The organism is Massilia timonae (assembly GCF_001866515.1).
Taxonomy (GTDB): Bacteria; Pseudomonadota; Gammaproteobacteria; order Burkholderiales; family Burkholderiaceae_D; genus Telluria; species Telluria timonae.
Genome location: NZ_JRYB01000001.1, coordinates 5,911,096 through 5,968,501 on the forward strand (window position 1 = coordinate 5,911,096; position 57,406 = coordinate 5,968,501).

General features: G+C 66.1%; 52 protein-coding genes and 1 tRNA gene (2 of these 53 running past the window's edge). 11 read left to right on the top strand and 42 right to left on the bottom strand.

Annotated features, from left to right (window positions below):
- The 27 genes from LO55_RS25350 to LO55_RS25475 all read right to left on the bottom strand — a co-directional run.
- Window positions 1-285, bottom strand: the 5' portion of a protein-coding gene (locus LO55_RS25350; RefSeq protein WP_071363600.1) for an oligosaccharide flippase family protein. Its footprint begins 1,239 nt before the window's first position; only the first 285 of its 1,524 coding nucleotides appear in the window; the start codon lies at window positions 283-285; its stop codon lies off the left edge, out of view.
- Window positions 285-1,841 carry an O-antigen ligase family protein gene (locus tag LO55_RS25355; protein ID WP_071363601.1) on the bottom strand — a complete coding sequence of 519 codons (1,557 nt, stop codon included), beginning with the start codon at window positions 1,839-1,841 and terminating at the stop codon, window positions 285-287. The genes LO55_RS25350 and LO55_RS25355 overlap by 1 nt, the downstream gene beginning before the upstream one ends.
- 18 nt (window positions 1,842-1,859) lie before the next feature.
- Window positions 1,860-2,600 carry an exosortase-associated protein EpsI, B-type gene (epsI, locus tag LO55_RS25360; RefSeq protein WP_071363602.1) on the bottom strand — a complete coding sequence of 247 codons (741 nt, stop codon included), beginning with the start codon at window positions 2,598-2,600 and terminating at the stop codon, window positions 1,860-1,862.
- Window positions 2,597-3,601, bottom strand: a complete 1,005-nt coding sequence (gene xrtB / locus LO55_RS25365) for an exosortase B (RefSeq protein ID WP_071363603.1) — start codon at window positions 3,599-3,601, stop codon at window positions 2,597-2,599. The genes epsI and xrtB overlap by 4 nt, the downstream gene beginning before the upstream one ends.
- A 1-nt stretch (window position 3,602) precedes the next feature.
- Entirely contained in the window at window positions 3,603-4,472 is an 870-nt protein-coding gene (gene epsG, locus LO55_RS25370; RefSeq protein WP_071363604.1) for a chain length determinant protein tyrosine kinase EpsG, read from the bottom strand.
- A gap of 24 nt (window positions 4,473-4,496) precedes the next feature.
- On the bottom strand, window positions 4,497-5,915 hold the full coding sequence (gene epsF, locus LO55_RS25375) for a chain length determinant protein EpsF (protein WP_071363605.1): 1,419 nt from the start codon (window positions 5,913-5,915) through the stop codon (window positions 4,497-4,499).
- 66 nt (window positions 5,916-5,981) lie between these two features.
- Window positions 5,982-6,770: a polysaccharide export protein EpsE gene (gene epsE / locus LO55_RS25380; RefSeq protein WP_005669154.1), complete on the bottom strand. Its 789-nt coding sequence runs from the start codon at window positions 6,768-6,770 to the stop codon at window positions 5,982-5,984.
- 42 nt (window positions 6,771-6,812) lie between these two features.
- On the bottom strand, window positions 6,813-7,829 hold the full coding sequence (locus LO55_RS25385) for an EpsD family peptidyl-prolyl cis-trans isomerase (protein ID WP_229410236.1): 1,017 nt from the start codon (window positions 7,827-7,829) through the stop codon (window positions 6,813-6,815).
- A 102-nt stretch (window positions 7,830-7,931) separates the two neighbouring features.
- The gene (gene fcl, locus LO55_RS25390) at window positions 7,932-8,984 is read right to left on the bottom strand and encodes a GDP-L-fucose synthase (RefSeq protein WP_071363606.1); all 1,053 of its coding nucleotides are present in this window, start codon (window positions 8,982-8,984) and stop codon (window positions 7,932-7,934) included.
- Window positions 8,985-9,277: 293 nt separating this feature from the next.
- Entirely contained in the window at window positions 9,278-10,660 is a 1,383-nt protein-coding gene (locus tag LO55_RS25395) for an undecaprenyl-phosphate glucose phosphotransferase (RefSeq protein ID WP_071363607.1), read from the bottom strand.
- A gap of 18 nt (window positions 10,661-10,678) precedes the next feature.
- Window positions 10,679-11,827 (bottom strand): XrtB/PEP-CTERM-associated polysaccharide biosynthesis outer membrane protein EpsL, encoded by a 1,149-nt coding sequence (epsL, locus tag LO55_RS25400; protein ID WP_229410237.1) that lies wholly within the window; start codon window positions 11,825-11,827, stop codon window positions 10,679-10,681.
- Window positions 11,828-11,938: 111 nt separating this feature from the next.
- Complete coding sequence (locus tag LO55_RS25405) at window positions 11,939-12,664, bottom strand: CAAX prenyl protease-related protein (protein ID WP_083415563.1); 726 nt, start codon at window positions 12,662-12,664, stop codon at window positions 11,939-11,941.
- 37 nt (window positions 12,665-12,701) lie between these two features.
- Complete coding sequence (locus LO55_RS25410) at window positions 12,702-14,618, bottom strand: ATP-binding cassette domain-containing protein (protein WP_071363609.1); 1,917 nt, start codon at window positions 14,616-14,618, stop codon at window positions 12,702-12,704.
- Window positions 14,619-14,750: 132 nt separating this feature from the next.
- Window positions 14,751-14,825 (bottom strand) — tRNA-Arg (locus LO55_RS25415).
- Between the two features lie 66 nt (window positions 14,826-14,891).
- A complete protein-coding gene (locus tag LO55_RS25420) occupies window positions 14,892-15,419 on the bottom strand; it encodes a MarR family winged helix-turn-helix transcriptional regulator (protein ID WP_071363610.1) in 528 nt (175 codons plus the stop codon).
- An 8-nt stretch (window positions 15,420-15,427) separates the two neighbouring features.
- Window positions 15,428-17,056: an AMP-binding protein gene (locus LO55_RS25425; protein ID WP_071363611.1), complete on the bottom strand. Its 1,629-nt coding sequence runs from the start codon at window positions 17,054-17,056 to the stop codon at window positions 15,428-15,430.
- Between the two features lie 111 nt (window positions 17,057-17,167).
- Window positions 17,168-17,872 carry a response regulator gene (locus LO55_RS25430; protein WP_071363612.1) on the bottom strand — a complete coding sequence of 235 codons (705 nt, stop codon included), beginning with the start codon at window positions 17,870-17,872 and terminating at the stop codon, window positions 17,168-17,170.
- Between the two features lie 62 nt (window positions 17,873-17,934).
- On the bottom strand, window positions 17,935-22,218 hold the full coding sequence (locus tag LO55_RS25435; protein ID WP_071363613.1) for a hybrid sensor histidine kinase/response regulator: 4,284 nt from the start codon (window positions 22,216-22,218) through the stop codon (window positions 17,935-17,937).
- A gap of 176 nt (window positions 22,219-22,394) precedes the next feature.
- The gene (gene ggt / locus LO55_RS25440) at window positions 22,395-24,251 is read right to left on the bottom strand and encodes a gamma-glutamyltransferase (protein WP_083415564.1); all 1,857 of its coding nucleotides are present in this window, start codon (window positions 24,249-24,251) and stop codon (window positions 22,395-22,397) included.
- A 52-nt stretch (window positions 24,252-24,303) separates the two neighbouring features.
- Window positions 24,304-25,062, bottom strand: a complete 759-nt coding sequence (locus LO55_RS25445) for a 3-hydroxyacyl-CoA dehydrogenase (RefSeq protein ID WP_071363614.1) — start codon at window positions 25,060-25,062, stop codon at window positions 24,304-24,306.
- A 110-nt stretch (window positions 25,063-25,172) separates the two neighbouring features.
- Window positions 25,173-25,688, bottom strand: coding sequence for a hypothetical protein (locus LO55_RS25450; RefSeq protein WP_005669117.1), 516 nt, complete (start codon window positions 25,686-25,688; stop codon window positions 25,173-25,175).
- A gap of 247 nt (window positions 25,689-25,935) precedes the next feature.
- Window positions 25,936-26,592, bottom strand: a complete 657-nt coding sequence (adk, locus tag LO55_RS25455) for an adenylate kinase (RefSeq protein WP_005669115.1) — start codon at window positions 26,590-26,592, stop codon at window positions 25,936-25,938.
- A 184-nt stretch (window positions 26,593-26,776) separates the two neighbouring features.
- Entirely contained in the window at window positions 26,777-27,529 is a 753-nt protein-coding gene (gene kdsB, locus LO55_RS25460) for a 3-deoxy-manno-octulosonate cytidylyltransferase (protein WP_071363615.1), read from the bottom strand.
- On the bottom strand, window positions 27,526-27,696 hold the full coding sequence (locus tag LO55_RS26140) for a Trm112 family protein (RefSeq protein ID WP_005669111.1): 171 nt from the start codon (window positions 27,694-27,696) through the stop codon (window positions 27,526-27,528). The genes kdsB and LO55_RS26140 overlap by 4 nt, the downstream gene beginning before the upstream one ends.
- On the bottom strand, window positions 27,677-28,702 hold the full coding sequence (lpxK, locus tag LO55_RS25465; protein ID WP_071363616.1) for a tetraacyldisaccharide 4'-kinase: 1,026 nt from the start codon (window positions 28,700-28,702) through the stop codon (window positions 27,677-27,679). Before lpxK ends, LO55_RS26140 begins: the two co-directional genes overlap by 20 nt.
- Window positions 28,703-28,742: 40 nt before the next feature.
- Complete coding sequence (locus tag LO55_RS25470) at window positions 28,743-29,180, bottom strand: ExbD/TolR family protein (RefSeq protein WP_040777085.1); 438 nt, start codon at window positions 29,178-29,180, stop codon at window positions 28,743-28,745.
- Complete coding sequence (locus LO55_RS25475; RefSeq protein WP_005669106.1) at window positions 29,180-29,788, bottom strand: MotA/TolQ/ExbB proton channel family protein; 609 nt, start codon at window positions 29,786-29,788, stop codon at window positions 29,180-29,182. Before LO55_RS25475 ends, LO55_RS25470 begins: the two co-directional genes overlap by 1 nt.
- A 1,053-nt stretch (window positions 29,789-30,841) precedes the next feature.
- On the opposite strand from LO55_RS25475, the gene xseA reads away from it, so the two are divergent.
- Window positions 30,842-32,203 (top strand): exodeoxyribonuclease VII large subunit, encoded by a 1,362-nt coding sequence (gene xseA / locus LO55_RS25480; protein WP_071363617.1) that lies wholly within the window; start codon window positions 30,842-30,844, stop codon window positions 32,201-32,203.
- Window positions 32,204-32,320: 117 nt separating this feature from the next.
- Window positions 32,321-32,899 carry a superoxide dismutase gene (locus tag LO55_RS25485; RefSeq protein ID WP_071363618.1) on the top strand — a complete coding sequence of 193 codons (579 nt, stop codon included), beginning with the start codon at window positions 32,321-32,323 and terminating at the stop codon, window positions 32,897-32,899.
- A 499-nt stretch (window positions 32,900-33,398) separates the two neighbouring features.
- Here LO55_RS25485 and LO55_RS26580 read toward each other — a convergent pair whose 3' ends face one another.
- From LO55_RS26580 to LO55_RS25505, 4 genes are all read right to left on the bottom strand, one after another.
- Entirely contained in the window at window positions 33,399-33,866 is a 468-nt protein-coding gene (locus tag LO55_RS26580; protein ID WP_143054624.1) for a hypothetical protein, read from the bottom strand.
- Window positions 33,867-34,007: 141 nt separating this feature from the next.
- A complete protein-coding gene (locus tag LO55_RS25495; RefSeq protein ID WP_143054625.1) occupies window positions 34,008-34,877 on the bottom strand; it encodes a DUF6387 family protein in 870 nt (289 codons plus the stop codon).
- Between the two features lie 501 nt (window positions 34,878-35,378).
- Complete coding sequence (locus LO55_RS26850) at window positions 35,379-36,119, bottom strand: UCP032817 domain-containing protein (RefSeq protein WP_071363621.1); 741 nt, start codon at window positions 36,117-36,119, stop codon at window positions 35,379-35,381.
- Window positions 36,120-36,169: 50 nt separating this feature from the next.
- Entirely contained in the window at window positions 36,170-37,240 is a 1,071-nt protein-coding gene (locus tag LO55_RS25505; RefSeq protein ID WP_071363622.1) for a substrate-binding domain-containing protein, read from the bottom strand.
- A gap of 117 nt (window positions 37,241-37,357) precedes the next feature.
- Here LO55_RS25505 and LO55_RS25510 point away from each other — a divergent pair, with 117 nt between their 5' ends.
- From LO55_RS25510 to LO55_RS25530, 5 genes are read left to right on the top strand one after another with little or no spacing between them, the layout of a single operon-like run.
- A complete protein-coding gene (locus tag LO55_RS25510) occupies window positions 37,358-37,864 on the top strand; it encodes a formate dehydrogenase subunit gamma (RefSeq protein ID WP_083415565.1) in 507 nt (168 codons plus the stop codon).
- On the top strand, window positions 37,861-39,420 hold the full coding sequence (locus LO55_RS25515) for a formate dehydrogenase beta subunit (RefSeq protein ID WP_071363623.1): 1,560 nt from the start codon (window positions 37,861-37,863) through the stop codon (window positions 39,418-39,420). The genes LO55_RS25510 and LO55_RS25515 overlap by 4 nt, the downstream gene beginning before the upstream one ends.
- Before the next feature lie 23 nt (window positions 39,421-39,443).
- On the top strand, window positions 39,444-42,293 hold the full coding sequence (fdhF, locus tag LO55_RS25520; RefSeq protein ID WP_071363624.1) for a formate dehydrogenase subunit alpha: 2,850 nt from the start codon (window positions 39,444-39,446) through the stop codon (window positions 42,291-42,293).
- On the top strand, window positions 42,290-43,147 hold the full coding sequence (fdhD, locus tag LO55_RS25525) for a formate dehydrogenase accessory sulfurtransferase FdhD (RefSeq protein WP_071363625.1): 858 nt from the start codon (window positions 42,290-42,292) through the stop codon (window positions 43,145-43,147). Before fdhF ends, fdhD begins: the two co-directional genes overlap by 4 nt.
- Window positions 43,144-43,395, top strand: a complete 252-nt coding sequence (locus tag LO55_RS25530) for a formate dehydrogenase subunit delta (protein ID WP_071363626.1) — start codon at window positions 43,144-43,146, stop codon at window positions 43,393-43,395. Before fdhD ends, LO55_RS25530 begins: the two co-directional genes overlap by 4 nt.
- 175 nt (window positions 43,396-43,570) lie before the next feature.
- Here the strand turns inward: LO55_RS25530 and LO55_RS25535 are convergent, their stop codons facing one another.
- The 3 genes from LO55_RS25535 to oxc form a co-directional block, all read right to left on the bottom strand.
- A complete protein-coding gene (locus LO55_RS25535; protein WP_005669070.1) occupies window positions 43,571-43,999 on the bottom strand; it encodes a PAS domain-containing protein in 429 nt (142 codons plus the stop codon).
- A gap of 84 nt (window positions 44,000-44,083) precedes the next feature.
- Complete coding sequence (gene frc / locus LO55_RS25540; protein WP_005669069.1) at window positions 44,084-45,334, bottom strand: formyl-CoA transferase; 1,251 nt, start codon at window positions 45,332-45,334, stop codon at window positions 44,084-44,086.
- Between the two features lie 87 nt (window positions 45,335-45,421).
- Window positions 45,422-47,128: an oxalyl-CoA decarboxylase gene (gene oxc, locus LO55_RS25545; RefSeq protein WP_071363627.1), complete on the bottom strand. Its 1,707-nt coding sequence runs from the start codon at window positions 47,126-47,128 to the stop codon at window positions 45,422-45,424.
- Window positions 47,129-47,270: 142 nt separating this feature from the next.
- Here oxc and LO55_RS25550 point away from each other — a divergent pair, with 142 nt between their 5' ends.
- On the top strand, window positions 47,271-47,879 hold the full coding sequence (locus tag LO55_RS25550) for a Crp/Fnr family transcriptional regulator (RefSeq protein WP_005669066.1): 609 nt from the start codon (window positions 47,271-47,273) through the stop codon (window positions 47,877-47,879).
- 63 nt (window positions 47,880-47,942) lie between these two features.
- Here the strand turns inward: LO55_RS25550 and LO55_RS25555 are convergent, their stop codons facing one another.
- The 3 genes from LO55_RS25555 to LO55_RS25565 form a co-directional block, all read right to left on the bottom strand.
- Entirely contained in the window at window positions 47,943-48,959 is a 1,017-nt protein-coding gene (locus tag LO55_RS25555; RefSeq protein WP_071363628.1) for a 2-dehydropantoate 2-reductase, read from the bottom strand.
- A gap of 17 nt (window positions 48,960-48,976) precedes the next feature.
- Window positions 48,977-49,744 carry a fumarylacetoacetate hydrolase family protein gene (locus LO55_RS25560; RefSeq protein WP_005669064.1) on the bottom strand — a complete coding sequence of 256 codons (768 nt, stop codon included), beginning with the start codon at window positions 49,742-49,744 and terminating at the stop codon, window positions 48,977-48,979.
- 110 nt (window positions 49,745-49,854) lie between these two features.
- Window positions 49,855-50,214 (bottom strand): HAD family hydrolase, encoded by a 360-nt coding sequence (locus tag LO55_RS25565; RefSeq protein ID WP_083415057.1) that lies wholly within the window; start codon window positions 50,212-50,214, stop codon window positions 49,855-49,857.
- Window positions 50,215-50,297: 83 nt separating this feature from the next.
- On the opposite strand from LO55_RS25565, the gene LO55_RS25570 reads away from it, so the two are divergent.
- Window positions 50,298-51,224 (top strand): LysR family transcriptional regulator, encoded by a 927-nt coding sequence (locus LO55_RS25570; RefSeq protein WP_071363629.1) that lies wholly within the window; start codon window positions 50,298-50,300, stop codon window positions 51,222-51,224.
- Window positions 51,225-51,414: 190 nt separating this feature from the next.
- Window positions 51,415-51,570, top strand: a complete 156-nt coding sequence (locus tag LO55_RS26855; protein WP_005669059.1) for a hypothetical protein — start codon at window positions 51,415-51,417, stop codon at window positions 51,568-51,570.
- A gap of 30 nt (window positions 51,571-51,600) precedes the next feature.
- Here LO55_RS26855 and LO55_RS25575 read toward each other — a convergent pair whose 3' ends face one another.
- From LO55_RS25575 to gcl, 4 genes are read right to left on the bottom strand one after another with little or no spacing between them, the layout of a single operon-like run.
- Window positions 51,601-52,533, bottom strand: a complete 933-nt coding sequence (locus LO55_RS25575; RefSeq protein ID WP_071359959.1) for a histone deacetylase family protein — start codon at window positions 52,531-52,533, stop codon at window positions 51,601-51,603.
- Between the two features lie 31 nt (window positions 52,534-52,564).
- Complete coding sequence (locus tag LO55_RS25580) at window positions 52,565-53,452, bottom strand: 2-hydroxy-3-oxopropionate reductase (RefSeq protein WP_005669056.1); 888 nt, start codon at window positions 53,450-53,452, stop codon at window positions 52,565-52,567.
- 31 nt (window positions 53,453-53,483) lie between these two features.
- Window positions 53,484-54,269, bottom strand: a complete 786-nt coding sequence (hyi, locus tag LO55_RS25585) for a hydroxypyruvate isomerase (protein WP_071359960.1) — start codon at window positions 54,267-54,269, stop codon at window positions 53,484-53,486.
- A 33-nt stretch (window positions 54,270-54,302) separates the two neighbouring features.
- Window positions 54,303-56,045: a glyoxylate carboligase gene (gcl, locus tag LO55_RS25590; RefSeq protein WP_071359961.1), complete on the bottom strand. Its 1,743-nt coding sequence runs from the start codon at window positions 56,043-56,045 to the stop codon at window positions 54,303-54,305.
- Window positions 56,046-56,166: 121 nt separating this feature from the next.
- Between gcl and LO55_RS25595 the strand changes: the two genes are divergently transcribed.
- A complete protein-coding gene (locus LO55_RS25595) occupies window positions 56,167-57,120 on the top strand; it encodes a LysR family transcriptional regulator (protein ID WP_071359962.1) in 954 nt (317 codons plus the stop codon).
- Here LO55_RS25595 and frc (LO55_RS25600) read toward each other — a convergent pair.
- Window positions 57,117-57,406: part of a formyl-CoA transferase coding region (gene frc / locus LO55_RS25600; RefSeq protein ID WP_071363976.1), annotated on the bottom strand (this coding region is incomplete at its 5' end). Its footprint extends 760 nt past the window's final position; the window shows 290 of its 1,050 annotated nt. The genes LO55_RS25595 and frc (LO55_RS25600) overlap by 4 nt on opposite strands.

A 57,406-nucleotide genomic window follows, 5' to 3' on the forward strand; every position in this document is an offset into this window, starting at 1 on the left:
CAGGCCGATGGCGACATAGGTGGCGAGGCCGAAGGACAGGGTCTCGGCGACCTGCCGCGCGTCGCCGTTGGCCCGGTGCTGGGCGATGTACTTGACCGAACCGGCCGTGAGGTTGATGTCGATCACCGCGAAATAGCCGACGATGGCCGTCACCAGCGAGTACACGCCATAGCCGGCCTCGCCCAGGCCTCGCACCACCAGCGGCACCGTGCCCAGCATCACCAGCGCGGGGACCGCCGCCCCGAGCAGGTTGGACCAGGCGTTGCGGGCCAGGCGCAGCTTCATCACGCCGGCGCCACTGGACGCCGCGGCGCGCGCTGCCAGGCCGGCCGCTGCGCGGACGGCCGCTGCGCCGCTTCTTGCGCGGCCGCCAGCGCCAGGTAAGGCAGGCTCAGGCATAAAGCCAGCATCTGGGTGGTGCGCACCTGCGGGAACGGCGTGCCGATCAGCAGGTCGGGAATCATGAACGCCAGCCCCGCCGCCCCGGCCGCGCCCAGGCCCAGCAGCTCGGGCGGCAGGCTGCGCAGCGCCCGCCGCGCGCCCACGACGAAGGCGACGATGGTGCCGGCCAGCAGCACCGTGCCGAGCAGGCCGCTCTTGAGCGCGATGTGCAGCACCCCGCTGTGCAGGAACAGCCCGCCGTCCGGGTTGCCTTGCCATGAAATCGCCTGGTAGCCATGGTAGCGGCCCCAGGCGCCGATGCCGGCCAGCGGGTGCGCCAGGAAGTCGGCGAAGGCCAGCTTGAGTTCCAGCACCCGTTCGCTTTCCGGACCAAAGCGGCGCGATTGCATGTCGTACAACAGACCACCGACCCCGCCGCCGCCGCCGCCCGCCTCGCCCGCCTCGCCTGCCGCGCGCGTCTGCGCCAGGCGCCGCGCCGCCACGAAGGCCATGGCCGCGCCGGCCAGCGGCATGGCGGCCAGGCCCAGCTGCAGGCGGCGCGCGGGCGGAAAGCGCCACAGCACGACTGCGAACGCCAGCAGGAAGCCGATCCAGGCGGTGCGGCGATAGGACAGCACGACGCACAGCGTGGTGGCAAGCAGGGTGGCCCAGGCCAGCGCGCGCCACGGCCGGCCTTGCGCCGGCGTCGCCGCGCCGGATGGCGCCTGGAACAGCGCGACGGCGGCGATCGCGAACGCCAGCGTGCACAGCAGGCTGTCGTTGATGTCGAAGAAGGTCAGGCGGATCTGGATCGCGTTCATATTGGCATACACATTGTTCGGGTCGCCGCCCGATACCGCCCAGCGGCCGAGGCCGAACAGCGCGCGCGCCAGACCCGCCAGCATGATGAAGCGCGCCAGCTCGAGCGCCTGCTCACGGGTGCGGAAGGCCAGCAGCATCAGCGAGACGAGCGGCGCCATCCAGACGATGTTCGAGAAGCCCGACGGCGCCAGCGACTCGGCCAGCGGCACCCCGGTGGCCAGCCCGACGCCGACGTGGGCGGCCAGCAGGACGGCCCAGGCCAGGAACCAGGGCCGCAGATTGCAGGCCGGCGCGGCCTGGCGCGGCCGGCCGGGCGCGAAGTTGTTTGCGCTGCCGTTCATGCAGTTATTCATGAAACTGGCGGACAGGCGGGCGCACAGCCAGGCGCCGAGCACGTACCACAGCACCACGCCGAAGAACAGCATGCCCGAGCCCCGGCTGTAGATGCTGCGTGACGCGAACACGGCCAGGTTGCCATAGCTGGTGGAATTGACCCAGAAAAAGACCAGCAGATAGGGATAGACCAGGAAACGCGGCCAGACCATCCCGACACCGATCCCCAGCACGGCCGCGAGCGACAGTCCGATGACGAACAGCCACGGCAGCGAATAATAGATATAGGGCAGGATGTCGTTCATCGCCGCGCCGTTGCCGGGTCAGTGGCGCGCGCTGCCGGTCGCGCGGGACGCGTCGGCCGTGGCGCGCACGGTGTCGGCGCCGATCAGGTGGGCGCGGTCTCCCGGCGCCAGCACCGCGAGCAGGTCGAGCACGAAACGGTCTTGCACGCGCCAGGCGGCATGCTCGTCGGAACCGATGGTCGATACCCGCACCAGCATGCCGTCCGGGATCTCGCCCGACAGGCCGTAGGCGAGGCGGCGCAGTTTTTGCTGGATGCCGGCCTTGGTCGCCTTGTCGCCGATGGTGATCCAGTAGGTGATCGGCTCGTTACGCTCGCTCAGGCGCGCCACCAGGCGCTTGACCGGCAAGCGGCCATGGCGGGTGGGCAGCAGGTCTTCGCTGTCCTCGACCAGCTCGAAGCCCTGGGCCACGTAGCAGACCTCGGGCAGGTGCAGCTGCAATGCCCTGCTCTGGTCGCCGCCATAGGCGATCGACAGCATCACCCGCTGGCCGTGGGCGTCGATATAGGTGCGCGACAGGGTCTGGTCATAGATCTTCGCGAGCACGCCCTGCTGCTCCGGGTCGGGCTGCAGGGGCACGACGCCCGGGTCGACCGTCCAGGCGCCGAAGCGTTGCGGAATCATCTGCTCGAGGCTGAAGCGCTCGTGCGGCAGCGGCGCGCGCGGCGCCGGCGTCAAGGCCCCGGTCAGCGCCGAGGTGGCGGCCATGGCCAGGCCCAGCACGATGCTGACGGCCAGGTGGCGGCGCGCCGGTTTCATCGGACGCCCCCGCGCAGTGGACTCGGCGAGTTCGGCGAGTTCGGCGAGTTTGGCGGGTTTGGCCGGCCGTGGCCGGGATGGCGCGGCTGCTCGCGGCGCTTGATGAACCACTGCAGGGCCGCGTCGAGCGCCAGGATCATCAGGAGCGCCGTCACGAACAGCACCATGCCGGCAAAGCCGTGCAGGAAGCCCTGCCCGGCCGCATCGCCGAAATAATAGGTGATCAGGGTCAGCGCGATCACGCGGATCACGTTCGCGGTGAACGAGACCGGGACGATCAGGATCGCCAGCGCCAGATTGCGAAAGGCCGACGGATGGCGCATCAGGTTCAGGTAGAACAGGCCCAGCGCTTCGAGGGTCAGGAGGGTCTGCAGGCCGGCGCAGGCATCGGCCACCAGCAACTGGTACTGGCCGATCTGCAGCACCACGCCGGAGCGCGAAATCGGATAGCCGGCCGCGAACAGCAGGTGTTCGGTGGCCCAGGACACGGCCATCTTCATCGGCATCGTCACCGCCGCCACCAGCTCGCTCGGCAGGGGCACCATGAACAGCATGAAGAAGAACGGGAACCACAGCAGGCGCAGGGCGCGCGCGCCCAGCTTGAGCAGGACGGTTGCCGCCAGCACCGCGAGGATCGAGGCGACCTCGAACATCAGGATCTTTTGCGAACGGCCCAGCAGGTGGATGCCCAGGCCGAACACCAGCACCGCCCAGCCGATCCAGTGCGGCCGCGGCGGCGCGCTGGCCGCCCGCACCTCGGGCCACTTGCGCCAGATCAGCCACAGGGACAAGGCGAAAATGATCGGTCCATGGCCCTGCTCTTCGCCGATCCAGGCGCCGCTGAACAGGTCGCGGAACGTCGGCCCGAACAGCAGGGCCAGGCCCAGCATGACCGGCCACCATTCGGGCAAGGCCTGGCGCAAGCCGGCGCTCAGGCCAGGGTCGGGGCCAAGACCGGGGCCAGGACGGGGGCCGGGATGCAGGCCGTGCCGCGGGTCCATGCTAGAACTCCATCACCACCGAACCGACCACTTCGGCGCCGGCATCGACCATCTGCCCGGCCATGCGCGCCACGTCGGCGATGCGGGTGCGGTGCTTGCAGGCCACCAGCAGCACGCCGCCGGCACGGCCTGCCACCGCCAGGGCATCGGCGCCGGCCGTAAACGGCGGCAAGTCGAGCAGCACGACGTCGTGGCGGCTCTCCAGCTGCGCCGCCAAGGTGCGAAAGCCGGGCCGCGCCAGCAGTTCTTGCGGATTCGGCGGCAAGGTCCCGGCCGGCAACACCGACAGGTCGGCAAAGGATGGCACGCGCAGGATGGCGTCCAGGTCGGCCCGCCCCGCCAGCATATCGGACAGGCCCTGGCGCGGCCGGAGTCCGAACAGTTCGTGCTGGCGCGGCGCGCGCAGGTTGGCGTCCACCAGCAGGGTCTGCTCGCCGAGCTGGGAAAACACCAGCGCCAGATTGGCGGCGAACAGGCTGGCGCCATCGTCCGGATCGGCGCCGGCGATCGCCAGCGCGCGCCGCCCGCGCGCGAACCAGCGCAGCGTCAGCTGGCTGCGGATCGCGCGCAGGGCCTCGACCTGGGGCGCAAACGGTTCGTAGGCGGCGACCAGCCTGGGCGACAGCCTGGCCTGCCCTTTCTGCAGATAGGGATAGGCGAACTGCCGGGCCAGCGCCTGCTGGATGTCGTCCTCGCTCACCAGGCCGAGGCGCAGCGCCGCCTCACCGAAACGGATGCCCAGGTCTTCGTGGGTGCGCAGCACGCGCTCGGCGTCATCGGCGCTGAGCTTGCCCGCATCGACCAGCAGCGCGCCCATGCTGGCGTCGCGGCCGGGGCCGCTGTGCAGGGCGGATAGCACGGATGAGTTCATGGCGCGTCCTCGGCTCAGCGCTGTTCAGTTCAGGCGCGGTTGCCGGCCGGGCGCCATCAGCCGGCGAAGACGGCCCGTCCGCGCGGGCGGCGCCTGCCAGGCGATGGCGCCCAGTACCGGAATGCCCAGCATGTCTTGCAGGTCGCTGCTGGAGCGCACCGGCCGCGCCAGCAATTCCAGCAGCAGCGCCAGGCCGACGCCGAGCACGGTGCCGAGCACGATCGCCGCCAATGTATTGAGCAGGATGCGCGGGCCACTCGGCGTCGTGGGGGCCACGGCCGGATTGAGCACCGAGACGTCGGACTGCTCGGACTGGGCCTCGATCCGCGTCTGCGAATAGCGCTGGCTGGCCGAATCGAAGGCGCGCTGCGCGCCTTCGAGGTCTTTCAGCAAGGGACCGAGCTCGTCGCGGGTGCGGTTGAGCTCGAGCACGCGCTCCTTCTGCGCCGCCAGCTCGCTGCGCAGCTCGGCTTCGCGCTGGCGGTAGACGTCGGCGTTGGCGCCGACGCTGCGGCTGACGCTGCCCAGCGCACTGCCGAGCTCGGCGCGCAGCTTGCCGGCTTCGGCGGCGGCGGCCTGGTATTGCGGGTGGTTGCGCCCGAAGCGCGCGCCGGCCTCGGCCAGCTTGGCCTCGGCGCTGGCCAGGTTCATGCGCAGGTTCTGGATCAGGGTATTGTTGGCGACGTCGGGCGAATCGACGGCCGCGCCGGCGGTCCCGGCCGCCCTTTCACGCGAGCCCGCTTCCATGGCCGCGGCCTGGGCCACCACCAGCTGGGCCGCCAGGTCGTTCAGGCGCGACAGCTCGACATCGACCCGGTTGTTGTCGAGGCTGACGATGCCTTTTTCTTGCTGGTACTTCGACAGGCGGGCCTGGGCCGCCTCGAGGTTGTCGCGCAACTGCCTGGTCTGTTCGTTGAAGTACAGCGAGGCGTTCTTGGCCGGCTCGGTCTTGAGCTGCACGCCGGCCCGCCGATATTCCTCGGCGAAGGCGTTCGCAACCGCGGCCGCGAACACCGGATCGGCGCCGCTGAAGCTTATTTCGACCACGCTCGATTCGCGCGACGGCATGATCTCGAGCTTCTGGAGCAGCAGGTCGGCCAGCCAGTCGCGCACCGTCCCCTTGCCCTCGTTGGCTTCCTGGAATTGCTGGACGACGGCCGGGCTGGACGCCAGCCGCAGCGTGTCGACGACACGCAGCGCCACGTTCTTGCTGCCGATGATGTCCATTTGCGTTGCCATATACCCCGGCATCAATTGCCCTGGCATGGTCAGACCGGTGAGCGGATCGACGCCCTTGTAGTTGAGCAGCACCGATGCCGTGGCCTCGTAGGTCTTTTGCTGCACCACGCTCCAGCCGAGGGCGAGCAGCACCGTGACCAGGAGCGTGCCCAGGACGATTTTCTTACGCGCCAGCAAAATCAGCAGAAATTGATGCACGCTCATGACTCACCTTTGCATGCGGGGACCGCGCCAAAGCCCGGCGAGAAGCCAACGCCGGACACGCTGCCGTCAGAACCAGCTTTCGCGCACCACGATCACGTCGTCGACCTGGACCGTATCACTGGCCTGGACGTCCAGCGTGACCGGTTTGCCGCTGGGGTCGCGGCGCGTGACCTTGATGCCGTTGTCGCTGCCGCGCGGGCTCAGGCCGCCACCGGCCGAGATCGCCTGCTGGACCGTCATGCCGCGCTCCAGGCGGAACGGCCCGGGACGGCTGACCTCGCCGGTGACGTAGGCGCGCGGCGCCCGCTCCACGAAGATGATGTCGCCGCCGGCGACCTCGTAGTCCTTGTCGAGCTCGCCCTTGCGCACCATGTCGACCACATCGATGGTCTCGCGCGTCGTCTTGCCGTCGCGCGTGCGCACCAGGCTGATCATGTCGCCGCCATCGCCATGGATGCCGCCGGCCAGCGCCAGCATGTCGAGCACCTTGCGCCTGCCTTCGACCGGATAGCGGCCCGGCCGGTTCACCTGGCCCAGCACCGACACCTGCTGGCTGGCCAGCGTGGTCACCAGCATGTTCACCTGGGCCCGCTTGATGTAGCCCCCCTTCTCGAGCTGGCCGGCGATCTTCTTTTCGGCGGCGGCCACCGACAGGCCGCCGACAGCCACCTGGCCCAGCAGCGGGAACGTGATGTGGCCACTCTCGCTGACGCGGGTCTCGATCGACAGGTCGGGGCTGCCATACACGGACAGCTTGACCACGTCGCCGGCGCCCAGCAGCACCTCGGTCGCACCGGCCACGCTCATGCCCAGCATGAAGGCGGCCCCCGTCATCCACTTGATCCAGCGTTTCATCGTCAGTCTCCAGGCACGTCGTTGGGAAGTCCTTCGCAAGCCCTACTTGAGGCCGGCCACGCCGCGATCGAGCGCCGCCTTGTCGGCGCGCGCATCCTCGTGCACGGTGTCGGCCACCGGGCCGATGTCGCCGTCGCCCGCGCCCGCGCCAGCACCCGTACCCGGTCCGTGCGCCGGCGTGGCGCGCATGCCCGCCAGCGCGGCCGGCGCCGCGGCCGGGAGCGCGCCGGGCGTGGCGGCGTCGGGCGCCAGGTCCTTGTTCAGGTAGTCGATCTTCGCGGTGGCGCGCAGGCGCTGGATCTCGGCCTGGGCCAGTTCCTTGTTCTTGCGGTTGGCCAGGTATTGCGCGATCTGCGGCGCGGCGATCGCCAGCGACACCGGCGCGTCGCGCACCTCGTCGATCGAGGTCAGGAGCGCGCGCTGCCCTTCCTGCACCAGGAACAGCTGGCCCTTCGGCATCGACAGCAGCTTCGCGGCCAGCTCGGGCTTGACATCGGCGGTGCTGCGCGTGACCTGGGCGCGGCCGTAGGCGACCTGCCTGGTGTCGAGATAGGCCGCCACGTCCTCGAGCGAACGGGCCTTGTCGGCGGCGGCGCGCAGCTCGGGCGTCACGCTGGACGCCGGCAGCACGAGCTGGTTCATCGCGAACTGGCGTCGGTTGGCGAAGAACTGGGGATGCTTGTTGAAATAATCCTCGATCTCGGCCTCGGTCGGCCGGGCGACGTCGCCCACCCGCTTCTGCATATAGGCCTGGGCGATGATCAGGGAGCGCGCGCGCTCGATCGCCTGCATCACCTTGGGATCGCGGTCGATCTTTTCCTTGGCCGCCGCGCTTTCGAGCAGTTCGCGGTCGATCAGGGCTTGCAGCAACTGCTTGCTGGCGGTTTGCTGCTGGGCAGCCGGGACGCCGGCACGCTGCATTTCTTCATTCAGCTGCAAAACCGTGATCTCTTCGCCGTTGACGCTCGCCAGGGCCTGGCCGGGCTTGGTTTCGGGCACCGGCTTGTCCCGGTTGCAGCCGGCCAGCGCGACGCTGGCCAGGACCAGGACCGCGCACACGGCCCGCCTCGGGCTGAACCTCGGTGCGAATGGATGCGGCAAGTCTGTGACATTGTGGTACGAGCTCTGCATGGTGTTCTCCGGCGTGGACGGCATTGGCCCTCAGGCGTGCGCAGTCCGGTGTGAAATCCGCCATTCTGGACCGCTTGCGCCATCTGTTCTGTTGTGCATCTCACATCGTGCGTCGGGATCGCCACCTGCGCAGAGGTGCGCCAGATACGCGCGATAAGCACGCCCCAGCCCCTCGGCCAGCGGCGTGCTGGCGCGCCAGCCCAGCGCCGCCAGCTTGGAGACGTCGAGCAGCTTGCGCGGCGTGCCGTCGGGCTTGCTGGCGTCGAAGACGATCTCGCCCCGGTAGCCCACGGTTTCGCCCACCAGGCGCGCCAGCTCGGCGATGGTGACGTCCTGGCCGGTGCCGACATTGATGTGCGAATGCATCGGGTCGGTAGCCGCCGCATAGGCCTCGGGCGCCAGCGCCATCACGTGGACGCTGGCCGCCGCCATGTCGTCGACGTAGAGGAATTCGCGCATCGGCTTGCCGCTGCCCCAGATCACGACCTCGGGCGCGGCGCTCGCCTTGGCCTCATGGAAGCGGCGCAGCAAGGCGGGAATGACGTGGCTGTTTTCGGGATGGTAGTTGTCGCCGGGACCGTACAGATTGGTGGGCATCACGCTGCGATAGTCGGTGCCGTACTGGCGGTTATAGCTTTCGCACAGCTTGATGCCGGCAATCTTGGCCATGGCATAGGGCTCGTTGGTCGGCTCGAGCATGCCGTTCATCAGGTATTCCTCGCGGATCGGCTGCGCCGCCAGGCGCGGATAGATGCAGGACGAACCGAGGAACAGCAGCTTGCGCACGCCCGCGCGCCAGGCCTCGTGCACGACATTCGCCTGCACCATCAGGTTGTCGTAGATGAACTCGGCCGGATAGGTAAGGTTGGCGTGGATGCCGCCGACCCTGGCCGCCGCCAGGTAGACCTGGTCGATGCCTTCGCTGCGGAAGAACTCGCGCACCTGCGCCTGGTCGGTCAGCTCGAGTTCGTCGTGGCTGCGGGTGACGATCTCGGCCTTGTCTGCGGCGCCCAGCGCACGCACGATGGCCGAGCCGACGAGGCCGCGGTGGCCGGCGACGTAGATGCGTGGCTTGTTGTGCACATTGCCTCCCGTGATCAATGTCGATGTGTCGCCGCCCCTATTGCAGCAGCGAAATCGGCCATTGTTCTTGCATTGTGGTTAACGATTCTACCCAGCCCGGATGGCCGCGCAAGCTTGTCGGGAATCGTCCAGATCAAAGAGCGCGTCGATTAGCACTCATCTGTTTCTAGGACAAAATTGATTGGCTCGAAAGCTCGGCTGGAATCCCCGCCACCCTGCCATTCGATGCGCGCGAAGCCCGACGGTTCATTTTTCTCGCGCCGCGCTTCGCCGGCGGCGCGCCGGGATAGGCATCAGTGCGCGTTCTCGCGCGTGAGGACGACCTTGACCGTCTTGAGGATGATCCACAGATCGAGCCACAGCGACCAGTTGCGCAGGTAATCGAGGTCGTACTGGATGCGCGCTTCCATCTTGTCGAGGGTGGCCGTCTCGCCGCGCAGGCCATGCACCTGGGCCCAGCCGGTAATGCCCGGCTTGACCTTGTGGCGCAGCATGTAACCCTTGATGAGCTTTCGGTATTCCTCGTTGTGCGCGACCGCATGCGGACGCGGTCCGACCACGCTCATGCGTCCTTGCAGCGCATTGATAAACTGCGGCAATTCGTCGAGCGAAGTGCGGCGCAGGAAGTGGCCGAGGCGTGTGATGCGGCGATCGTCGGCCCTGGCCTGGACGATGGTCGGCCCGTCGTCCAGCACCGTCATGGAGCGGAATTTATAGATATAGATCTCTTCGCCATACAGCCCGTAGCGGCGCTGCTTGAACAGCACTGGGCCAGGCGAACCGAGCTTCACGGCAAGGGCGATCACCAGCATCAGCGGCCCCAGCAGCACCAGGGCCAGCGCGCTGACCACGACGTCGGTGCCGCGCTTGAGCACGCTGTTAAAGCCCATGAACGGCGACTCGCTGATCGCGATCACCGGCATCCCGCCCACGGTATCGAACCGCGCCTGCATCAGGTCGAACACGTACACGTCGGGCAAGAAATAGACCGAGGCGGTGGTGTCCTTCAATTCGTCGACCAGCTGGCGGATGCGCGGCTGGGCCGAGACCGGCTGGCTGATGAAGATCATCTTGATGTTCTTGCGCCGCACATAAGCGGCGACGTCGGCCATCTTGCCCAGCATCGGATAGCGCAGGCCGGGCGGCTTGCGCCCGTCGGTACGGTCGTCGAAAAATCCCTGCACCTGCATGAACAGGTTCGGATAGCGCTCGCACACGCCGGCGAACTTGATGCCGGCATCGTTGGCGCCGACCACCACGATCGAGCGCAGTTCACCGGCGTGCTTGCGGCTGCCGGTGGCGAAGCGCACCGCGATATGGCTGGCCAGGATCGTCAGCGGCGTCGCCAGCGCCCAGGCCAGCAGCACCCGCTCGTCGTAGTAGTACCGCATGCCGCTGGCCGAGCCGAGGAAGTACAGCACGGCGAGCGTCAGGCACCAGCCGAACACGGTATCGCGCGCATACGCCAGCATGCGGCCGCTGCGCCAGGTGCGGTAGGGATCGATCTGCTGGTAGACGGCCGACGAGATGAAGAAGGCCAGGATCATCAGCACCAGGCAATAGCCGGAGAACGGTTCGCCAAAGGCCAATGTCGCCAGGTACAGGCTGCCCATCACGATCAGCGGATCGAGCACGCGCTGGAAGAACGAAATAATGGGAATGTCATTGACCGTCATGCGCCGCCACATCCATCATCAGAACAGCACATTGGCGCTCAGCTGCACCATATTGGCGTCGAACTTGCCGGTGCCGAGCGCCTGCGAACCGGTGCGCGACTCGTAGGCGTAGCCGGCGATCACTTGTACCTTGGGCCGGACCTGCCATGACGCCCGTACGGTGGCGCTGCGGATCGCGTCGGTCAGGTCGTCCGACCCGGCAAACACGTCGCGCGCCGTATAGTCGCGCTTCTCGTAGGCGGCGCGGGCGTCCAGCCGGATGCGGTCGGTGGCGAGCCAGGTGGCTTGCAGGCTCGCTCCCTTGTTCAGGGTCGTGCTGACCCGCGCGCTTTCGATCGGTGCGAACTCGCGCCACAGCGACGCGCCATAGCTGACCTTGCCCTGCGGCTTGTACAGCCAGGTGACACGGCCGTTGACGCCGCTGGTGCGCCCGTCGTCGTACGAGGGCTGGTCGCGCCGCGCATAGCCGACCAGCGCCTGCACCGTCGTCGAGCCGCTCGCCAGCCAGTCGACCCGCGCCTTGAGCTCGTCCTGGGTGAAATCGTCGGTGAGCACGCTGCTGTTGTAAGGTCGCCGGTACGGATAGTTGCCCTTCAGGCGGCGCGCGACAAGGCCCACCGTGCTGCCGCTTTTCGGCCGGTACTGGAGCTCGACCTCATAGGCCTTTTCGGTGCGGTCGTTGTAGCGCTGGGCCAGCAACTCGTAGGTGTACTTGTCGCGCGCGGCGCCGACGCGCAGCTTCCAGCTTGGATGCAGCTTCCAGCCGGCATCGAGCAACTGGCGCCGCTGCCGGCGCAGGTTGCGTTCGTCGCTGTCGAAGTCGGTGTATGGCGCCAGCGTCTTGATGTACAACGCTTCGACACGGCCCTCGAACTGCTTGCCGGCTTGCCACAACCAGCTCGCCTGCAGGTCACGTCCGTCGTAGTCGAGCTGGTCGAAGTGGTCGAACTTGACCTTCGACACTTTGGCGGTCGCCGCGATGCGCTGGCGGCTGATGGTCTTGTCGAGCACGACCCCGGCGTCGAGTGTGCGATAGGAATCGCTGCGCTGGCCTTCGAACGGTTGCTCGTCATCAGCGACACGAAAAATATTGTCGTCGTAGGCCCAGCCGATGCCGCCAAGCAGCCGTATGCCGTCTTCTTGTCGCGCGTCGTTCGGCGCAGACACTGCTGGGAAAGAACATAACACCGTCGCCAGGGCCGCCACGGTGCGAAGCCGATGCGCTGCAGGGTTAAAAGGCATGTTCTACATTTCCCGGTGGATACTGCGCCGAAGGAATTACCAGAACTGCCAGCCTCCGGTATGCACCACCCAGACTCCCAGCAATCCATTGGTGATAGCGTGAGCCAGTATCGGCGACCACAGCTTGCGGTGCCGCATATACAACAAACCATAGGCGACGCCGGCCATGACGCCGGCCAGCCAAAGATAGTGTTCGAATCCGAACAACAGGCATGGAATCACGAAAGCCTTGAAGCCGATACGCGCCGGATCAAGCGACATGAAGTCGGATCGCTCGACCCACCGCATCAAGAAAGAGCGCCAGAACAGCTCTTCCATCACCGGCACGATCAGGGCGGCGCCGGCGATGCGGATCGTCACCAACAACCAGTCGATCTCGCCTTGCGTGCGCGGGTCGTAGCCGGGCGCGCTGCCGAGCGTCATCCAGGGGGCGTCGAGATGCACCCACAGGACCAGCACCACGATGCCGGCGGCGCTGGCGGCCAGCGCCTGTTTCAGCGACAGCGCGAAACGGTGCAGCTCGTCATAGCCGCGCCAGAACGCGGCCAGCAGCGCCAGCACGGCGCCGACCTGGACTGGATACAGCCAGCGCAGCTCGGCGCGGCCGACACCGATCCGCTCGAGCATGTCGCCAAGGACAATGAAGAAAATATAGGTGCCGAAAGGCAGGATCCGCGTCCAGGCGGCGCGGTTGAGGAGAGGTTCGTCGGCCGCGCGCGCGGCCGCTGGCGGGACAGCATGTGGTTCATCGCGTTCGGTCATCGATGCCGCCCCTCCATTGCCTCATTCAACGTCGTGCTTACTCGCCCCTGGCGCGCGCCTCGATGCGCTCCCAGCGCTCGAGCGCGTCGAGCAGCAGGTCGTCGATCTCGGCATACCGCGCGTTGATGCGCTTGGCGTCGGCCGGATTCGTCTTGTAGAAATCAGGCGCGTTCAATTGCTGCGTGATCGCGGACTGCTCGTCTTCGAGCGACGCGATCAACCGCGGCAGCTCTTCGAGCTCGCGCTGTTCCTTGTAGCTCAGCTTGACCTTCTTGCCCGCGCCCTGGGCCGGCGCCTCGTCCACCTTGGCGGCGCTGGCCTTGGCCGGGGCCGGCGCAGGCGCAGACGCCGCCGGGGCCGCCGCCCTGACGCGCTCCCAGTCAGTATAGCCGCCGACATATTCGCGCCACTTGCCGCCGCCCTCGGCCACGATGACCTGGGTCACGACATTGTCCAGGAAGGTACGGTCGTGGCTGACGAGGAAGACGGTGCCGGTGTATTCCTCCAGCAATTCTTCCAGCAGTTCGAGGGTGTCGATGTCGAGGTCGTTGGTCGGTTCGTCCAGCACCAGGCAGTTGGCCGGCTTGGCGAACAGGCGCGCCAGCAGCAGGCGGTTGCGCTCGCCGCCCGAGAGCGACTTGACCGGCGAACGCGCCCGTTCCGGCGAGAACAGGAAGTCGTTCAGGTAGGTCATCACGTGCTTGCGCTGGCCATTGATCTCGACCCAGTCGCTGCCGGGAGCGATGGTGTCGGCCAGGCTCGCCTCTTCGTTGAGCTGGGTGCGCATCTGGTCGAAATACGCCACGTTCAATTTCGTGCCCAGGCGCACGGCGCCGCTGTCGGCCGTTTCCTCACCCAGGATGATCTTGAGCAGGGTCGTCTTGCCGGCGCCGTTCGGCCCGATCAGGCCGACCTTGTCGCCGCGCATGATGGTGCCGGTGAAACCGTCGACGATCACCTTGTCGCCGTAGCGCTTCGACACGCCTTCCAGGTCGGCGACGATCTTGCCCGAGCGTTCGCCGGTGGCGACGTCGAGCTTGATCTGGCCCTGCTGGTCGCGGCGCGCGGCGCGCTGCAGGCGCAGCGCTTCCAGGCGGCGCACGCGGCCTTCGTCGCGGGTGCGGCGCGCTTGCACGCCCTTGCGGATCCATACCTCTTCTTGCGCCAGGAATTTATCGAACTTGGCGTTCTCGACTTCCTCGTTGGCCAGCAGTTCGCGCTTGCGCTCCTGGTACGTCGAGAAATTGCCGGGGAACGAGAGCAGCTTGCCGCGGTCGAGCTCGATGATGCGGGTGGCGACATTGTCCAGGAAGCTGCGGTCGTGGGTGATGAACAGGATCGAGCCGCGGAACTCACGCAACAGGCTCTCCAGCCACTTGATCGAGGTAAAGTCCAAGTGGTTGGTCGGTTCGTCGAGCAGCAGCACGTCCGGCGCCGACACCAGGGCCACGGCCAGCGCCACCCGTTTTTGCATACCGCCGGACAAGGTGCCCATCTTCGCGTCGCCCGCCAGGTTCAGGCGGCCCAGCGTGGTCTCGACCTTGTTCGCCAGGTTCCAGCCGTCGGTGGCGTCCAGCCTGGTCTGCAACACGTGCATGCGTTCCATCAGCGCATCGTCGTCGCCCTGGCCGAACTTGCCGGTGAGTTCTTCATATTCGGTCAGCATCGCCTGCTGGTCGCCCATGCCGAGCGCGACCACGTCGAACACGGTCATCTCGGGATCGAATACCGGCTCCTGTTCCACATAGGCGATGCTCACGCCCTGCTGCATGACCAGCAGGCCATCGTCGAGTTTCGAGCGGCCCGAGATGATCTTCAGGAGCGAGGATTTGCCGGTGCCGTTACGGCCGATGAGACCGACGCGCTCGCCGGTTTCCAGCGAAAAGTCGGCGTGGTCGAGCAGCGGGACGTGGCCGAAGGCCAGTTGCGCGGAAGTGAGGGAGATGACTGCCATGTTCGGTGTGCGGCCCGGTGCCGGGCAAAAGCATGAGTTGATTGAGTAAGGCGCACATTGTACCGACTGGACGCGGTAGCGACGCCAATTCTCACATATTCTGGGGAAACTGCTGGAGGGAAGAATGGTGAATGGTATCGCCAGCAGGAATCGAACCTGCATTTGAGTCTTAGGAGGACCCCGTACTATCCATTGTACGATGGCGACACGCGACGCGAATTGTACCAGCGGTTGCCATGGTCTGTCAGTTCGGCAACGCAACAGCCGGACACGCTATTCGCCGTCCTCCACCCGCAGGCGCCGCTTCATGGTCGACAACAAGGCAATCATGCCCGCCTTGTCCTCTCCTGATATATCCGCCAGCATCTCCTCGATCCAGCGCTCATGCACCGCCGCCATCTCGGCGAAGGCCTTTCTTCCCGCTTCGGTCAGCTTGACCGCCGACGCGCGCCGGTCCTTCGCATCCTGCACCCGCACCACGAGTTCCTCGCGCTCGAGCTGGTCGGTGATCCCGGTGATATTGCCCCCGGTCACCATCATTCGCCGGGACAGCTCGCCCATGCGCAGCCCGTCCGGATGGCGCTCGAGCTGCGCCATCAGGTCGAAGCGCGGCAAGGTGATGCCGAAGGTGGTGCGCAGGCGGCTGCGGATCTCGTTCTCGATCCGCGTCGTGCACGACAGCATGCGCAGCCACAGCCGCAGCGACTGGTGGTGTTCGTCCGTCAGGCGGCTTTCCAGGTCCAGGTCGGCCGCCTCTCCCCCCTCGGCGTCGGCATCCCGTATGCGCCTGTCGTCATCCATGCAAGTCCTCAAACCGCTTCAGTGCGTAATTTAAACCGTTGCAGTTTACCGGTTTCGGTCCGAGGTAGTTGTTCCTTGAACAGAATCGCGCGCGGGTATTTATACGGCGCGATCTGGCCCTTCACGAATTCTTGCAGCTCGTGGGCCAGTCGCTCGGTTCCCACGTGACTGCCGCGCAACACGACATGGGCTTCGACCACCTGCCCGCGTTCGGGGTCGCTCCGTCCCACCACCGCGCATTCGGCCACCGCCGGATGGTGCAGCAGCGCTTCTTCGACCTCGGCGCCGGCGATGTTGTAGCCGGCCGAGATGATCATGTCATCAAGGCGCGAGCGGTAATAAAAATAGCCGTCGTCATCCATTTCGTAAGCGTCGCCGGTCAGGTTCCAGCCATCCTGGACGTAGTCGCGCTGGCGCTCGTCGGCCAGGTAGCGGCAGCCGGTCGGCCCCTTCACCGCCAGCCGGCCGATCACGCCCGGCCCCACGCGCCGGCCCTGGGCGTCGAGGATGCAGGCCTGGTAGCCCGGCACCGGCTTGCCGGTGGCCCCTGGCCGGACGTCGCCGCCCGCGCTCGCGATGAAGATGTGCAGCAGCTCGGTCGCGCCGATGCCGTCGATCATGGCCAGCCCGGTCGCCGCCTGCCAGGCCTCGCGCGTGGCCACCGGCAGCGCTTCGCCGGCCGACACGCTGGCGCGCAGGCTCGACAAGTCGAAGCGGCCAGCCTGCGCCGCCATCTGGCGGTAGAAGGTCGGCGCCGTGAAGCACACGGTGGCGCGGTGCTCGGCGATCGCGCCCAGCAGGGCTTCGGGCGTGAGCTTCTCGACCAGCACCCCGGCCGCCCCCACCCGCAGCGGGAACAGCAGCAGCCCGCCCAGCCCGAAGGTGAAGGCCAGCGGCGGCGTACCGACGAAGACGTCGTCCGCCTGCGCACGCAGGGCGTGGCGCGGGAAGCAATCGCAGATCGCCAGCACGTCGCGGTGGAAATGCATGGTGCCTTTCGGCACGCCGGTGGTGCCGGACGTGAAGCTGATCAGGCAGACGTCGTCCTGCGCCGTGTCGGCGGCGACGAACGGCTCGCCATGGCGCGCCATGCGTTGTTCGAGGCAGTCGAGAACCGGGGCGTCGAACACCAGCACCGGCACGGACAGGCCGAGCGCGTCGACCTCGTCCACCAGGGCGCCGGCGCACAGCACCGCGTTCACGCGCGCCTTGCCGGCGATGGCGCCGAGTTCGCGCGCGCGCAGCAGCGGCATGGTCGGCACCGCGATGCAGCCGGCCTTGATCACGCCCAGGATGCAGGCCGCCATCGTCGGACAGTTGGCGCCGCGCACCAGCACCCGGTTGCCGGTGGCCAGGCCCAGGTCGTGGCGCAGCACGTGGGCGATGCGGTCGACCCGCTCCAACAATGCGGCGTAGGTCAGCCGCTCGCGCGCGCCGATCAGCGCCGTGCGCCCGCCCCAGCCGCGCTTGACGGCGCCGTCGAGCAGGTCGGCGACGCAATTCAGGCGTGGCGGGTAATGCAGTTCGGGCAGGTCGAAAAGGAACTCGGGCCAGGTGTGCGCCGGCGGCAGGTTGGCGCGGGCGAAACCGTCGGTGTGGCCGGACGGGAACAGCGTTGCGATGGTGGCGTCGTTCATGGATGGTCCCGGCTGGGTAAAACGAGGCGACAAAAACTCAAGCAACAAGCCAGGAATACTTTAAATCTAAAGCACCTGCCCGGCAAGCGGATTCGCCACCCCTTCTTGCGCTCAGCCATGCGCGGCGCGCCCGGCCTGGCGCGCGACCGCCGCGCCGGCCGTCGCCAGCGCCGCCGCCACATCGTGCGGCGCCGGGGAGCGCGCCTCGGCCACCGTGGCCAGCGCCGCGGCGGCGCCGTACAGGCCGAGCGTCTTGCAGCCTTCGCGCAGGCGGTTCAGGCGCGCCTGCGTTCCCTCGTCGCCGGCCGGCGGCTCGTGCATGGCCACCTGCAGCTGGCGCGCCAGGCCGTCCAGGTACAGGCGCAGGCGCGCATGATCGATGCCGAGCCGGCGCGCCACCTCGTCCGGCGCTTCGTCCGGCGCTTCTGCCAGGCCTTCCGCGCCGGCCAGCGCCGGAAACAGGCGCGTAAATTGCGCGCGCACGTCTTCCTGGCGGAACGGCTTGACGATGTAGCCGCTGGCGCCCAGGGCCGCCGCTTCGTCCAGCGTCGCGCCGTCGGACGCGGCCGAAACCAGCACGAAGGGCAGCGCCGCCGTGTCGGCGCCAGCGCGCACCCGCTGCAGCAGTTGCAGGCCGGACAGGTGCGGCATGCGCAGGTCGCAGAACACGATGTCGGGCCGCAGGCCCGATTCCAGCTGGCGCCAGGCGTCGGCGCCGTCTTCCGCTTCGAGGATCGCATGGTTGCCGCAGCTGTCGACCAGATGCATCAGCATCATGCGCGCCACGATGTCGTCGTCCACTACCAGCACCTTCATTCGCTCTCCGCCAGTTCGGTCAAGACCTGCATTATAGGCAAGCATTCGCGACAGGCTGGAGATTAGCGCGCATCGAAGGCGTCGAGCAGCGCATGCAGCCGAGGCAGCCCGGCGCGCAGGCGCTCGTGCTCGCCGGCGTCGGCCGCCGCTTCCAGCTCGCCGCACAGCGTCGCCAGGCCTGGCTCCGCCAGGTGGACGGCGCTGCCGCGCAGGCCGTGCAGGATGCGGCCGGCGGCGTCCAGGTCATCGGACGCGACCGCCGCCGCCAGCTCCCGACGCCGGCGCGGCAGGTCGGCGACGAAGGCGGCGCGCAGCCGCACCGCCAGGGCGTCGCCAGGCGCGGCGGCGGTTGCGGCGGCCGCTGGCCCCGGGTCCGCGCCGCGCCCCGCCGCCGGCGCGTCGAAGGTGACCTCGAACATCGCGTCCAGCGCCGCCATCGCCTGCGCACGGCTGTCGGGCGCGCCTTGCGCCGGCATCGGCTCGAGCGGCACGCCGCGCTGCAGCTGGCGCTCGATCGCGCGCGCCAGCTGGGTGTGCAGCGCCGCCTCGTCGATCGGCTTGGTCAGGAAGGCGTCCATCCCGCAGGCCAGGTAGCGCGTGCGGTCCTCGTCGCTGGCGTTGGCGGTGAGCGCCACGATCATCAGGTGCGGATCGATCACCGGCGCATCCTGCGGGCCGCCGGCGCGGATCAGGCGGGTGGCGCTGGCGCCGTCCATCTCGGGCATGCGGCCGTCCATCAGGACCAGGTCGTAGCGCTTGCGCGCGCAGGCGGCCACCGCTTCCAGGCCGTTGTCGACGATGTCGATCGCGTGGCCCATCTCCTCGACCATCAGGCGCGCGATGATCTGGTTGGTGGGGAAGTCCTCGGCGCACAGGATACCGAGGCGATGGCTGTGCGGCGCGCGCGGCGCATGCTCCACGCGCACCGGCGGGGCGCCGTCCGGCAGCGGCAGCAGCACGCTGAACACGCTGCCCTTGCCTTCCTGGCTGTTGACGCCGATGGTGCCGCCCATCAGCTCCACCAGCTGGCGGCAGATCGCCAGGCCGAGGCCGGTGCCGCCGTAGCGGCGCGTGGTGGTGCTGTCGGCCTGCTCGAACTTCTGGAACAGGCGCGGCAGCGCATCGGACGGGATGCCGATGCCGGTGTCGCGCACCGTGAAGCGGATCATGTGCATGCCCGGCGGGCGGTCCTGGTCGTCCGGCCGACACTCGACCTGCACCGTCACGCTGCCCGACCTGGTGAACTTGAAGGCATTCCCGATCAGGTTCACCAGCACCTGGCGCACGCGGGTCGGGTCGCCCACCAGGAAGCGCGGCACGTTGTCGTCGACCTGGACCGAGAAGTCCAGGCTGTGGCCGGCGGCCTGCTCCTGGAACAGGCTGGCCACGTTGCGCATCTTCTCGTGCAGGTCGAAATCGATGCGCTCGACGGTCAGCTTGCCGGCCTCGATCTTCGAGAAGTCGAGCAGGTCGTTGATGATCGCCAGCAGCGCTTCGGCATTGGCCTGGCCGCGCAGGATCTGCTCGCGCGTGTTGTCCCTGAGCGCCGCGTCGCGCAGCGCGAAGCCCAGCATCCCGATCACGCCGGCCAGCGGGGTGCGCATCTCGTGGCTCATATTGGCCAGGAATTCGGACTTCTGGCGCGTCGCATCCTCGGCGCGCTCCTTGGCCTGGCGCAGGACTTCCTCGTTCTCCTGCAGCGCGCGGTAGGCGCGCGCCAGCTCGTTGCTCTGGTGGCGTCCGCGCCGCTCCTGCTCGCGCAGTTCCTGCGTCTGCTGCTCGAGCATGCGGTTCTGCTGCTCCACCTGCTCGGTGCGCGCGCTCACCTGGTGCTCCAGCCGCTCCTTGTGGCGGCGCAGGCTGGACAGGCGCATGCGCAGGCCCCCGTAGACGGCGCTGCACACCAGCAGGATCATGGCGATCCGGGCCCACGGCGTGCCCCACGGCGGCGGCTCGATGGTCAGCGCCAGCGCCGCCACGTCCTCGCTCCAGACGTCGTCCTTGTTGGCCGCGCGCACCCGGAACACATAGGTCCCGGGATCGAGGTTGGTATAGGTGGCGAAGCGCTGGTCGGCGCCGCCGTTCACCCAGCCCTTGTCGAAGCCGTCCAGCCGGTAGGCAAACTTGTTGCGTTCGGGCGCGGCGAAGTGCAGCGCCGCGAATTCGAGGGTGAGCACGGCGGCGTCGGCCGGCAGGGTCACGGCGCTGGCGTTCTCGATCGGCCCCGGCAGCAGGCCGGGGAAGGCTTGCTCGAGCGGCCGGTTGAAGACCTGCAGGCCGGTGATCACGGGACGCGGCGCGATGCGGTTGTCGCGGATCGCGCGCGGATCGAAGGCGGTGATGCCGTTGAAGCCGCCGAAGTACAGGGTCCCGTCGCTCGCGCGCAACACCGAGGCGTCGAAGAAGGCGCCTTCGGTGATGCCGTCGGCCGCCGTGTAGCTGCGCCAGCGCCCGCTGGCCGGGTCGAAGCTCGAGATGCCGCTCGAGGTGCTGGCCCAGATGCGGCCGTCCTGGTCTTCCACGATCGCCGCCACCGAATCGTCGACCAGGCCGTCGCGCGTGGTGTAGCGGGTGAAGCTGAGCGCGCCGTCGCGCCCCGTCACCATGCGGTTCAGGCCCACCGCGGTGCCGATCCAGATGTCGCCGCGGCTGTCTTCCATCAGGTGGTGCACCTCGTCGTGGCTGATGCTGTTCGGGTCGTAGGGATCGTGGCGGAAGTGGCGGAACCTGCCGCTGGCGCGGTCCAGCAGGTCGAGGCCGGCGAAGGTGCCGACCCAGAAGCGGCCGCGCCGGTCTTCGAGCATCGGGCGCGCGATGTCGTCCGACAGGCTGGTGAACTTCGACGGATCGTGGCGGTAGCTGGTCACCTCGCGCGTGACCGGATCGAGCCGGTGCATGCCGCCGCGGGTCGTGATCCAGACCATGCCGGCGCGGTCGAGCAGCATCGAGCGCACGTTGTTGGCGTCGGCGTCGCCCGGCAGCACCTGGCGCCGGAACCGGCGCGTCGCCGGATCGAACGAGGTGATGCCGGAGCGGCTGCCGATCCACAGCAGGCCGGCGCCGTCGCGCACGATGGCCGCCGCCGGCACGTCGATCAGGCTGTTCGGGTCGTCCTTGCGGTGGCGGAACACCTCGGCCTTGCCGGTGCGCGGATCGAGGTGGTGCAAGGCGGTGGCCGAGCCGACCCACAGCCGTTGCCCGTCTTCGAGCAATGCGCGCACCTTGTTGTCCGCCAGCGAGTCGGGCATGCCGGGGCGCGCATTGAGGCGCGCGAAGCCTCCGCTGCCCAGGTCGACGCGCGAGACGCCGCCATACCAGGTGCCGGCCCAGAAGGTGCCGACCCGGTCGCGGTACAGGGCCGAGACGTAGTTGTCGACCAGGCTGTGGCGGTCGGTCACGACGTTGCGGAAGGCGTCGAAGCGCTCGCTTCCGGCGCGCCAGCGCAGCAGGCCGTCTTCGTGGGTGCCGGCCCACACCGTGCCGTCGGGATCCTGGTACAGCGTGGTGATCCAGGATTCCTTGACGCCGTCGGCCGGCCCGAAGCGGCGCAGCCTGCCCGCATCCGGGCCACGCAGTTCGCGCCGTTCCAGCCCGCCGAAGCGCCCGACCCAGAGCCGCTGCCCGGCGTCGACCAGCAGCGCGTGCACCGGCCGTGAACGAACGTCCAGTTGCGAAGGATGGTGCTCGACCGTCCGGCGGTTGGGGGCCAGGCTGTCCAGGCCCGCCGCGGTGCCGATCCACAGGCGCCCGTCGGCGTCGAGCGCCAGCGCCTGGATGCCGTCGTCGCGCAGGGTGCGCTCGTCGTTCGGCACGTGGTGCCAGACCGTGAACTTGCCGGTCTCGGTATCGAAGTGCTGCAGGCCGTCGGCGGTGCCGATCCACAGCCCGTCCTTGCCGTCGCCAATCATGGCCTTGATCTGGCGGTTGCCGGTGCCGCGCCGGGTCGGCTCGTGCGGCGCGTACAGGGTAAAGCTGCGGGTGGCCGGATCGTATCGGTTCAGGCCGCCGTCGGTGCCCAGCCACATGCGGCCGTGGCGATCCAGGTGCAGCACCCGCACCCAGTTGCTGGACAGGCTGCGCGGATTGCCGATCTCGCTGCGGTAGTGCACGAACCGGTAGCCGTCATAGCGCGACAGGCCGGACTGGGTGCCGAACCACATGAAGCCGTCGCGGTCCTGGACGATGGACAGGACCGATTCCTGGGCCAGGCCCTGCTGCACCGACAGGTGCTCGAAGCGCAGGGTCGGCTCGGGCGCCGCCGCGCGCGACGGCGCCGATGCCGCCAGCACGAGCGGCAGCAGGAAGATCGACAGGAAGATGGAGAAGCACCGGCGCAGCATGGTCATGGGGCGCAAAAGCGGGCGCGCGCATCGGCGACGCGCGCGCCCGCTCCCATCGGGATCGATCCGGTTTTCTGTTTGCTATCCACGGGCGACAGGTTAGCAAACTCTGATTGTCTTGAGGCAAATATGGGATGGGGAACGCAACAAATTGTCTGCATTTGTCGCTTCCCCGCCCACTTTCAATCGCCCTTGGCAATTCCCTCGCGGCGCGGATCGGCGCCGCCGAACCACATCGGCACCCCGTGCACCTGGATCCGCTCGATGCCGTGCAGGCCCGAGGTCTGTTCGCTGACGCGGATCGCATGGCCGCGCGCGCGCAGCAGGTCTTGCGTGGCCTGCGGGAAGCGCCCGCGTTCCAGCTCGGTCGGGCCGTTGCGGCTGCCGAAATTGGGCAGCGCGATCGCCTGCTGCACGTTCAGGCCCCAGTCCAGGGTTCCGACCAGCACCTTGGCCACGTAGTTGATGATGGCCGGGCCGCCCGGCGAGCCGACGGTGAGCACCAGCTTGCCGCTGTCCTTCTCGAACACGATGGTGGGCGACATGGCGCTGCGCGGCCGTTTATTGGCCTCGACCCGGTTCGCCACCGGGCCGTCGGCGTCACGCGCGCTGAACGAAAAATCGGTCAGCTGGTTGTTGAGCATGAAACCGTCGACCATCTGGCGCGAACCGAAGGCATCCTCGATGGTGGTCGTCATCGCCAGGCCGCGGCCGTCGGCGTCGACCACCGACAGGTGCGAGGTCGACGGCGTCTCGATGGCATTGTCCGTTCCCCACGCGACTTCCATGCCCGGCGGCGTGCCGGCCTTGGCCTCGCCCATCGAGCGGGCGCCGACCAGGGCGGCGCGCCCTTTCAGGTAGCCCTTGTCGATGAGGCTCGGGATGCCGCGGCCCGGCAGCGGCACGAAGTCGGCGTCGGCCGCATAGCGGTTGCGGTCGGCGTAGGCCAGGCGCCCCACTTCCGAGAACACGTGCACGGCTTGCGCGCCCGGCACGCCGTCCTTCGGGGCCAGCGCTTTCATGTCGAAGGTCTCGAACATGCCCAGCATCTGGGCCACGGCGATCCCGCCCGACGACGGCGGCGGCATGCCGCACACGGTGTATTGCCGATAATCGCTGCAGACCGGCGTGCGCACCTTGGGGCGGTAGTCGGCGATGTCCTTCGCCGTGAGCAGGCCGGGATTGGTCGGATGGCTGGCGACCTTGGCCGCGATGTCGCGCGCGATGCGGCCGGTATAGAACACGTCGGCGCCGCCCTCGGCAATCTCGCGCAGCGTCCTGGCCAGCGCCGGGTTCCTCAGCACATGGCCGACCGGCCACGCCTGGCCATGCTGGTCGTAGAAATAAGCCGCGGCCACCGGATCCTTGCGCAGGTGGGTCTCGCCGGCCAGCATCTTGTGCATGCGCGGGCTGACCGCGAAGCCTTGCTCCGACAGCCGGATCGCCGGCTCGAACAGCGTCTTCCAGGGCAGCTTGCCGTGCTGGCGGTGGGCCAGTTCGAGCATGCGCAGCACGCCCGGGGCGCCGACCGAGCGGCCGCCGACCACGCCCTCGGTGCGCGACAGCGGCGTGCCGTCCGGACGTTCGAACAGGTGCTCGTCGGCCCTGGCGGGCGCGGTCTCGCGGCCGTCGAAGGCCTGCGTCTGTTTGCCGTCGTAGTGGACCATGAATGCGCCGCCGCCGATGCCCGACGATTGCGGCTCGACCAGGGTCAGCACCAGCTGGGTGGCGATCGCCGCGTCGATCGCGCTGCCGCCGCGGCGCAGGATCTGGTAGCCGGCGTCCACCGCCAGCGGGTTGGCCGCGGCCACCATGTATTTCTGGGCCGGCCAGCCGGCCTTGTCGGCATAGCCGGTGGCCGCTTCCGGCGCGGCCTGCAGGGAATCCTGGGCGCCGGCAGGCAGGTGGAAGGCGGCGGCCAGGGAAAGTGCAGGTATGACTGCACGCGCAAAGGTGCTGAACTGTTTCAAATGATTCTCCCAAAAGCAGACGGGCGCGCCGCCGCACGACAGCGGCGACGCGCCCGAGATCGCAGACATGCTACCTCATGTCGCGCGAGCTTGCTTTAAGGACAATGCCTGAGCTGACCGTTTACTTCGGCTGCATGCGGATCGCGCCGTCGAGGCGGATCGTCTCTCCGTTGAGCATCACGTTCTCGATGATGGCCTTGGCCAGGTGGGCATACTCCTTCGGCAGGCCCAGGCGCGGCGGGAACGGCACCATCTTGCCCAGCGAATCGCGCACTTCCTGCGGCATGTTCATCAGCATCGGGGTCTCGAAGATGCCCGGTGCGATGGTCATCACGCGGATGCCGCTGCGCGCCAGGTCGCGCGCCATCGGCAGGGTCAGGCCGGCCACGGCCGCCTTGGATGACCCATAAGCGGCTTGCCCCATCTGGCCGTCGTAGGCCGCGACCGAGGCGGTGTTGATGATGACGCCGCGTTCGCCGTATTCGGCCTCGTCGGTCTTCGCCATGGCGTCGGCCGCCAGGCGCGCCATATTGAAGGTGCCGACCAGGTTGATGTTGACGGCGCGCTGGAACACCTCGAGCGGATGCGGGCCGTCCTTGCCGACGGTCTTGGCGGCCGGCGCCACGCCGGCGCAATTGACCAGGCCACGCAGGAGGCCCAGCGCGACGGCCGCCTCGACCACCGCCTTGCCGTCCGCTTCCTGGGTGACGTCGCAGCGGACGAACTGGCCGTTCAGTTCCTGCGCCAGCGCGCGGCCGGCCTCTTCCTGGACGTCGGCGATCACGACTTTCGCGCCGCCGTCCGCCAGCATGCGCGCGGTGGCCGCGCCCAGGCCCGAGGCGCCGCCGGTGACGATGAAGACGTTGTTCTCGATTTGCATGGTGTGTCCCTTATAAAAGTTCTATGTGCCACATGTTTAACGTTTACGTTAACGTCAACTGGCATTGTAGCGAACTTTTATAGGGAACCACCATGTCGCCGCTCAGGCATTCAGAAGCACTGCATCGTGTTGCCGGTGCGGTTGCACAGGCGGCCTTCGCTGTTGACGCTGGCGTTGCCGACCTGGCCGGCCGTGGTGGCGCCGCTGGCGTCGGTGCAGGTGGCGCCGGTGCAGGCGCTGACCGGGCGCGACGTCGGGCCGACCGGGGCCGGCGCGGTGGTCGGCGTCGGCGTCGGCGTGATGCGCGTACTCGCCGGCACCGCCTGGGTGTCCTGCGGACGCGGCATCGGGACCGGCTGCGGACGCACGTTCTGCGGCGCCGGATGGGTGGCGGGATCGATGTCCTTCAGGCGCGACGGTTCCTGGCGCCCGGTCGCCTTTTCTTCCTGGGTCATGGGACGCATGTCGATCGTCGGGGCCGGCGCCGTGGTCTGCTGGCCGTCGAGCGATGGGCGGTAGGTCGCGCCAGTCGCCGGCTGGCCCTGCGTGACGCCGGTGGTCTGGGCGCCGGCGCCGATGGCGGTGGCGGCGAGCAGGACGGCAAGGATGGTTTTCGGCGTATTCATGGCAGACCTCTCTCTTGGCTTGATCGATGACCTATTATCGTCTTGTCAACGTGCGCACGGCGCACGAGAAACAATTTCTCACATAATCGAGGAGACATTTAGGTCAGGCAGAGAATGCGCCGCGCCCAAAAACGTCGTTCCCGCGCAGGCGGGAACTCAAGTTGCTTGCGTCATCGCGACACGTGGAACTTGGGTTCGCGCCTGCGCGGGAACGACGGTTACTGCTAACTTGCTTTGGTTGCTGCGCTTATTCGGACAGCGCCGCGAACGCGTTGTCGCGCACCTGCTCGACCGGGCCGACGCCCGAGATCTTGCGGTATTTCGGCGCGCCCGGCAGGCCCGACTCGGCCCACTTGCCGTAGTAGCCCAGCAGCACTTCGGTCTGGTTGTGATAGACCTCCAGGCGCTTGGAGACGGTCTCGGCCTTGTCGTCGTCGCGCTGGATCAGCGGCTCGCCGCTGACGTCGTCGACGCCTTCGACCTTCGGCGGGTTGAACTTGACGTGGTACACGCGGCCCGAGGCCGGGTGCGAGCGGCGGCCGGTCATGCGTTCGAGGATCATTTCGTCAGGAACGTCGATTTCGAGCACGTAGTCGATGGTGACGCCGCTGTCCTTCATCGCCTCGGCCTGGGCGATGGTGCGCGGGAAGCCGTCGAACAGGTAGCCGTTGGCGCAGTCCGCATCCTTCAGGCGCTCCTTCACCAGGCCGATGATGATGTCGTCCGACACGAGTTGGCCGGCATCCATCACCTTTTTCGCAGCCAGGCCCAGTTCGGTGCCCGCCTTGATCGCGGCGCGCAGCATGTCGCCGGTCGAGATTTGCGGGATATTGAACTTTTCCTTGATGAAATTTGCCTGGGTGCCCTTCCCGGCGCCGGGTGCTCCTAACAGAATGAGACGCATGAGTTTCCTGAGATTCTAGAAAATAATGAAAATTGCTGTGGATTGTATAAATTATGATTGATGTTGCCAAGCCTTCTTGACACGGAAGTTACCACAAAAGTTGGCTTTCAAGCCAGTTTTGGGGCCCTGCGGCCAGGATTATTGATCCTGCGCAGACAGCCCCATCACAGACCTGTGGTTTACGTCAAGACGGATAATGCAGGCGTACCCGCGCCAGGTCGTCCGGCGTGTCGACGCCGCCGGGTGGCGCATCTTGGGTGACGTGCACGGCGATCGGGTAGCCGTGCCACAGCACGCGCAGCTGTTCGAGCGCCTCGATGCCTTCGAGCGGCGAGACGTCCAGCTTCGGATAGGCTTGCAGGAAGGCGTTGCTGTAGGCGTAGAGGCCGATGTGGCGCAGCGGCGCGTAGCCGGCAGGCAGGGAATCCTGGGTGGCCGCGAAGGCGTCGCGGTGCCAGGGAATGGTGGCGCGCGAGAAGTACAGCGCGCGGCCGAGCTTGTCGAGCACCACCTTGACGATGTTCGGGTTGAAGACCTCGGAGGTGTCCAGGATCGGATGCGCGCAGGTGGCCATCGGCGTGTGGGCGTCGATGCGGGCGGCGCAGGCCGCCAGCAGCGCCGGATCGATCAGCGGCTCGTCGCCCTGCAGGTTGACCACGACTTCATCCGGGCCCAGGCCCAGCACCTGCGCCACTTCGGCGATGCGGTCGGTGCCGGACGGGTGATCGGCGCGCGTGAGCACCGCGGAGACGCCATGGGCGGCGCAGGCGGCGGCGATGTCTTCATGGTCGGTGGCGACGATGATGCGCGCCGCGCCGGATGCGCGCGCGCGTTCGGCCACGCGCACCACCATGGGTTTACCGCCCAGGTCGGCCAGCGGCTTGTTCGGCAGGCGGGTCGAGGCCAGGCGCGCCGGGATGATGACAGTAAAGCTCATGCCGGTTCGATCTTGCGCGCCTGGTCGGCCCACATGATCGGGATGCCGTCGCGGATCGGGTACGCCAGGCGGTCGGCGCGGCAGGTCAGTTCCTGCGCCTTTTTGTCGAGTTCAAGCGGTCCCTTGCACAACGGGCAGACCAGGATATCAAGCAAGCGAGCGTCCACGACATTTCTCCACGATTTGTTCGGCCAGTGCAGGGTCGAGCTGCGCCGTGACCGGCACGACCCACAGGCGTGGATCGTTCTTCAGATGATCAATTTGCCGACATTTTACTGCATCCTTCTCGGTGATCAGGATGACATCGGCATCGACCCCGGCAAACGGGTCGTCCATGAAGTCGTGATGGTCGGGCAAAGGCAGCTCGCCGACCGCCAGGCCGGCCGCGCGCAGCATGGCGAAGAAGCGTCCCGGATTGCCGATGCCGGCGGCGGCCACGATGCGTTGTTCGCTGAACTGGGCCAGCGGAACCTGCCCGCCGCCCTGCAGCGGCTCGGCATGGTCGCCAGCCAGGCGCATGCGCCAAGGTTGTCCGCCGACCGCCCGGGCCAGGCCGGGCGAGATCTCGGGCGCGTTGACGACCGTGAAGTCGCGCCGGCGCGACGGCGGTTCGCGCAGGGGACCGGCCGGCAGCAGCCAGCCATTGCCGACGCCGCGGCCGTCGAACAGCACGATCTCGACGTCGCGCGCCAGCGCGTAGTGCTGCAGGCCGTCGTCGGCGATCAGCACGTCGACGCCGGGATGCGCCGCCAGCAACGCCCTGCCCGCCTCGACGCGGCGGCGGCCGACCACGACCGGGCACCCGGCGCGGGCCGCGATCAGGAGCGGTTCGTCGCCGACGGCGCGCGGATCGGACTGCGGGGTGACCTCCAGGGCCGCGCCTTCCTGGCCGCCATGGCCGCGCGAGATCACGCCGGGATTGAGGCCGGCCGCGCGCAGGCTCTCGGCCAGCCAGATCGTCAGCGGCGTCTTGCCGGTGCCGCCGATGAAGATATTGCCGACCACGACCACCGGCACCGGCAGGCGCTCGGCGCGCGCCAGGCCGATGCGAAACAGCAGCCGGCGCAGGCCGGCCAGCAGGCGAAACAGCAGCGCCAGCGGCAGGAGCAGCAAGGCCAGGGGCCCGCGCCGGAGCCAGGCGCGGGTCAGGGTCGATTCGAGTCGGGAAGCCATGCGGAAAGAAAAACGGCGCGCAGCGGGCGCGCCTTGGGGATTATTTGGCGGCGCCGGTCTGGGCCGCGAAGGTCAGCTTGTCGTAGCCGGCCACGCGCGCCGCTTCCAGCACGTTGATGACCATCTGGTGCATCGCGAACTGGTCGGCGTTGACGATGATCACCGGGCTGGCCACCACCTGGCCGTCGGGCGTGCGCGCGGCGTTCTTCATGTCCTGGGCCAGGCCGGCGACGCTGTGGAAGGTCACCGGCGTATTGTTGACCGTGTAGTTGCCCTTGGCGTCGACCGTCACGTTGATCTCGAACGGCTTCTCCGCCTGCTTCTCGGCCTCGGCGGTCGGCAGGGTGATCTGCAGCTCGGTGAACTTGCTGTAGGTGGTCGAGACCATCAGGAAGATCAGGACCACCAGCAGCACGTCGATGAACGGGATCAGGTTGATCTCCGGCTCTTCGCGCTTGCGGCCGCGGCGAAAGTCCATCATTTGCGGGCACCGTGGACGACGTCGACCAGTTTCACCGCCTGCAGTTCCATCTCGACGATATAGGTGTCGACCAGGTTGCGGAAGTGGCGGTAGAACACCAGGGCCGGCATCGCGATCGCCAGGCCGAAGCCGGTGTTGTACAGCGCCACCGAGATGCCGTGCGCCAGCTGCGCCGGGTTGTTGCCGCCGGTCGGGGTCGAGGCGCCGAAGATCTCGATCATGCCGACCACCGTGCCGAACAGGCCCATCAGCGGCGCCAGCGAGGCGATGGTGCCGAGCGTGGTGAGGAAGCGTTCCAGGTTCTGGGCCACGCCGCGGCCGGCCTCTTCGATCGACTCCTTCATCACGTCGCGCGGGGCGTCGACGTTGCGCAGCGCTGCGGCCAGCACGGTGCCCAGGGGCGAGTTCTGTTCCAGCTTGTCCACCACGTCGGGCGTCACCTTGCCGCTGCGGTAGACGCGGATGACTTCATCGAGCAGGTTGCGGGGCAGGATCTTCTCGCGGCGCAGGGTGATCAGACGTTCGACGATGAGGGCGACGGCGACGATCGACGCGACCAGCAGGAACCAGATGGGCCAGCCTGCGGCTTGAAAAATGGCGAGCAAGAGATACTCCTGAGAGGAAAAAGATCAATTCGGCAATGTAGCAAGTTGGCAGCGAAGCGGCAAGTAGAGTTCTTCACATCTTCTGTGGATAAAATTGTGCGCAATGGCCGCGAGGTGGAACAAGTACCTTGATTTGTAAGGGCTTTCTGCGCCTGCGCAAGAAAATGGCAGTCTCATGACTTGGCTCAACCGAGCCCGGGTTTAACAAGTTACTCACTGGAATCGTGTAGTTGCGAACAAATTCTGTGGACAAAATTGTGCGCAAGGGTAGCCGGACTCGACTAAGTGACTGATTCCAGACGATTTTATTGTTGAGCCTAAATTCCGGGCAGTCGAACTCGGCTGTACTTTGGCTGCGCCCGGGCGGGGTTCCGCACACTTTTTGTGGACAAAAGTGTGAGCAATGAGCACTTAATGAGCGTAAGCCTTTGATTTTTCTCAATAAAACACCACTGCTTAAAATATTGGCATACGGCACTTTTTGCCAACAAAAGGCGCCTGAGTGGCGCTTTCTGCCTCGTTTGTTTGGCCTGCGGGGCACTGGTGCACACATTATTCGTTATCTGCACAATTTTTGTGGATAAGAATGTGAGGAAGGTCAAACTTTACTACTTAAGTGCTTGATTTGATTGATATTAGATCAGACTGCCTCAAGAACAGGCAGCGGAGAACGCAACATGTTCAGCTCGACAAAGGGCACGGTCGTCCACGTAGCTGGCCTCGACACGACGCCAAATGTTTGCACAGATTCTGTGGACAACTTTGTGATCAAGCTTCCGGCTAGGTGGTTAAGTCATTGATTCGTAACAATTCTACTTATCCTGCCCAATCGCTGCGCACTCCCACTTCGCGCGGATGAGTTCCCCACAGTTTTTGTGGATAAACCGCTCTCAAACGACATTACCCAACATCCAAGCCGTTGTTTTAAAAGGGTTTTCAATAGATTGCATTGAAAAGCAGCAACATTGATCGGATCCGGGCCGCGGTTTGGAAACCACTTGCCATCCGCCGATAAGGGATAATGGTCGCTTTCGCCATTTTCACCAGCCCGCCATGCAAGCACCGAACGACGCCGATCCAGCCTTCACCGCCCCCGCCGTCCTGAGCGTCACCGCCCTGAACCAGCAGGTGGCGCGCCTGCTGGAGCGTTCGTTCCCGCTGGTGTGGATTGGCGGCGAGATCTCCAACTTTACCCGGGCCGCCTCCGGCCACTGGTATTTCACGCTGAAGGACGACGCGGCCCAGGTGCGCGCCGTGATGTTCCGTAGCCGCGCGCAGATGGCCGGCTTTACCCCGCGCGAAGGCGACAAGGTCGAGGTGCGCGCCCTGGTCACCCTGTACGGCGCGCGCGGCGACTACCAGATCAACGTCGAGGCGATCCGCCGCGCCGGCGTGGGCCAGCTCTACGAAGCCTTCCTGCGCCTGAAGGAAAAGCTGGCCGCGCAAGGCCTGTTCGACGCCGACCGCAAGCGCGCGCTGCCGCTGTTCGCGCGCAGCATCGGCATCGTCACCAGCCCGCAGGCCGCCGCGCTGCGCGACGTGCTGACCGCCCTGCGCCGGCGCGCCCCGCACGTGCGGATCGTGCTCTACCCTGCCCCGGTCCAGGGCCAGTTCGCGGCCGACAAGATCGCCGAAGCCATCATGACCGCCTCGCGCCGCCTTGAAGTGGACGTGCTGGTGGTCTGCCGCGGCGGCGGCTCGATCGAGGATTTATGGAGCTTCAACGAGGAATGCGTGGCGCGCGCGATCGACGCCTGCGCGATCCCCGTGATCTCGGGCGTCGGCCACGAAACCGACGTCACCATCGCCGACTTCGCCGCCGACGTACGCGCCGCCACGCCGACGGCAGCCGCCGAACTGGCCGCCACGCCGCGCGCCGACTGGCTGGCCTCGCTCGAAGGCGACGCCCTCGACCTGCAGCGCGCGATGGAACGCCGCCTGCACGACGCCAGCCAGGGCCTCGACAACCTGAGCCGGCGCTTGTTGAGCCCCTCGGCCCAGATCGGCCACCAGCGCCTGAAGCTGCTGTCGCTGGCCACCGCCATGACGCATGCGGTCAAGCTGCCGGTGAACCGCCACGGCCTGCTGCTCGCCCAATTGCAGCAGCGCTGGTCGCGCCACCGTCCCGACATGCGCGCCCTGCGCGCCCGGCTGGCGTCGGACAGCCGCCACCTGAACGCCAGCCTGTGCAGCCAGGTCAGGGCGCGGCGCGAAGCCCTGAACGCCCTCGCCGCCCAGCTCGAGCTGCTCAACCCGCAGCGCACGCTGGAACGCGGCTATGCCATCGTGCGCGACGCCAAGGGCCAGATCGTGCGCGACCCGGCCCAGATCCACGCGCGCGACACGCTGACGGTCAAGCTGGCCAATGGCAGCGCCGAGGTCGGCGTGGCCCAGGTCCAAAGCGTCCTCGAGTGAATCCGGATCGGTTGCCGGGGCTGCATAAAATGCAAGCCTGCAACGTTGCTCCATATTGCGTAGAATAACGGCGCTATAAGAACAGCAACCTTTCCCAACCACTAAGGAATCGCACACATGGAACACACCCTGCCGCCGCTGCCGTACGCCAAGGACGCCCTGCAACCGCACATCTCGGCCGAGACCCTGGAATACCACCACGGCAAGCACCACCAGACCTATGTGACCAACCTGAACAACATGATCAAGGGCACCGAGTTCGAGAACCTGTCCCTGGAAGAGATCATCAAGAAGTCGACCGGCGGCGTGTTCAACAACTCGGCCCAGGTCTGGAACCACACCTTCTTCTGGAACTGCATGAGCCCGAACGGCGGCGGCGCGCCGACCGGCAAGGCGCTGGACGCGATCAACGCCAAGTGGGGTTCGTTCGACAAGTTCAAGGAAGAGTTCAACAAGTCGGCACTGGGCAACTTCGGCTCGGGCTGGACCTGGCTGGTGCAAAAGGCCGACGGCAGCGTCGACATCGTCAACACCTCGGGCGCCGGCACCCCGCTGACCACCGCCGACGTGCCGCTGCTGACTGCCGACGTCTGGGAACACGCCTACTACATCGACTACCGCAATGCGCGCGCCAAGTTCCTGGACGCGTTCTGGAATGTCGTGAACTGGGAATTCGTGAACAAGAATTTCGTCTGAATGCGCTGATGGTGTTTCGGCATAATTAAGTTCGGAATAACTTGATAAAATTCAGAAAAAACATCTACCGCTCGAAAACTATGAGCGAATTAAGGTCGTAACAACGATCTGACTCAGACTCACTTTCGCGGCCCGCCATTTGCGGGCCGTTTTCATTGCAGTTTTGCTTTTAGTAGCGAACTGTGGAGATCGTGTTGCAGACTGTCCTATGCTCGCCGCCCCCTCGTAGCAAGCGTCTTGCACACTCAGCACCATGAACGCCGAAATCAAGAACGCGGTAAGCGACTGGTCAGCCATCGGTGCCACGGGCCTCTGTATGTCTGTGACTTCCTCGATAAGATAACCTTCGATTAGGATGTCAGACCTGACCCTCGAGCAGAAAGTCAGAACATCGCCATCCTGAAGCAAGCCGAATCAGGCGCGAGAGGAGCAAGACGAGTATCAAGAACGGCGCCGTCGACGCATGAAGGTATAGCGCCCGGATAGCACTTAAAGCCGCTTATGGCTCATTACAACAGGTAGCTCGTCTTTTCTTACTCTCCTTCCTGCGCCGCAGTGCTCGCAGAAACTCTGTCGCGCTGAAAGTACCATGCGTGATCAAAGCGCCTGCAAGCGTTGAATAGCCCGCGTCGGCAAACAAGTAAGCAACAGTACACGCCAGGACCGTTAGCCAGAACGCGTAGCGCATCGAACGCTTGTCGAGGTCATACATCAGGATCTGTTCATAACGGAGATTGGCTCTAATATCGGGCTGCATTGAGACAGGCGCTATATTTAGCGAACGGCTGACGGCACAGGGATCGTTCAATCCTCGAAAAGTTACCTGAGATGGTTCACCACAGTTCGGCGAAAAACTACTGTCGGTTGATTTGCCGCCCTTGGGTTGTGTCTCGATGGGGTGTTGCGTTGCGTTCGACAGCTGGGTCGTGTCATCAGAATTCTTCTGAGCTTCTTTAAGTTGATACATGTAGGTCGCCTCGATTAGTTACGGCCGCACACGGCCACGAGGACATCCTAGAACCCTCCCGAACTCAAGTCAGGGGACAGCACGGGGGTAGATTTTTTCCAGATGCTCCAGAGGACAGCATTTTTCCGGAAAAAATAGTGTTCAGTTTTTTTCCTGCCTTCGAGCCTTCTCATAATAGCCGTGAGCCCCTAAGGAATTTTTAGCAGCAAGCGCTTCACTGGCGTACACGCTGGTTGTTTTGCGAACGGCTTCTGTGGTGTCAAATTCGACTTCAAGACCGAAAATCGCATCACCAATAGCGTGAAGAGTCAGTTTCGAACTGATCTCGACTTCGTGCATCTTCAAGTCGAGATATGGCAACACGGAATAATCAATCCACTTATCAAAGTTCCACTTCCCTCTTTTTCTGCCAGCATTGATCGAAAGTTTTTGTAGCTCATCCTTCTGTCTCTGCGAGTGGAGCCAGGCTTTGAAGGCGTCGACTAGGACGTCATCTGGCGCTTCCAGCTCGACGCAAATATGTGGGGAAAAGTCGCCGTATTCGTCATAGAAATTATCATAGCTTCCGCGCAAGAAGATACTTTTATGCCAATCTGATATTTTCTCTTCAAATTCGTCTAACGGCCACGAGCGCTCTCGATTCAAAATATGTTGATACTTAATGACCGCTAAATTGTACTGAAGAAGGGTATCCCATTTGATCCACTCGTAGATTTGATGAGCGCGATGAATCGGTAGATCGTAAACGAGTTCTCCCGTCCACCCTTGCTCTTGAAAAATTTCCATCTCACCGCGGACGTACTCATCGCATACATTTTTCGGTATCGCCCCATATTTTTTGATTAGATCTCGCAACGCTACAGCATGCTCATTATTTGGCTCAGAGCGAAGGATGGTGTTCCGAATATCTAAATTACATGCCCACTCGAATGCCCCAAAGCTAGGAACGATATCGTATTTTTTTAAATCAAACCAAGGAGGAATGTCGCGTGATATCTTCTTGCTTTTCATAATGTTCGGAATTATTTTTGGTTGCGCGTTATGTTAGATAGCTTGCCCGCGCAAAAATATACATATCTATTTTTTGAGCCGTTCAACAAACGGTGCATTCGATATCTTAAGCACTTCTAAGGTGCTTGCATACCAGCTAGGAGCACGATGCGACGATTAATACCCTGAAAGAGGGTATGGAAACGGAAGTGAAAGTACGGGCACTCTGGCCCAGCGCAAAGCGCGGGCACCATGAGCCCCAGCTCGAGGTCCGGTTGATGCACGGTATCGAGGGTCAGGTCGTAGCGAGTCATAGCGGGGGTCAATCTGACATTCGGACAAAACCTCAACTGTAGTAGCTCGCCGGACCGCTTCTCTCAATCTTGAATCGACGAGAAAATCTATTCTCGAGGCCTTGTCTGAATGTCAAACCCTTGATTCGTGACCGTTTTGCCAGTGACGGCATGATGCATCGGCGACGAGGGCCTGCTCGCGCGGTCTTTTTTTCACCAGCGCCGGAATCTAGTCTCCGCCACCGCCACCGCCGCAACCACCGCCCCCACCACCGCCGCAACCGTCGCTGCCGCCAGCGGAATCGAAAACGGCGATGCCGCCATCGCCTGTGTGCGCCTCCGGTCCTGGTTTCTTCAACAACGCCAGGTAAGTCAGTTCACTGACCAGGCCCGCAGCGAACAACGCCGGCAGGGCGAGATCGGGATGCACGTGCGCCGAACCCTGCCTGCGGCCTGCCGCATCGAGCCGCCGGTACACGATGTCGCCATGCTCGATCCAGTAGCCGTGGCCGTTCCGCATGTGCAGCCGGGCGTCGAGAGCGAACAGCGGCGGCAGGCCAGGGCCGTGGGACGGCTGCCCGTCCAGCGCGCGGCAGCCGACGAGGGTCTGCGCCAGGGCCGTGCGGTCGAGGGCCGACTGCGGCAGGTGCGCGATCGCAGTGCCGAAGTGGCGCCGGCAAAAGCGCGCCAGATCGTCGGCGTCCCAGCGCATCCACGCGTGCCAGACCGAGTCCGCGGCTAGCGACGGCAACGCGCACGGCTTGCCGCGTCGTGTGGATGCATCGAAGAATTCCATCAGTCCAACAGCGGCCCGATGGAAGAACAGGCGTCCGGTCGGCATGCCCGGAAATTCTTCCGGTCCGACACGCTGCCAGTAGACATGCAAGGCCGGCGCAAGCTGCACCAGCTGTTCACGATAGCGCGTGCGCCGCAGCTCGCGGCGCACGCGCCAGTCATCGATCCAGTCCATATGCCGCCATGATCTCGGTTGACATGGCTCATATCATACCGCGCCCGCCTCTACCCCTGGAACAGGAAGTGCAGATCGAGCCGGTCGCCGCTCATGGCGCCATCATAGCCAGGTAACCCCGACAGCACCTCGCGGAAAGCGCCGCCCGCCATCGCCGCCTGGGCAGACGTCAGGAGCGGCGTCTCCAGCGCGCCGGCGTCGCAGGCTAAAAAGTACCGTTCGCGAATCACCGGAATGAAATCCAGATCGAAGCGCCGCGCCGCCGTTTCGACGCCGAAGCCCACGTCGGCCATGCCGCTGGCGACATAGGCCGCCACCGCCGCGTGCGTGAATTCGGCGGTGCCGGAGCGGTTGATCACCGCCGGGTCGACGCCAAGGTCGGCCAATAACAGTTCGAGCAGCACCCGCGTCCCCGACCCCTTCTGGCGATTGACGAAACGAAGATCGTGGCGCGCCAGGTCGGCCAGGCTTGTGATGCCCTTCGGATTGCCCTTGGCCACGAACAGCCCCTGCATGCGGTACGCCAGGTGCAGCAGCGCATGGCGCTCGGGATCGAGCCAAAGCCGGTACTTGGCCGCCGCCGCTCCCTCCAGTTCTCCCACCGGCAAATGAAAGCCCGCCAGGTCGCACTCCCCGCGCGCCAGCGCCGCCACCGCGTCGCTGCTGCTGCGGTAATTGATGTCGACCGTCACGCCATGCTCGTTCAGCTGCGTCACCAGCGCGGCCACCGCGAACCCGTGCGAAGCGGTCAGGCGCAGCACCTGGGCGTCGCCGACCAATACCCGCGCCAGTTCCTGCTGCAATTCCGAGGCCAGGCTGTCGAGCATGGGGGTCAGGCGGGCGTGGATGCGGCGGTCGGCCCACATCAGCTTTTCGGCGAGCGGAGACAGCACCGTGCCCTGTCCGCGCACCTTGTGAACGAGCTCCACGCCGAACTGTCGCGAGAACTGCTGCAGCAATCCCCATGCATGGCGGTAGGACATGCCGCGCGCCGTGGCGGCCTTGCTGATCGAACCGAGCTCGCTCACCGCGAGCAACAGCCCGAGCAGCGCCGGCAGCGCGGTCGGCTGGCCGGCGGCGTCGCGCACGATCCAGTCCGGCCGTATCTCCACTCTGATCATATGCAAAATCCTTCATATTGAACACCTACAGAACGGGTGCTACTCTGGACGGAGCAGTACATAAAAGCCGTTATATATGTTCCCATAAACATATGCAAGGCAGAGATGGAGACACCCATGAATGCACCAGATACCCTTGACCCGCGTCGCGTCATCGGCGACATCCTCGCACTCCATGCGCACAATGGCCTGCTCGGCCAGGACATGCTGCTGCCGGTGCTGCACGCCATCCAGGACCGGCTCGGCTTCATCCCGCCCGATTCGGTCGAAGGACTCGCGCAAAGCTTCAATCTCTCGCGCGCCGAGGTGCATGGCGTGATCACTTTCTACCACTACTACAAGACCACGCCGCCGGCGCGCTGCACGGTGCAGGTCTGCCGCGCCGAGGCGTGCCAGAGCATGGGCGGCGACGCCCTGCTGTCGCATGTCCAGCAAGCCCTCGGTTGCGACCTGCACGCGCATACCGCCGACGGCGGCTTCGCCCTGGAGCCGGTGTACTGCCTCGGCCAGTGCGCCACCGCGCCCGCCATCATGATCAACGACGCCGTCCACGCCCGCGTGACGCCGGCGCGTTTCGACAAGCTGGTCGCGAAAGTGGCCGCCAAGGCCAAGGAGGCAGCATGAGCGTACGCATCTACGTCCCGGCCGATTCGGCGGCGCTGGCCCTGGGCGCCGACGACGTCGCCGCCACGATCCAATGCGAGGCCGCGCGGCGCGGCATCGCGATCGACCTGGTGCGCAACGGCACCCGCGGCTTGCTGTACCTTGAACCGCTGGTCGAAGTCGAGACGCCAGGCGGGCGCATCGGCTTCGGCAACGTCGATGAAAGCGACGTGGCCGCCCTGTTCGACGCCGGTTTCCACGACGGCCAATCCACGCACCGCCTGGCGCTCGGCCTCGTCGAGCAGATTCCCTACCTGGCCCGGCAGACCCGCCTGACCTTCGCCCGCTGCGGCGTCACCGATCCGCTGTCGCTGCGCGACTACGAGGCCCATGGCGGCTACCGCGGCCTGCGCCAGGCCGTGACCATGAGCGGCGCCGACATCGTCGCCGCGGTCACCGCCTCCGGCCTGCGCGGACGCGGCGGCGCCGCCTTCCCCACCGGGATCAAGTGGAACACGGTGCTGCGCGCGCCTGGCCACCAGAAATACATCGTCTGCAATGCCGACGAGGGCGATTCCGGCACCTTCGCCGACCGCATCATCATGGAAAGCGATCCCTTCGTCCTGATCGAAGGCATGACGATCGCCGGCCTCGCGGTGGGCGCCACGCGCGGCTTCATCTACGTGCGCAGCGAGTATCCGCATGCGATCGCCGCGCTGAATCACGCGATTCAAACGGCCACGCGCGCGGGCCTCCTTGGCCCCAACGTCGCCGGCAGGGGCCGCGCCTTCGAGCTCGAGGTGCGCAAGGGCGCCGGCGCCTATATCTGCGGCGAAGAGACCGCCCTGCTGGAGAGCATCGAGGGCAAACGCGGCGTGGTGCGCGCCAAGCCGCCCCTGCCCGCGCTCGCCGGCCTGTTCGGCCAGCCGACCGTCATCAACAATGTGCTGTCGCTGGCCTCGGTGCCAATCATCCTCGACCAGGGCGCGCAGTATTACCAGGACTTCGGCATGGGGCGCTCGCGCGGCACCTTGCCGGTGCAACTGGCCGGCAATATCAAGAACGGCGGCCTGATCGAACTGGCGTTCGGCGCCACGCTGCGCGAGATCTTGTACGACTACGGCGGCGGCAGTGCCAGTGGCCGTCCGATCAAGGCGGTGCAGGTGGGCGGCCCGCTGGGCGCCTATCTGCCGCCGTCGCAGTGGGACACCCCGCTCGACTACGAAGCCTTCGCCGCCCTGTGGGCGGTGCTGGGCCATGGCGGCATCGTGGTCCACGACGACAGCGCCGACATGGCGCATCTTGCGCGCTACGCGATGGAATTCTGCGCCGTCGAATCGTGCGGCAAGTGCACGCCCTGCCGCATCGGTTCCACCCGCGGCGTCGAGGTGATCGACAAGATCCGCGCCGGCGTCGAGCGCCCGCAGCAGGTGATCCTGCTGCGCAGCCTGTGCGACACGATGCTCAACGGTTCGCTGTGCGCGATGGGCGGCATGACGCCCTACCCGGTGCTGTCGGCGCTGAACCACTTCCCGCAAGACTTCGGCCAGGTGGCCGGCGACGAAATGGCCGCCTGAATGGCTGCCCAGGAGAGAAGGCAATGATCGAAACCATCCTCACCCGCGACTTCGGCACCCCGGCGAAAGACATCGACGTCGCCACCGAGATGATCACCCTGACCATCGACGGCGTCCAGGTCACCGTCCCGGCCGGCACCTCGCTGATGCGCGCCGCGGCCGAGAACAGCATCAACATCCCCAAGCTGTGCGCCACCGACAGCCTGGAGCCGTTCGGCTCCTGCCGCCTGTGCCTGGTGGAGATCGAAGGCCGCCGCGGCTATCCGGCATCGTGCACCACGCCGGCCGAAGCGGGCATGATCGTGCGCACCCAGAGCCCCAAGCTGCAAGAAGTGCGCAAGGGCGTGATGGAACTGTACATTTCCGACCACCCGCTCGACTGCCTCACCTGCCCCGCCAACGGCAACTGCGAGCTGCAGGACATGGCCGGCGTCACCGGCCTGCGCGAGGTGCGCTACGGCTACGAGGGCGCCAACCACCTCAAGCTCAAGAAGGACGAGAGCAATCCCTATTTCACCTTCGATTCGTCGAAGTGCATCGTGTGCAACCGCTGCGTGCGCGCCTGCGAGGAGACGCAAGGCACCTTCGCGCTGACCATCTCGGGGCGCGGCTTCGATGCGCGCGTGTCGGCCGGCCAGAACGAACCGTTCATGCAGTCCGAATGCGTCTCGTGCGGCGCCTGCGTCGAAGCCTGCCCGACCGCCACCCTCACCGAGAAATCGGTGATCTGGCTCGGCCAGGCCGAGCACAGCATCACCACGACTTGCGCCTATTGCGGGGTCGGTTGCTCGCTCAAGGCCGAGATGAAGGGCAACGAGGTGGTGCGCATGGTGCCGGCCCGGGACGGCAAGGCCAACGAGGGCCATGCCTGCGTCAAGGGCCGCTTCGCCTGGGGCTACGCCACCCACAAGGACCGCATCCTGAAACCCATGATCCGCGCGAAGATCACCGACCCATGGAAGGAAGTGTCGTGGGACGAGGCGCTCGACTACGCGGCATCCGAGTTCAAGCGCATCCAGGCCAAGCACGGTCGCGATGCGATCGGCGGCATCGTCTCGTCGCGTTGCACCAATGAAGAAGGCTATCTGGTGCAGAAGCTGGTGCGCGCGGCGTTTGGCAACAACAACGTCGACACCTGCGCCCGCGTATGCCACTCGCCGACCGGCTACGGCCTCAAGACGACGCTCGGCGAATCGGCCGGCACCCAGACCTTCAAGTCGGTCGAGAAGGCCGACGTGATCCTGGTCATCGGCGCCAACCCGACCGACGGCCACCCGGTGTTCGCCTCGCGCATGAAGAAGCGCCTGCGCCAGGGCGCGCGCCTGATCGTCATCGATCCGCGCCGCATCGACCTGGTCAAGTCGCCGCACATCCGCGCCGACTACCACCTGCAGCTGCGGCCCGGCACCAACGTCGCGATGATCAGCGCGCTGGCCCACGTGATCGTCACCGAAGGCCTGATGGCCAACGATTTCATCACCGAGCGCTGCGACCTGCGCGCCTTCGCGCAGTGGCGCGCCTTCGTCGCCCAGCCCGAGAATTCGCCGGAAGCGATGGAAGCGATCACCGGCGTGCCGGCGCAGCAGGTGCGCGACGCCGCCCGCCTGTATGCGCTCGGCGGCAACGGCGCGATCTTCTATGGCCTGGGCGTGACCGAACACGCGCAGGGCTCGACCGCCGTCATGGGCATCGCCAACCTGGCCATGGTCACCGGCAACGTCGGCCGCGCCGGGGTGGGCGTCAATCCGCTGCGCGGGCAGAACAATGTGCAGGGTTCGTGCGACATCGGCTCCTTCCCGCACGAGCTACCGGGCTACCGCCACGTCTCGGACACCACCGTGCGCACCCTGTTCGAGCAAGCCTGGGGCGTGCCGCTGCAGGCCGAACCGGGGCTGCGTATCCCGAACATGTTCGAAGCGGCCCTCGACGGCAGCTTCATGGGCCTGTATTGCCAGGGCGAGGATATCGTGCAATCCGACCCGAACACCCAGCACGTCACCGCCGCGCTCGAGGCGATGGAGTGCATCGTGGTGCAGGACATCTTCTTGAACGAGACCGCCAAGTATGCCCACGTGCTGCTGCCCGGTTCCTCGTTCCTGGAAAAGGACGGCACGTTCACCAATGCCGAACGCCGCATCTCACGCGTGCGCAAGGTGATGCCGCCGCGGGCCGGCTATGCCGACTGGGAAGTCACGGTGGCGCTGTCGAACCGGCTGGGCTATCCGATGAACTACCGCCACCCGTCCGAGATCATGGACGAGATCGCGCGCCTGACGCCGACCTTCAGCGGCGTGAGCTACCGCCGCCTCGATGAACTGGGCAGCATCCAGTGGCCCTGCAACGACGAGGCGCCGGAAGGCACGCCGACCATGCACGTCGACGGCTTCGTGCGCGGCAAGGGCCGCTTCATCATCACCCAGTACGTCGCCACCGACGAGAAGGTGACGCGCAAGTATCCGCTGATCCTGACCACCGGCCGCATCCTGTCGCAGTACAACGTCGGCGCCCAGACGCGCCGCACCGAGAACGTGCGCTGGCACGCCGAGGACCGGCTCGAGATCCATCCGCACGACGCCCAGGAGCGCGGCATCGAGGATGGCCAGTGGGTCGGCATCCACAGCCGCGCGGGCGAGACCGTGCTGCGCGCGATGGTCACCGAGCGCATGCAGCCGGGCGTGGTCTACACCACCTTCCACTTCCCCGAATCGGGCGCCAACGTCATCACGACCGAAAATTCCGACTGGGCGACCAACTGCCCCGAATACAAGGTCACGGCGGTGCAGGTGATGCCGGTTCAGCAGCAGTCGGACTGGCAGCTGGAATACGCCCGCTTCAACCAGATGCAGCTGGGCCTGGCGGAGCCGGTCGCATGACCTGCGCCCTCGACATGGATGCGGATAGCGGCGTGCAGGCGCCCGTCCAGCACTTCCCGAGCGCCTGCATGACGGTGACGCGCATGCACGGCGGCGCCTTGCGCAGCGCCCAGGACGAACTGGCCGAGGAAGTGCCGGTCGCGCTCGAGTACAACGGCGTCTCGCATGCGGTGATGCTGGCCACGCCCGCCGACCTGGAAGAGTTTGCGCTCGGTTTCTCGCTGAGCGAAGGCATCATCGCCTCGCCCGCCGAATGCTATGGCGTCGAGATCGAACACGCTGCAAGCGGCATCACCGCCCACGTCGACCTCGCCGCCGGCGCATTCATGCGTCTCAAGGAGCGGCGGCGCAACCTGGCGGGTCGCACCGGCTGCGGCCTGTGCGGGGTCGACAGCCTGGCCCAGGTGGTGCGTCCCCTGCCCTGGCTGGCGCCGACGCGGGCGCTGTCGGGCGCGGCGATCCGGCGCGCCCTGATCCATGCCAGGGCCCAGCAGCCGCTCAATCGCATCACCGGCGCCACCCATGCGGCCATCTGGTGCGGCCGTGACGGCATGCCGCGCGCGGCGTTCGAGGACATCGGCCGCCACAATGCGCTCGACAAGCTGATCGGGGGGTTGCACATGAATGGCGCCGATCTCGCCGACGGTTTTTGCGTGATCACCAGCCGCGCCAGCGTCGAGATGGTGCAGAAGGCCGCCACCGTCGGCATCGGCGCCCTGGTCGCCATGTCCGCCCCCACCGCCCTCGCCGTGCGCACCGCGCTCGGCTGCGGCCTGACCCTGGTCGCCTTCGCCCGCGGCGACGACTACGTCGCCTACGCCCACGGCGCCAACATCGCTATGGAGTCCGCATGAACATCGACAACCTGGTCACCATGGCCAACCAGATCGGCACCTTCTTCGCGTCCTACCCGGATCCCCAGGAAGGGCGCACCGAAATCGCCAACCACCTGCAGCGCTTCTGGGCGCCGCGCATGCGCAGTCGGCTGTTTTCGCACATCGACGACACGCAGGGTGAGGGACTCAGCCCGATGGTGATCGAGGCACTGCTGGAGCACCGGCGCGAGCACATGCCGCCGCCGCCGGGTGGCGACGCCGGCTGATGTCCCACGTCCCGCGGCCCAGGCGCGTCATTCCCGCGTAGGCGGGAATCTAAGTTCTACGCGTCGCTACTACGCTTTGACGGAGTGGCTGGTCGACGGACTTGGATTCCCGCCTACGCGGGAATGACGTTCTTGCATTACGGGACTAGCGTGGAGCGAGACTGGATGAACAGGATCAAGCCTGCGCCGTCTCGAGCTGCGCCAGCCGCGCGCGCAGCTTGCGTTCTTCCCCCCAGCGTTCGGTCTCGTCGCGCACCAGGGCGACGATCGCCGACACTTCCCCGCCCGGCCCGTGCAACAGCGCCACCGTGAAGGCGATCGACAGTGGCTTGTCTTCCTTGTGCACAGCCGGCACCCGCAATACGTCGGCGCCATAGCGCGTCTCGCCCGTGGCCATGGTCTTGTGATAGCCGTCCCAGTGCCGCTGGCGTTGGCGCTGGGGGATGATCAGGTCCAGCGACTGTCCGATCGCCTCACTTTCGGTGAAGCCGAAGATGCGCGTGGCGGCGGCGTTCCAGAACGTGATGTCGCCTTTCGCGTCGCAGACGATGACGCCGTCGCCCAGCGCCTGCAGCAATTGTTGAAAATCGATGTCGGCTTGCATGCTTGTCTCCCCCATAAAAAACAGGTGCGCGTCGCACACCGCCGACGCGCACCAGACTCTCGTTTTATCCAGCCAGGCCCGTGATCACACCACCCGCTTCTCGTGCAGCGCCGCGATCTCCTTGCTGCTGTAGCCCAGGCCTTCCAGCACCTCGTCGGTGTGTTCGCCCAGCAGCGGCGAACCCTTGATCTCGACCTTCATGTCCGAGAACTTGATGGGGCTGCCCACGGTCAGGTAGGTGCCCCGTTCCTTGTGCTCGACCTCGGCGATCGTGCCGCTGGCGCGCAGCGATGGGTCGGCGGCGATTTCCTTCATCGACAGCACTGGCGAGCAGGGAATGTCGAACTTGCGCAGGATGTCGACCGCCTCGAACTTGGTCTTGTCCTTCAGCCATTCCTCGATCGTGCCGAAGATGTCGAAGATCTTGTCCTGGCGCGCGATGGCGGTCGTGTAGGCCGGGTCGTCGATCCACTCTTCCTTGCCGATCGCCCTGCAGATCGGCGCCCAGGCATGGCCCTGGATGGTGAAGTAGATGTAGGCGTTGGGGTCGGTCTCCCAGCCCTTGCACTTGAGCACCCAACCCGGCTGGCCGCCGCCGCCGGCGTTGCCGCCGCGCGGCACGACGTCGGAGAACTTGCCGTGCGGGTACTGCGGATACTCTTCCAGGTAGCCGACCCGGTCCAGGCGCTGCTGGTCGCGCAATTTCACACGGCACAGATTCAGCACGCTGTCCTGCATCGACACCGCCACCTTCTGGCCCTTGCCCGTGGTGTCGCGCGCGCGCAGGGCGGTCAGGATGCCGATCGCCAGGTGCATGCCGGTATTGCTGTCGCCCAGGGCGGCGGCGCTGACGGTCGGTGGGCCGTCGTCGAAACCGGTGGTGGACGCGGCGCCGCCGGCGCACTGCGCCACGTTTTCATAGACCTTCAGGTCTTCATAGTGGTGACCGTCGCTGAAGCCCTTCACCGAGGCCACGATCATGCCCGGGTTCAGTTCCTTGATGTGCTCCCAGGTGAAGCCCATGCGGTCGAGCGCGCCTGGACCGAAGTTCTCGACCAGCACGTCCGACTCCTTGATCAGCTTGGTCAGGATTTCCTTGCCTTCGGGCGTCTTGGTGTCGAGCGTCAGCGAGCGCTTGTTACTGTTGAGCATGGTGAAATACAGGGCGTCGACGCCGGGGATGTCGCGCAACTGCGAACGCGTGACGTCGCCCGCGCCGGGACGCTCGACCTTGATCACGTCGGCGCCGAACCAGGCCAGCAACTGGGTGCAGGCAGGGCCGGCCTGGACGTGGGTGAAATCGATGATCTTGATGCCTTCGAGTGGTTTGCTCATGATGTCAGTCTCCTTTGTTCAGTCGATATTGCGGGCCCCGCCGGCGGCCTCGTGGGCGCCGGCGGTCGTGCGTGTCGCTGGGCTATATCACTTCTTTGCGTTGCTTTGCGGATTCAGATTGGTCAGGCGGCCGCTCTCGGTGCCGGCGGTCTCGTCGATCACGGCATTGATCAGGGCGGGCTTGCCGGCCGCGATTGCCTCGGCTAACGCCCGGGTCAGCTCTTCCGGGGTGGTGGCGTGGTAGCCGATGCCGCCGAAGGCCTCGATCATCTTGTCGTAGCGGGCGTTCTTGACGAACACGGTCGGCGCGACGTCCTTGCCGCCGGTCGGGTTGACGTCGGTGCCGCGGTAGACGCCGTTGTTGTTGAAGATGATGGTCGTCACCGGCAGCTCGTAGCGGCAGATCGTCTCGAGCTCCATGCCACTGAAGCCGAAGGCACTGTCGCCTTCGATCGCGACCACCGGCTTGCCGCTGACGACGGCCGCGCCGATCGCGTAGCCCATGCCGATGCCCATGATGCCCCAGGTGCCGGAGTCGAAACGTTTGCGCGGCTGGTACTGGTCGACGATGCTGCGCGCATAGTCCAGGGTATTGGCGCCCTCGTTCACCAGGTTGATGTCCGGATGCTGCTTGAGCACGTCGCGGATGGCGCGCAGGGCGGTATGGAAGTTCATCGGCGCCGCATCGCGATTGAGCAGGGCCGTCATCTTGGCCATGTTCTGCTCCTTGCGTTCGGCGATCGGACCGAGCCATTCCGCGTCCGGCTTCGCGATGCCGGCGCCGTCGAGCCCGTCGAGCAGGGCCGCCACGCAGGAACCGATGTCGCCGATCAGGGGCGCGGCGATCGCCACGTTGCTGTCGATCTCGGTCGGCGAGATATCGATCTGGATGAACTGCTTGGGCTTGCCCCAGGTCTTGCCCTTGCCGTGCGACAGCAGCCAGTTGAGCCGGGCGCCGATCAGCACCACCACGTCGGCCTCGGCCAGCACGTAGGAGCGGGCCGCCGACGCCGATTGGGCATGGGTATCCGGCAGCAGGCCCTTGGCCATCGACATCGGCAGGTAAGGAATGCCGGTGCGCTCGACCAGGGCGCGGATGTCGGCGTCGGCCTGGGCGTAGGCGGCGCCCTTGCCGAGCAGGATCAGCGGCTTCTTCGCGCCCTTGAGCAGCGCGAGCGCGCGCTGCACCGAGTCCGGGGCCGGGATCTGGCGCGGCACCGGGTCGACCACCTTGACCAGGGAGCGCTTGGCGTGGCCGGCCTCGATCGTCTGCGCCAGCAGCTGGGCCGGCAGGTCGAGATAGACGCCGCCAGGGCGGCCCGAGACGGCGGCGCGGATCGCCCGCGCGACGCCGATGCCGATGTCCTCGGCCTTGTTGATGCGGTAGGACGCCTTGGCGTAGGGCTTGGCCGCGTTCAGCTGGTCCATTTCTTCATAGTCGCCCTGCTGCAGGTCGACGATCTCGCGTTCGCTCGACCCCGAGATCAGGATCATCGGGAAGCAGTTGGTGGTCGCGTTGGCCAGCGCGGTCAGGCCGTTGAGGAAGCCCGGCGCCGAGACCGTCAGGCAGATGCCTGGCTTTTGCGTCATGTAGCCGGCGATTGCCGCGGCGTTGCCGGCGTTCTGTTCATGACGAAAGCCGATGAAACGCATTCCTTCGGCCTGCGCCAGGCGCGCCAGGTCGGTAATCGGAATGCCGACCAGGCCGAAGATCGTATCGATGTCGTTGTGTTTTAGCGCATCGATTACCAGGTGGAAGCCGTCGGTCACGTCTACCGATACGAGGTTAGTCATTGCTGTCTCCAGTTATTGTCGATCCGGGCAGAACGCGGTGTGTATCGCCCGCAAACCATCATAGCCAGCGCGCCTGATTTGTCTCATTGACCATGGTCAATTTTGGCCGCATGATGCGAGAATCTCGCTAAACGGCCGCGTCATGACGACTATTGCAAATCACTCCGAACGAAACATCATTCGTCTGCAGTTGAAACAAAACGTGGTGCTCAAGGAACTGCGCGACAGCGAAATGGCGGCGCTCGAGCCGTACCTGACGATCGAGAACCACCAGAAGGGCGACTTGCTGCTGAACCAGGGGGTGCACGAGATGTCGCAGTACTTCATCCTGGACGGCATCCTCAAGCGCCAGGTCTCGAACCAGGAAGCCAAGGAGATGATCCTGCGCTTCTCGGCGGAGCGGGACATCGAAACCAGCTACGCCGCCTGGTGCCTCAAGACGCCGACACCATTCAGCATCGCCTGCGTCACCAAGGTGCGGGTGGCGCGCATGCCGCTGCCGCAATGGGTCGACTTCATGCGCAGTCACAGCATCGTCAAGCAGGCCTTCGAGTACGAGGTCATGAACCTGATGAGCGCCATCATGGCGCACACCATCACGCTGCATTTGCTCGATGCGCCGGGCCGGGTCCACCGTTTCATGCGCAAGCACCCCGACCTGTTCGAACGTCTGCCCAAGAAAGAACTGGCGGCGTACCTGAACCTGTCGCCGGAAACGCTGAGCCGCCTGAAGAATCGGGGCAAGATCTGAAGGCGGAAAGCAAAAGCACCGGCGGGGACTGGCCCGGCCGGCGCCTTCGCTCTGGAATACCGCTCAGGCCGTAACCAGCCTCTGCAGCCTTACCCCGCCACCCTCCTCGGTCATGGTCTGCTCCAGCAGCTTGACGAGCGCATACGCCGAATCGATGTGCGGCGTCGGGGTGCCGGTCATGCGCGCCAGCTCGATCACCGACCCGACCAGGGCATCGATTTCCGGCCCCCGGCCCGCCTCGACGTCCTGCAGCATCGAGGTCTTGTGCTTGCCGATCTGGGCGGCGCCCTCGATGCGCCGGTCCAGGGGCACGCGGAAGGTGATGCCCAGTTTGGTTGCCACCGCTTCCGCCTCGCGCATCATCTCCGCCGCCAGCTCGCGTGTGAGCGGGTACTGGCAGATGTCGACCAGGGTCGAATGCGCCAGCGCGCTGATCGGGTTGAAGCAGACGTTGCCCCATAGCTTGAGCCAGATCTCGGCGCGGATATTGTCGAGCACCGGCGACTTGAAGCCGGCGTTCTGGAAGCAGGCCGAGACTTCATTGACCCGCTCGCTCGCCGTGCCGTCCAGTTCTCCCAGCGGGAAGCGCGCGCCTTCGATGTGCCGGATGACGCCCGGCGCCACCAGTTCGGCGGCCGGATAAACCACGCAGCCGAGCACCCGCTCGGGTGGAATCCGGCGCGCCAGTTCGCCGCCGGCATCGACGCTGCGCACGGTGCGCCCGTCGAACTCGCCGCCATGGCGGTGGAAATACCAGAACGGTATGCCGTTCTGCATCGTCACCACCACGGTGCGCGGCCCGAACAGCTTGCCGATCTGGGCCGACACCCCATCGACCTGGTGCGCCTTGAGGGCCAGGATCACCAGGTCCTGCTCGCCGGCCGCGTCATAGTCGTCCGTCGCGCGCACTTGCGAGGCAATCTTCTCCTCCCCGTCCATCTCGATGAGCTTGATGCCGTTCGCGCGGATCGCCGCCAGATTGGCGCCCCGCACGATGAACGTCACCTCCTCGCCCGCCAGCGCCAGCCTGGCGCCGACCAGGCCGCCGATTGCTCCCGCTCCGATAACTGCGATCTTCATGACCCACCCCTTGTCGTTTACTCGAACCGATTGATGAGCTTTCCGATGCCGTCGATCTCTACCTCGATCGTGCTGCCCGGCCGCATCGAGCCGACGCCGACCGACGTCCCGCACAGCAGGAGGTCGCCCGGCTCCAATGTCATGTCCTGGGAAATCCGGCTGACCAGCTCGGCCACCGGAAACACCATGTCGTTGATCGGGTAATCCTGGCGCACCTCGCCGTTCAGGGTGGTGCGCACGACCAGCATTGCCGGGTTGAGCCCGGTGGCGATCACCGGGCCGAACGGGCAGAAGGTGTCGAAGCCCTTGGCGCGCACCCACTGGGGAAAGGTCGGGTCGCGCCCGATGATCTCGCCCACGGTGACGTCGTTGGCGCAGGTATAGCCGAACACGTAGTCGGGCGCTTCCTCGACCGGGACGGCGCTGCAGCGGCGGCCGATCACGATCGCCAGCTCGCCCTCGAACGCCACCTTGCCCTCGCACAGCGGCTTGCGGATCGTGCCGCCTGGCGCCAGGTAGGAGGTCGATGGCTTCATCAGGTAAAGCGGCTCGCCCGGGGGCGCCAGGCCCAGCTTCTGGCCAAGCGCGTGGAAATTGTTCCACATCGCCAGCACCTTGCCGGGCACGCACGGCGTGAGCACCTCGACCTCGTCCAGGTTCACCGCCAGGTCGGTGCGGCGCGGGCTGTCGAACATATCGCCCTTGAAGATCCGGATCTTGTCGCCCTCGATCGTGCCGAAACGTACGGTGTCGAGGTGTTGGAAGCGTATCCAGTGTCGGATCATATGATGTCTCTCGTACGTCGGGTCGGTGGATGGGCTGATTGTGGAAGAACGATTTCCGTATATCCTTGACCACGGTTAAGATTCGAAAATCTCTGCCCAGCCGTTGGTGTCTACACGCCGATCTGCCGCTGCTGGAGCGCGGACCAGTCGATGAAGGCGCCCGGATTGCAACCAGCGGCGCTCAGCTGCGCGTGGCAGCGTTCCTTGGCGGCCAGGATCGCCTCGACCAGGAAGTCGGCGTCGTGCGCGCTCAACAGGTGGGATTGATGCCGCGCCAGGTAGTTGCGCAGGCCGGTGCGGTCATCGGCGCCGGCGACCGCGCTCGCATACAGTCCGATGTCCCAGACCCAGCTCAGTCCCAGTTCATGAAAGGCCGCGTTATAGGCGTTGCACTCGGCGTCGGCATTGCAGATCGTCGTCATGGCACTCTCCAGGTGGTGGTGGTTGCGGTCGAGCTGTCTGAACATCATCGTAGTCCAACAAAATGATGAGCAATAGTGAAAGTTTTTAGGGATAATCATTAACGACTGCTTATACATGGACGGAAGCGCCGATGAAGAACGCGACACTGCGTCAACTGAAGGTCTTCGAGACGGTCGCGCGCCGGCTCAGTTTTTCACGCGCCGCCGAGGAGCTGCACCTCACCCAGCCGGCCGTGTCGACCCAGGTCCGCACGCTCGAGGGCCACGTCGGCATGCCCTTGTTCGAACAGCTGGGAAAGAAGATCTACCTGACCCAGGCGGGCGAGGAGCTGCTGCACTTTTGCCGCGCCATCATCCAGCAGTTCGATGAGGCAGAAGATGCGATGGCGCAACTCAAGGGAATCGCCGGCGGCAAGCTGAACGTGGCGGTGATCAGTGCCGGCGACTATTTCTTTCCGCAGCTGATGGTCGCCTTCGCGCGCCAGCATCCTGGCGTGCAGCTGAACCTGACGGTGCACAATCGCGAGGAGTTGCTGGACAAGCTGGCGGCCAATCGCACCGACCTGGCCGTGATGGTGCGGCCACCCGCCGAACTCGACACGCAGAACGATGCGTTCGCCCCCCATCCCTATGTGATCGTGGCGGCGCCCGACCATCCGCTGGCCGCGGCCAGGCATGGGCGCATCCCGATGAGCGACCTGATCCGCCACCCGTTCGTGATCCGCGAACCGGGCTCCGACACCTGGTTCTCGATGCAGGACGCCTTCGGCCCGCACCTGGCCGAGCTGAGCGTCGCCATGGAGATCAAGAGCACCGAGACGATCAAGCAGGCGGTGATCGCCGGCATCGGACTGGGCTTCCTGTCGTTTCACACGATCGGCCGCGAACTCGCCGCGCGCAGCCTGGTGGTGCTGGAGGTCGAGGGGTTTCCACTGATGCTCAACTGGTATGTCGTCCACCGTCGCGAGAAGCGCCTGCCGCCGGTGGCGCGGGCGTTTCGCCAGTTCCTGCTGGACGAAGGAGAGGCACGCATCGATGCGCTGATCCCCTCATCCTGACCGGCAGCCTGTGGCGACGCAGCCACATCCGACGACCACGCGGGCCGCGGTAGAGATCACGCATAAATGCCGGTTTTTATAGAGCAACATTCACGAGCAGCATAACTGGTATCAGCACTCGAAATTGGAAGCGCGCGTAAGTAGTCCCTATATTTACTGCATTGCACAAACCAACTTTCAGGAGCCAGTCATGATCAACGCACCAGCCGAAACCACTTTCGCAGCCCCGTCGCACTCGCTGCTGTCGCTCATCGTCGCTTTCCTCACGCTCAACCTGCGCGAAAAGCTCGAGCCAGGCTACACCGGCCAGGATTCGGACCCGGCCTACTACGGTTGCGGCCTGTAATTTTCCGGGGCCAGCCCCGCGCAACACCCTTCAGCGCTGCAGCAGCGCACGCACGTGCGCCGCGCTGCCGCCCTGCAGCCCCTCGACGCTGTAGCCTCCTTCCAGGATCGACACGATCCGGCCCTCGCACACCTCTGCTGCGATCGCCATCACTTCACGCGTAATCCACGCAAAATCCTCGTCTTCCAGGGCCATACTGGCCAGGGGATCGCTACGGTGCGCGTCGAACCCGGCCGACATCACGATCAATTGTGGCGCGAAGCGCCGCAAGGCGGGCAGCAGCCCGCTCGCCACCGTGGACCGGAACAGCGCCGAGCCGCAGCCCGGCGGCAGCGGCAGGTTGACGATATTGCCGCTGGTGCCCGTCTCGCCTGCCGCGCCGGTCCCCGGATACAGCGGCGACTGGTGGCTCGAGCCGAAGAACAGTTGCGGCCGGTGGAAGAATGCCGCTTGCGTACCGTTGCCGTGGTGGACGTCGAAATCGACCACGGCGACGCGCTGCAGGCCATGCGTCTCGAGCGCGTGGACGGCGGCGATGGCGGCCTGGTTGAAGATGCAGAAGCCCATCGCCCGCTCCGGCTCGGCGTGATGGCCGCACGGCCGGGTCGCGCAAAAGACGTTGGCGGCCTCGCCCGCCACCACCGCATCGACCCCGGCGCAGGCGGCGCCGACGCAGCGCATCACCGCCTCCCAGGTGCCGGGCGACATCAATGTGTCGCCGCCGTCCAGCGCCACCAGGCCGCTGCCCGGCGCCGCGGCGGCGATCGCGTCCACATACGCTTCGCCGTGCACCAGCAAGACCTGGTCGCGGGTGCCGAGCGGCGCCTCGCGCCAGGCCAGTTGCGAGAATTCCGGCTGGCGCAGCGCCTTCATGACCGCATGCAGGCGCTGCGGCGCTTCAGGATGGCCCGGCCCGGGTTCGTGCGCCAGGCAGGCCGGATGGTGAAACACCCAGGTATCCATATGCTGTCTCCGATGGCGCCACGCCGCTGCCTCAGGCCGCGGCGATGGCGTGGTTCGACATCCGCTCGATCGCCTGGCACAGTGCCGAATGATCGAGCTGGGCCATGCCGTGGGCGGCGCAGGAATTCATCAGCTCCTGGGCGCTGGCGGTATTCGGCAGCGCGAGGCCGAGACTCTTGGCCCCCTGCAGCGCCAGGTTGAGGTCCTTCTGGTGCAGCTCGATGCGAAAACCCGGCGCGAAGGTGCGCTTGACCATGCGCTCGCCGTGCACTTCCAGGATGCGCGAGGCGGCGAAGCCGCCCATCAGCGCCTGCCTCACCCGGGCCGGGTCGGCGCCCGCCTTCGAGGCGAACAGCAGCGCCTCCGCCACCGCCTGGATGTTCAGCGCGACGATGATCTGGTTCGCCACCTTGGTGGTCTGGCCGTCGCCGTTGCCGCCCACCAGCGTGATGTTCTTGCCCATCAGCTCGAACAGCGGCCGGGCGCGGTCGAACGCCTCTTGCGCGCCGCCCACCATGATGGTGAGCGTCGCGGCGCGCGCCCCCACCTCGCCGCCCGACACCGGCGCGTCGAGGTAGTCGCACTGGCGCTTGTTGATCTTCTTGGCGAACTCCTTGGTGGCCATCGGCGAGATCGAACTCATGTCGATCACGATCTTGCCCGGCGTGAGGCCCGCGGCCACGCCGTCGGCGCCGAACAGCACTTCTTCGACGTGCGGGGTGTCGGGCACCATCACGATGATGATGTCGGCGCGCTTGGCCACCTCGGTGGCGTTGGTGCAGACGGTGGCGCCGCCCTCGATCAGGGCCAGCGGCGGATTTTTCAGGTCGTGCAGGTACAGCTTGCAGCCGCCCTCCTGCAGCTTGGCGGCCATGGGGCCGCCCATGATGCCCAGGCCGATGAATCCTACTTTCGTCATGATGGTCTCCAGTGTGATGGTGTGCGATACCCTATGCCTGCAGGCCGTGCTCGCCGATCCAGTGCAGGCCCTGCGCGGTGCCGGCCCGGGGCTTGTACTCGCAGCCGACCCAGCCGTCATAGCCGATCTCGTCGAGCATGCCGAGCAGGTAGCGGTAATTGATCTCGCCCGTGCCCGGCTCGAAGCGGCCCGGATTGTCGGCCAGCTGGATGTGGCGGATCAGGCCGAGGTTGGCCTTGATCGTCGCCGCCAGCTCGCCCTCCATGCGCTGCATGTGATAGATGTCGTACTGCAGGAACAGATTGTCGGAGCCGGTCGCGCCGATGAGCTCAAGCGCCTGGCGCGTGCCGTGCAGGAAGAATCCCGGGATGTCGAAGGTGTTGATCGGTTCGACCAGCAGGCGGATCCCCTCGCGTTTCAGCTGGCCGGCGGCGAATTCGAGGTTCGACACCAGCGTGAGATAGGCTTCTTCGAGCGCGACGCCGGGCGGCACGATGCCCGCCAGGCAGTTGAGCTGCCTGACGCCCAGCGCCTTGGCATAGTCGATCGCTGCGCCCACGCCGTCCTGGAATTCCGTCACGCGTCCCGGATGGCAGGCGATGCCGCGCTCGCCCGCGGCCCAGTCCCCGGCCGGCAGGTTGTGCAGCACCAGTTCGAGGCGGTGTGCGTCGAGCCGGGCGGCGATGTCTTCGACCCGGTAGGCGTACGGGAACAGGAATTCGACGCCGCGAAAGCCCGCCCTGGCGGCGTGCTCGAAGCGGTCGAGGAAGTCGACTTCGTTGAACAGCATGGTCAGGTTGGCGGCAAGTCTGGTCATTGCGGTCTCCTCATCTCGGTCTCCCGTGCTGGCTTATTTGACGTCCAGGACTTCATTGAACTCGTTGAGCGCATCGATCTCGGTGCCCATCGCGATATTGGTGACGCGCTCGAGGATGATCTCGACCACCACCGGCACACTGTACTGCTGCATCAGCGCGCGCGCACGTTCGAAGGCGGGGATGATGTCGTCCGGCCGGAACACCCTGAGCGCCTTGCAGCCCAGGCCCTCGACCACGGCGACGTGATCGACGCCATACCCTTCCAGTTCGGGCGCGTTGACGTTCTCGAACGCCAGCTGGACGCAGTAATCCATCTCGAAGCCGCGCTGGGCCTGGCGGATCAGGCCGAGGTAGGCGTTGTTCACCAGTACGTGGATGTAGGGCAGCTTGAACTGTGCGGCCACCGCCAGTTCCTCGATCAGGAACTGGAAATCGTAGTCGCCCGAGATGGCGACGATGTCGGCGTCGGGGTCGGCCACGCGCACGCCGAGCGCCGCCGGGATGGTCCAGCCCAGCGGGCCGGCCTGGCCGCAGTTGATCCAGTGGCGCGGGTGGTGCACGTGCAGGAACTGGGCGGCGGCGATCTGCGACAGGCCGATGCTGGCCACGTAGCGCACCTCGCGTCCGAAGTAGGCGTTCATCTCGTGGTAGACGCGCAAGGGGTTGACCGGCACGGTGTCGAAGTCGCTCTTGCGCAGCATGGTGCGCTTGCGCTCCTGGCATTCCTCGAGCCATGCGCTGCGGTCTTGCAGGCGGCCGCTCGCGCGCCACTCGCGCGCCACCTCCACCAGCAGTTCGAGCGCGGCCCTGGCGTCGGACACGATGCCGAGATCCGGCCCGAACACGCGCCCGATCTGGGTCGGTTCGATATCGATGTGCACGAACGTGCGGTCCTTGGTGAACACCTCGATGCCGCCGGTATGGCGGTTGGCCCAGCGGTTGCCGATGCCCATCACGAAGTCGGAGGCCAGCAAGGTCGCATTGCCGTAGCGGTGGCTGGTCTGCAGGCCGGCCATGCCCGCCATCTGCGGATGGTCGTCGGGAATCGCGCCCCATCCCATCAGGGTCGGGATGACCGGCACGCCGGTGATCTCCGCGAACTCCACCAGCAGCGCCGACGCGTCGGCATTGATGATGCCGCCGCCGGCGGTGATCAGGGGGCGGCGCGCCGCGTTCAGCATGTCGAGCGCCTTCTCGACCTGGGCGCGGGTGGCCTGCGGCTTGTGCAGCGCCAGCGGCGCATAGGTGTCGCCGTCGAACTCGATCTGCGCCATCTGCACGTCGATCGGCAGGTCGATCAGCACCGGGCCGGGCCGGCCCGAGCGCATCAGGTGGAAGGCTTGCTGGAAGACGCGCGGCACCAGCGCCGGCTCGCGCACCGTGACCGCCCACTTGGTCACCGGCCTGGCGATCGACTCGATGTCGACCGCCTGGAAGTCTTCCTTGTACAGGCGGGCGCGCGGCGCCTGGCCGGTAATGCAAAGAATAGGTATCGAATCGGCTTGCGCCGAATACAGGCCCGTGATCATGTCGGTGCCGGCCGGCCCGGAGGTGCCGATGCACACGCCCAGGTTGCCGGCCTTCGCCCGGGTATAGCCCTCGGCCATGTGCGAGGCGCCTTCGACGTGGCGCGCCAGGTAGTGGCGGATGCTGTCGCGCTTGCGCAGCGCGGCGTAGAAGGGATTGATCGCGGCGCCGGGCACGCCGAAGGCGACCTCGATGCCTTCTTTTTCCATCACCAGGACCGCTGCCTCCGCGGCTGTCATCTTTGCCATTGCGCTCTCCAGGTTCATCACCGCACGATTGCGATGAGCGTATGCTAGAGCGTCGCGGCGCTGCTGATAAGAACACAAAAAGTAGGTGTATTCGATCCCTGGAGTATGGAATACTGCAGGCATGGACAAGGTCAAACAGATGTGGGCCTTCGTCGACGCGGTCGACAAGGGCAGCCTGGCGCGCGCCGCGCTGGGGCAGAACATCACGCCGGTCATGCTGGGGCGGCGCATCGACGCGCTCGAACGCCGCCTGGGCGTCAAGCTGCTGCACCGCACCACCCGCCACCTGACGCTGACCGAATCGGGGTCGGTGTTCCTCGAGCATTGCCGCAGGCTGCTGGCGGACATCGACCTGGCCGAGACCATCGTGTCCGAAGGCCGCGACCAGGCCAGCGGGCACCTGATCGTCTCGGCGCCGGCGGCGTTCGGGCGGCTGCACGTGGCCCCGCACGCCCCGGCCTACCTGGCCGCCAATCCGAACGTGCAGATCTCGTTCAACCTCACCGACCACGTGGTCGACCTGGTGCGCGAAGGCTATGAGCTGGGGATCAGGATCGGCGGCGTGCTCGATCCGAGTTTCGTCGCGGTGCGGCTGGCAACCAACCGGCGCGTGGTGTGCGGCACCCCGGACTATTTCGCGCGCTGCGGCGTCCCGCGCACGCTGGAGGAGCTGGCGCAGCACAACTGCCTGGCCTTCAACCTGCAGGGCGGGCAGCAGCGCGGCTGGTACTTCCAGAAGGAGGGCAAGCCGGTGACCATCAAGGTCAACGGCAACCTCGATTGCAACGACGGCGAATTGCTGCACCGCTGGGCCAGCGAAGGACTGGGGCTGGCCTGGCGTTCGACCTGGGAAATCCAGGCGCAGCTGGCGGCCGGCGAACTGGTCACGGTGCTCGACGAGTTCGCCCTGCCCGACTACGACATCATGGCGGTCTACATGCAGCAGCGCCACCTGCCGGCGCGGGTGCGGTCATTCATCGACACCCTCAAGGCGGTCTACGCCCAGCCCGGGTACTGGACACGGCCAGCAGGGGTACGTCCGGTAGCGGCGCCTCCGGTAACGACGCGGCCCTAGATCACCCGCTCTTCGCGCAGCATCGCGATCTGCTCGGGAGAGTAGCCGAGCTCGGACAGCAATTCGTCGGTATGCTCACCCAGCAGCGGCGAGCGGCGCACCTCGGTCGGGCTGTCGGACAGCTTGATCGGGTTGCCCACCGTGAGATAGGAACCACGCTCGGGATGATCGACCTCGACGATCGTGCCGGTGGCGCGCAGTGACGGATCTTCGGCGATTTCCTTCATCGAGAGGATCGGCCCGCATGGGATATCGTATTTGTTGAGGATATCCATCGCTTCGAACT

Coding starts and splice junctions, on each gene's coding strand:
- LO55_RS25355 (WP_071363601.1), bottom strand. CDS start 1,841: ATGAACGACATCCTGCCCTATATCTATTATTCGCTGCCGTGGCTGTTC.
- epsI (WP_071363602.1), bottom strand. CDS start 2,600: ATGAAACCGGCGCGCCGCCACCTGGCCGTCAGCATCGTGCTGGGCCTG.
- xrtB (WP_071363603.1), bottom strand. CDS start 3,601: ATGGACCCGCGGCACGGCCTGCATCCCGGCCCCCGTCCTGGCCCCGGT.
- epsG (WP_071363604.1), bottom strand. CDS start 4,472: ATGAACTCATCCGTGCTATCCGCCCTGCACAGCGGCCCCGGCCGCGAC.
- epsF (WP_071363605.1), bottom strand. CDS start 5,915: ATGAGCGTGCATCAATTTCTGCTGATTTTGCTGGCGCGTAAGAAAATC.
- epsE (WP_005669154.1), bottom strand. CDS start 6,770: ATGAAACGCTGGATCAAGTGGATGACGGGGGCCGCCTTCATGCTGGGC.
- LO55_RS25395 (WP_071363607.1), bottom strand. CDS start 10,660: ATGACGGTCAATGACATTCCCATTATTTCGTTCTTCCAGCGCGTGCTC.
- LO55_RS25405 (WP_083415563.1), bottom strand. CDS start 12,664: ATGACCGAACGCGATGAACCACATGCTGTCCCGCCAGCGGCCGCGCGC.
- LO55_RS25410 (WP_071363609.1), bottom strand. CDS start 14,618: ATGGCAGTCATCTCCCTCACTTCCGCGCAACTGGCCTTCGGCCACGTC.
- LO55_RS25420 (WP_071363610.1), bottom strand. CDS start 15,419: ATGGATGACGACAGGCGCATACGGGATGCCGACGCCGAGGGGGGAGAG.
- LO55_RS25425 (WP_071363611.1), bottom strand. CDS start 17,056: ATGAACGACGCCACCATCGCAACGCTGTTCCCGTCCGGCCACACCGAC.
- LO55_RS25430 (WP_071363612.1), bottom strand. CDS start 17,872: ATGAAGGTGCTGGTAGTGGACGACGACATCGTGGCGCGCATGATGCTG.
- LO55_RS25435 (WP_071363613.1), bottom strand. CDS start 22,218: ATGACCATGCTGCGCCGGTGCTTCTCCATCTTCCTGTCGATCTTCCTG.
- ggt (WP_083415564.1), bottom strand. CDS start 24,251: ATGTCTGCGATCTCGGGCGCGTCGCCGCTGTCGTGCGGCGGCGCGCCC.
- LO55_RS25445 (WP_071363614.1), bottom strand. CDS start 25,062: ATGCAAATCGAGAACAACGTCTTCATCGTCACCGGCGGCGCCTCGGGC.
- LO55_RS25450 (WP_005669117.1), bottom strand. CDS start 25,688: ATGAATACGCCGAAAACCATCCTTGCCGTCCTGCTCGCCGCCACCGCC.
- adk (WP_005669115.1), bottom strand. CDS start 26,592: ATGCGTCTCATTCTGTTAGGAGCACCCGGCGCCGGGAAGGGCACCCAG.
- kdsB (WP_071363615.1), bottom strand. CDS start 27,529: ATGAGCTTTACTGTCATCATCCCGGCGCGCCTGGCCTCGACCCGCCTG.
- lpxK (WP_071363616.1), bottom strand. CDS start 28,702: ATGGCTTCCCGACTCGAATCGACCCTGACCCGCGCCTGGCTCCGGCGC.
- LO55_RS25470 (WP_040777085.1), bottom strand. CDS start 29,180: ATGGACTTTCGCCGCGGCCGCAAGCGCGAAGAGCCGGAGATCAACCTG.
- xseA (WP_071363617.1), top strand. CDS start 30,842: ATGCAAGCACCGAACGACGCCGATCCAGCCTTCACCGCCCCCGCCGTC.
- LO55_RS25485 (WP_071363618.1), top strand. CDS start 32,321: ATGGAACACACCCTGCCGCCGCTGCCGTACGCCAAGGACGCCCTGCAA.
- LO55_RS26580 (WP_143054624.1), bottom strand. CDS start 33,866: ATGTATCAACTTAAAGAAGCTCAGAAGAATTCTGATGACACGACCCAG.
- LO55_RS25495 (WP_143054625.1), bottom strand. CDS start 34,877: ATGAAAAGCAAGAAGATATCACGCGACATTCCTCCTTGGTTTGATTTA.
- LO55_RS26850 (WP_071363621.1), bottom strand. CDS start 36,119: ATGGACTGGATCGATGACTGGCGCGTGCGCCGCGAGCTGCGGCGCACG.
- LO55_RS25505 (WP_071363622.1), bottom strand. CDS start 37,240: ATGATCAGAGTGGAGATACGGCCGGACTGGATCGTGCGCGACGCCGCC.
- LO55_RS25510 (WP_083415565.1), top strand. CDS start 37,358: ATGAATGCACCAGATACCCTTGACCCGCGTCGCGTCATCGGCGACATC.
- LO55_RS25515 (WP_071363623.1), top strand. CDS start 37,861: ATGAGCGTACGCATCTACGTCCCGGCCGATTCGGCGGCGCTGGCCCTG.
- fdhF (WP_071363624.1), top strand. CDS start 39,444: ATGATCGAAACCATCCTCACCCGCGACTTCGGCACCCCGGCGAAAGAC.
- fdhD (WP_071363625.1), top strand. CDS start 42,290: ATGACCTGCGCCCTCGACATGGATGCGGATAGCGGCGTGCAGGCGCCC.
- LO55_RS25530 (WP_071363626.1), top strand. CDS start 43,144: ATGAACATCGACAACCTGGTCACCATGGCCAACCAGATCGGCACCTTC.
- LO55_RS25535 (WP_005669070.1), bottom strand. CDS start 43,999: ATGCAAGCCGACATCGATTTTCAACAATTGCTGCAGGCGCTGGGCGAC.
- frc (WP_005669069.1), bottom strand. CDS start 45,334: ATGAGCAAACCACTCGAAGGCATCAAGATCATCGATTTCACCCACGTC.
- oxc (WP_071363627.1), bottom strand. CDS start 47,128: ATGACTAACCTCGTATCGGTAGACGTGACCGACGGCTTCCACCTGGTA.
- LO55_RS25550 (WP_005669066.1), top strand. CDS start 47,271: ATGACGACTATTGCAAATCACTCCGAACGAAACATCATTCGTCTGCAG.
- LO55_RS25555 (WP_071363628.1), bottom strand. CDS start 48,959: ATGAAGATCGCAGTTATCGGAGCGGGAGCAATCGGCGGCCTGGTCGGC.
- LO55_RS25560 (WP_005669064.1), bottom strand. CDS start 49,744: ATGATCCGACACTGGATACGCTTCCAACACCTCGACACCGTACGTTTC.
- LO55_RS25565 (WP_083415057.1), bottom strand. CDS start 50,214: ATGATGTTCAGACAGCTCGACCGCAACCACCACCACCTGGAGAGTGCC.
- LO55_RS25570 (WP_071363629.1), top strand. CDS start 50,298: ATGAAGAACGCGACACTGCGTCAACTGAAGGTCTTCGAGACGGTCGCG.
- LO55_RS26855 (WP_005669059.1), top strand. CDS start 51,415: ATGATCAACGCACCAGCCGAAACCACTTTCGCAGCCCCGTCGCACTCG.
- LO55_RS25575 (WP_071359959.1), bottom strand. CDS start 52,533: ATGGATACCTGGGTGTTTCACCATCCGGCCTGCCTGGCGCACGAACCC.
- LO55_RS25580 (WP_005669056.1), bottom strand. CDS start 53,452: ATGACGAAAGTAGGATTCATCGGCCTGGGCATCATGGGCGGCCCCATG.
- hyi (WP_071359960.1), bottom strand. CDS start 54,269: ATGACCAGACTTGCCGCCAACCTGACCATGCTGTTCAACGAAGTCGAC.
- gcl (WP_071359961.1), bottom strand. CDS start 56,045: ATGGCAAAGATGACAGCCGCGGAGGCAGCGGTCCTGGTGATGGAAAAA.
- LO55_RS25595 (WP_071359962.1), top strand. CDS start 56,167: ATGGACAAGGTCAAACAGATGTGGGCCTTCGTCGACGCGGTCGACAAG.